This window comes from Myroides injenensis M09-0166 (genome assembly GCF_000246945.1).
In the GTDB taxonomy this organism is placed as follows: domain Bacteria; phylum Bacteroidota; class Bacteroidia; order Flavobacteriales; family Flavobacteriaceae; genus Flavobacterium; species Flavobacterium injenense.
Genome location: NZ_BAEX01000002.1, coordinates 1 through 57,671, shown reverse-complemented (window position 1 = coordinate 57,671; position 57,671 = coordinate 1). Strand labels below are relative to the sequence as shown.

The 57,671-nt window shown below is 32.2% G+C and carries 48 protein-coding genes (1 of these 48 running past the window's edge); 19 read left to right on the top strand and 29 right to left on the bottom strand.

What is annotated here, in order from left to right:
• The 6 genes from RH98_RS00750 to RH98_RS00720 all read right to left on the bottom strand — a co-directional run.
• A protein-coding gene (locus RH98_RS00750; protein ID WP_010249423.1) for an efflux RND transporter periplasmic adaptor subunit crosses the window boundary here: on the bottom strand, nt 1–268 show its beginning. 848 nt of this gene lie to the left of the window's left edge; only the first 268 of its 1,116 coding nucleotides appear in the window; the start codon lies at nt 266–268; the stop codon falls past the left edge of the window.
• A 207-nt stretch (nt 269–475) separates the two neighbouring features.
• The gene (gene mgtE, locus RH98_RS00745; protein ID WP_026038654.1) at nt 476–1,870 is read right to left on the bottom strand and encodes a magnesium transporter; all 1,395 of its coding nucleotides are present in this window, start codon (nt 1,868–1,870) and stop codon (nt 476–478) included.
• Between the two features lie 19 nt (nt 1,871–1,889).
• Nucleotides 1,890–2,585 (bottom strand): MgtC/SapB family protein, encoded by a 696-nt coding sequence (locus tag RH98_RS00740; protein WP_010249419.1) that lies wholly within the window; start codon nt 2,583–2,585, stop codon nt 1,890–1,892.
• Nucleotides 2,586–3,759: 1,174 nt separating this feature from the next.
• Nucleotides 3,760–5,124: a sensor histidine kinase gene (locus tag RH98_RS00730; protein ID WP_010249415.1), complete on the bottom strand. Its 1,365-nt coding sequence runs from the start codon at nt 5,122–5,124 to the stop codon at nt 3,760–3,762.
• Nucleotides 5,114–5,803 carry a response regulator transcription factor gene (locus tag RH98_RS00725; protein ID WP_010249414.1) on the bottom strand — a complete coding sequence of 230 codons (690 nt, stop codon included), beginning with the start codon at nt 5,801–5,803 and terminating at the stop codon, nt 5,114–5,116. The genes RH98_RS00730 and RH98_RS00725 overlap by 11 nt, the downstream gene beginning before the upstream one ends.
• A 144-nt stretch (nt 5,804–5,947) precedes the next feature.
• On the bottom strand, nt 5,948–6,283 hold the full coding sequence (locus RH98_RS00720) for a single-stranded DNA-binding protein (RefSeq protein ID WP_010249413.1): 336 nt from the start codon (nt 6,281–6,283) through the stop codon (nt 5,948–5,950).
• Nucleotides 6,284–6,438: 155 nt separating this feature from the next.
• Between RH98_RS00720 and RH98_RS00715 the strand changes: the two genes are divergently transcribed.
• The 7 genes from RH98_RS00715 to RH98_RS00685 all read left to right on the top strand — a co-directional run bounded on the left by RH98_RS00715 (nt 6,439) and on the right by RH98_RS00685 (nt 14,421).
• On the top strand, nt 6,439–7,971 hold the full coding sequence (locus RH98_RS00715; RefSeq protein WP_010249412.1) for a bifunctional GNAT family N-acetyltransferase/carbon-nitrogen hydrolase family protein: 1,533 nt from the start codon (nt 6,439–6,441) through the stop codon (nt 7,969–7,971).
• Nucleotides 7,972–8,183: 212 nt separating this feature from the next.
• Complete coding sequence (locus RH98_RS00710) at nt 8,184–9,269, top strand: PCMD domain-containing protein (protein WP_010249411.1); 1,086 nt, start codon at nt 8,184–8,186, stop codon at nt 9,267–9,269.
• On the top strand, nt 9,259–10,059 hold the full coding sequence (locus RH98_RS00705; RefSeq protein WP_010249410.1) for a porin family protein: 801 nt from the start codon (nt 9,259–9,261) through the stop codon (nt 10,057–10,059). Before RH98_RS00710 ends, RH98_RS00705 begins: the two co-directional genes overlap by 11 nt.
• Before the next feature lie 338 nt (nt 10,060–10,397).
• Nucleotides 10,398–11,609, top strand: coding sequence for a PCMD domain-containing protein (locus RH98_RS00700; RefSeq protein WP_026038650.1), 1,212 nt, complete (start codon nt 10,398–10,400; stop codon nt 11,607–11,609).
• Nucleotides 11,610–11,640: 31 nt separating this feature from the next.
• Nucleotides 11,641–12,435, top strand: a complete 795-nt coding sequence (locus RH98_RS00695) for a porin family protein (RefSeq protein WP_026038649.1) — start codon at nt 11,641–11,643, stop codon at nt 12,433–12,435.
• Between the two features lie 67 nt (nt 12,436–12,502).
• Nucleotides 12,503–13,636: a PCMD domain-containing protein gene (locus tag RH98_RS00690; protein ID WP_010249390.1), complete on the top strand. Its 1,134-nt coding sequence runs from the start codon at nt 12,503–12,505 to the stop codon at nt 13,634–13,636.
• Nucleotides 13,633–14,421, top strand: a complete 789-nt coding sequence (locus RH98_RS00685) for a porin family protein (RefSeq protein WP_010249388.1) — start codon at nt 13,633–13,635, stop codon at nt 14,419–14,421. Before RH98_RS00690 ends, RH98_RS00685 begins: the two co-directional genes overlap by 4 nt.
• Nucleotides 14,422–14,468: 47 nt before the next feature.
• Here the strand turns inward: RH98_RS00685 and RH98_RS00680 are convergent, their stop codons facing one another.
• On the bottom strand, nt 14,469–15,737 hold the full coding sequence (locus tag RH98_RS00680) for an alkaline phosphatase family protein (protein WP_010249386.1): 1,269 nt from the start codon (nt 15,735–15,737) through the stop codon (nt 14,469–14,471).
• Nucleotides 15,738–15,839: 102 nt separating this feature from the next.
• On the opposite strand from RH98_RS00680, the gene RH98_RS00675 reads away from it, so the two are divergent.
• The gene (locus RH98_RS00675) at nt 15,840–16,631 is read left to right on the top strand and encodes an NAD(P)H-binding protein (protein WP_010249384.1); all 792 of its coding nucleotides are present in this window, start codon (nt 15,840–15,842) and stop codon (nt 16,629–16,631) included.
• A 156-nt stretch (nt 16,632–16,787) separates the two neighbouring features.
• The gene (locus tag RH98_RS00670) at nt 16,788–17,648 is read left to right on the top strand and encodes a universal stress protein (protein ID WP_010249382.1); all 861 of its coding nucleotides are present in this window, start codon (nt 16,788–16,790) and stop codon (nt 17,646–17,648) included.
• Nucleotides 17,649–17,718: 70 nt separating this feature from the next.
• On the opposite strand, the gene RH98_RS00665 is transcribed toward RH98_RS00670, so the two are convergent.
• The 6 genes from RH98_RS00665 to RH98_RS00640 form a co-directional block, all read right to left on the bottom strand.
• On the bottom strand, nt 17,719–18,819 hold the full coding sequence (locus RH98_RS00665; RefSeq protein ID WP_010249380.1) for an AI-2E family transporter: 1,101 nt from the start codon (nt 18,817–18,819) through the stop codon (nt 17,719–17,721).
• A gap of 91 nt (nt 18,820–18,910) precedes the next feature.
• Nucleotides 18,911–19,567, bottom strand: coding sequence for a CoA transferase subunit B (locus RH98_RS00660; RefSeq protein ID WP_010249377.1), 657 nt, complete (start codon nt 19,565–19,567; stop codon nt 18,911–18,913).
• Between the two features lie 18 nt (nt 19,568–19,585).
• The gene (locus tag RH98_RS00655) at nt 19,586–20,287 is read right to left on the bottom strand and encodes a CoA transferase subunit A (protein ID WP_010249376.1); all 702 of its coding nucleotides are present in this window, start codon (nt 20,285–20,287) and stop codon (nt 19,586–19,588) included.
• 72 nt (nt 20,288–20,359) lie between these two features.
• Entirely contained in the window at nt 20,360–22,678 is a 2,319-nt protein-coding gene (locus RH98_RS00650) for a penicillin-binding protein 1A (RefSeq protein WP_010249374.1), read from the bottom strand.
• Nucleotides 22,679–22,689: 11 nt separating this feature from the next.
• Nucleotides 22,690–23,187: a gliding motility lipoprotein GldH gene (locus RH98_RS00645; protein ID WP_026038648.1), complete on the bottom strand. Its 498-nt coding sequence runs from the start codon at nt 23,185–23,187 to the stop codon at nt 22,690–22,692.
• A complete protein-coding gene (locus RH98_RS00640) occupies nt 23,171–24,736 on the bottom strand; it encodes a PSP1 domain-containing protein (protein WP_010249371.1) in 1,566 nt (521 codons plus the stop codon). Before RH98_RS00640 ends, RH98_RS00645 begins: the two co-directional genes overlap by 17 nt.
• A gap of 835 nt (nt 24,737–25,571) precedes the next feature.
• On the opposite strand from RH98_RS00640, the gene RH98_RS00635 reads away from it, so the two are divergent.
• A complete protein-coding gene (locus tag RH98_RS00635; RefSeq protein WP_010249369.1) occupies nt 25,572–26,333 on the top strand; it encodes a 5'-methylthioadenosine/adenosylhomocysteine nucleosidase in 762 nt (253 codons plus the stop codon).
• A 52-nt stretch (nt 26,334–26,385) separates the two neighbouring features.
• Here RH98_RS00635 and RH98_RS00630 read toward each other — a convergent pair whose 3' ends face one another.
• Nucleotides 26,386–27,456, bottom strand: coding sequence for an endonuclease/exonuclease/phosphatase family protein (locus RH98_RS00630; protein WP_010249367.1), 1,071 nt, complete (start codon nt 27,454–27,456; stop codon nt 26,386–26,388).
• A 130-nt stretch (nt 27,457–27,586) separates the two neighbouring features.
• Between RH98_RS00630 and RH98_RS00625 the strand changes: the two genes are divergently transcribed.
• The 7 genes from RH98_RS00625 to RH98_RS00600 all read left to right on the top strand — a co-directional run bounded on the left by RH98_RS00625 (nt 27,587) and on the right by RH98_RS00600 (nt 39,522).
• Complete coding sequence (locus tag RH98_RS00625) at nt 27,587–30,409, top strand: TonB-dependent receptor (RefSeq protein ID WP_010249365.1); 2,823 nt, start codon at nt 27,587–27,589, stop codon at nt 30,407–30,409.
• A 19-nt stretch (nt 30,410–30,428) separates the two neighbouring features.
• On the top strand, nt 30,429–32,489 hold the full coding sequence (locus RH98_RS00620) for a DUF5689 domain-containing protein (RefSeq protein WP_010249363.1): 2,061 nt from the start codon (nt 30,429–30,431) through the stop codon (nt 32,487–32,489).
• A gap of 300 nt (nt 32,490–32,789) precedes the next feature.
• On the top strand, nt 32,790–33,656 hold the full coding sequence (locus tag RH98_RS15575) for a carboxypeptidase-like regulatory domain-containing protein (RefSeq protein ID WP_050996064.1): 867 nt from the start codon (nt 32,790–32,792) through the stop codon (nt 33,654–33,656).
• Between the two features lie 315 nt (nt 33,657–33,971).
• Nucleotides 33,972–35,624: a TonB-dependent receptor gene (locus RH98_RS15570; protein ID WP_050996062.1), complete on the top strand. Its 1,653-nt coding sequence runs from the start codon at nt 33,972–33,974 to the stop codon at nt 35,622–35,624.
• Nucleotides 35,625–35,636: 12 nt separating this feature from the next.
• The gene (locus tag RH98_RS00610) at nt 35,637–37,127 is read left to right on the top strand and encodes a DUF5689 domain-containing protein (protein ID WP_010249361.1); all 1,491 of its coding nucleotides are present in this window, start codon (nt 35,637–35,639) and stop codon (nt 37,125–37,127) included.
• Nucleotides 37,117–37,725 (top strand): hypothetical protein, encoded by a 609-nt coding sequence (locus RH98_RS00605; RefSeq protein WP_010249359.1) that lies wholly within the window; start codon nt 37,117–37,119, stop codon nt 37,723–37,725. The genes RH98_RS00610 and RH98_RS00605 overlap by 11 nt, the downstream gene beginning before the upstream one ends.
• A gap of 63 nt (nt 37,726–37,788) precedes the next feature.
• Complete coding sequence (locus tag RH98_RS00600) at nt 37,789–39,522, top strand: ubiquinone-dependent pyruvate dehydrogenase (protein ID WP_010249357.1); 1,734 nt, start codon at nt 37,789–37,791, stop codon at nt 39,520–39,522.
• 63 nt (nt 39,523–39,585) lie between these two features.
• On the opposite strand, the gene atpG is transcribed toward RH98_RS00600, so the two are convergent.
• From atpG to RH98_RS00540, 12 genes are all read right to left on the bottom strand, one after another.
• On the bottom strand, nt 39,586–40,446 hold the full coding sequence (gene atpG, locus RH98_RS00595; RefSeq protein ID WP_010249356.1) for an ATP synthase F1 subunit gamma: 861 nt from the start codon (nt 40,444–40,446) through the stop codon (nt 39,586–39,588).
• Between the two features lie 67 nt (nt 40,447–40,513).
• On the bottom strand, nt 40,514–42,088 hold the full coding sequence (gene atpA / locus RH98_RS00590) for a F0F1 ATP synthase subunit alpha (protein ID WP_010249344.1): 1,575 nt from the start codon (nt 42,086–42,088) through the stop codon (nt 40,514–40,516).
• Between the two features lie 41 nt (nt 42,089–42,129).
• A complete protein-coding gene (atpH, locus tag RH98_RS00585) occupies nt 42,130–42,666 on the bottom strand; it encodes an ATP synthase F1 subunit delta (RefSeq protein ID WP_010249342.1) in 537 nt (178 codons plus the stop codon).
• A 10-nt stretch (nt 42,667–42,676) separates the two neighbouring features.
• Nucleotides 42,677–43,177 (bottom strand): F0F1 ATP synthase subunit B, encoded by a 501-nt coding sequence (locus RH98_RS00580; RefSeq protein ID WP_010249340.1) that lies wholly within the window; start codon nt 43,175–43,177, stop codon nt 42,677–42,679.
• A gap of 95 nt (nt 43,178–43,272) precedes the next feature.
• On the bottom strand, nt 43,273–43,467 hold the full coding sequence (gene atpE / locus RH98_RS00575; RefSeq protein WP_006257837.1) for an ATP synthase F0 subunit C: 195 nt from the start codon (nt 43,465–43,467) through the stop codon (nt 43,273–43,275).
• A gap of 50 nt (nt 43,468–43,517) precedes the next feature.
• On the bottom strand, nt 43,518–44,693 hold the full coding sequence (atpB, locus tag RH98_RS00570; protein WP_010249336.1) for a F0F1 ATP synthase subunit A: 1,176 nt from the start codon (nt 44,691–44,693) through the stop codon (nt 43,518–43,520).
• Nucleotides 44,694–44,786: 93 nt separating this feature from the next.
• Complete coding sequence (locus tag RH98_RS00565; protein WP_010249334.1) at nt 44,787–45,197, bottom strand: DUF6168 family protein; 411 nt, start codon at nt 45,195–45,197, stop codon at nt 44,787–44,789.
• Between the two features lie 5 nt (nt 45,198–45,202).
• Nucleotides 45,203–45,421 carry an AtpZ/AtpI family protein gene (locus tag RH98_RS00560; protein ID WP_010249332.1) on the bottom strand — a complete coding sequence of 73 codons (219 nt, stop codon included), beginning with the start codon at nt 45,419–45,421 and terminating at the stop codon, nt 45,203–45,205.
• Complete coding sequence (locus RH98_RS00555; RefSeq protein WP_010249330.1) at nt 45,408–45,839, bottom strand: bactofilin family protein; 432 nt, start codon at nt 45,837–45,839, stop codon at nt 45,408–45,410. The genes RH98_RS00560 and RH98_RS00555 overlap by 14 nt, the downstream gene beginning before the upstream one ends.
• 36 nt (nt 45,840–45,875) lie before the next feature.
• Nucleotides 45,876–48,524, bottom strand: coding sequence for a type IX secretion system periplasmic lipoprotein PorW/SprE (porW, locus tag RH98_RS00550; protein WP_026038645.1), 2,649 nt, complete (start codon nt 48,522–48,524; stop codon nt 45,876–45,878).
• 264 nt (nt 48,525–48,788) lie between these two features.
• Complete coding sequence (locus RH98_RS00545; protein WP_010249326.1) at nt 48,789–49,484, bottom strand: ABC transporter ATP-binding protein; 696 nt, start codon at nt 49,482–49,484, stop codon at nt 48,789–48,791.
• A 13-nt stretch (nt 49,485–49,497) separates the two neighbouring features.
• On the bottom strand, nt 49,498–50,973 hold the full coding sequence (locus tag RH98_RS00540; RefSeq protein ID WP_010249324.1) for a DUF5687 family protein: 1,476 nt from the start codon (nt 50,971–50,973) through the stop codon (nt 49,498–49,500).
• A gap of 640 nt (nt 50,974–51,613) precedes the next feature.
• On the opposite strand from RH98_RS00540, the gene RH98_RS00535 reads away from it, so the two are divergent.
• Both RH98_RS00535 and RH98_RS00530 read left to right on the top strand, forming a co-directional pair.
• Entirely contained in the window at nt 51,614–52,021 is a 408-nt protein-coding gene (locus RH98_RS00535; protein WP_010249323.1) for a hypothetical protein, read from the top strand.
• A 145-nt stretch (nt 52,022–52,166) separates the two neighbouring features.
• Nucleotides 52,167–53,873 (top strand): glycoside hydrolase family 32 protein, encoded by a 1,707-nt coding sequence (locus RH98_RS00530; RefSeq protein ID WP_010249322.1) that lies wholly within the window; start codon nt 52,167–52,169, stop codon nt 53,871–53,873.
• A gap of 61 nt (nt 53,874–53,934) precedes the next feature.
• Here RH98_RS00530 and RH98_RS00525 read toward each other — a convergent pair whose 3' ends face one another.
• The 3 genes from RH98_RS00525 to RH98_RS00515 form a co-directional block, all read right to left on the bottom strand.
• A complete protein-coding gene (locus tag RH98_RS00525) occupies nt 53,935–54,921 on the bottom strand; it encodes a TerC family protein (protein WP_010249321.1) in 987 nt (328 codons plus the stop codon).
• A gap of 195 nt (nt 54,922–55,116) precedes the next feature.
• Nucleotides 55,117–56,112 (bottom strand): NAD(P)H-dependent glycerol-3-phosphate dehydrogenase, encoded by a 996-nt coding sequence (locus tag RH98_RS00520; protein WP_010249320.1) that lies wholly within the window; start codon nt 56,110–56,112, stop codon nt 55,117–55,119.
• 243 nt (nt 56,113–56,355) lie between these two features.
• Nucleotides 56,356–57,516: an iron-containing alcohol dehydrogenase gene (locus tag RH98_RS00515; RefSeq protein WP_010249319.1), complete on the bottom strand. Its 1,161-nt coding sequence runs from the start codon at nt 57,514–57,516 to the stop codon at nt 56,356–56,358.
• Nucleotides 57,517–57,671: the final 155 nt, after the last annotated feature.

Here is a 57,671-nt window from a genome sequence, read left to right as displayed (position 1 = left end):
TTCGTCCAGAAAATGGAGATGCTATCTCAGCATAATGGTTGGGAATTGCTTTTACTACTCCCGCAGTTACCAAGTCAAATGTAAAATCTTCTTCTTCTACAGATGTTACTTTTATTCTACTTTTAATATTAGAATTTTCGGTAAGAGTTATCACTTGATTTTCTACTTGATATTGAGCTGCTTCACCACTTTGTTCCTTTTTATCAGAACAAAAACTCAATAAGACGCTCAAGCTTAAAATACCGATAATATGTATTTTTCTAGCCATTATGTATGATTTTTAAATTATAAAATTTCTTATTTTTTCAAAAAAGATGTCGAAAACTTCAATTCTTATAAAGTTATGAAACATCTAATGAATATTAACAAAATATGCATCCAATTTTACCCGTATGGACTTAAATCACAACGAAATCTATATCTTTTCATCTAATTTTATTTATCCTATTCTTAATACATCAATAACTATGCTATTCTAAATCTTAAAAAAATAAGAAGCTATGCTAAAGTAAATTAGCAATCCAGATATATCTACAATAGTTGCAATAGCAGGGCTAGCGACAACAGCAGGATCTCCTCCAAAACGCTTAACAATAAGAGGTAATGTAGCTCCTATAATTGTAGATGAGATAACTTGTAATGAAAGTGAGACCGCAACGACAAAACCTATTTTCTCAATAGAGAAAGGAAGTATTTCAATATTGCTCCAACTCAAAAACATTACTAAGACAAATGCTAATACCCCAAGGCAAAAAGCTAACATCAATGATATCCTTGTCTCTTTCCACAGCACCTTAAACCACGACTTTACCGTAACCTGTCCCAATGCTAATGCTCTAATAATAACGGTAGCAGATTGACTACCTGCATTTCCCCCAGTCCCTGCTACCATAGGCATATAGAGCACTAGAATAATCACTTGCAATAAAGCAGCTTCATATTTATGAATAATTAATCCAGCAAATATTCCTATTAATGCTAAACTTACAAGCCAAACAACTCTCCTTTTGAAATGGCTAAATACAGAAGCTCTATTATAATCAGTATCCTCATTACTGCTCATTATCCCCATGAAACGCTCCATATCCTCAGTATGTTCAGCTTGAATCACATCCATCGCCTCATCATGTGTTACTATACCTATTAATTGTTTTTTATTGTTTAGAATAGGAAGTGCAACAAGTTCATACTTATCAATTTTAGCTGCTATTAATTCGCTTGCTTCCTCTACAAAACCGAATACAAATTCAGAATGCAATAGTGCACTTACTAGATCATCGGGTTCTGCGATAATCAAATCTTTTAAGGTGATAAAGCCTAAAAGTGTTTTAGATTCATCTACCACATATACATAATAGATAGTCTTCTTAGAAGGGGCATCAAATCTTACTTTTTGTATAGCTTCAAAGCAAGTCATCTCTTTAGAAACTGTAGCAAAATCAGTAATCATAATACCTCCTGCTGTATCAGACGGATAAGTACTCAATGCCAATACATCTTCTCTAATCTTTTTGGACAAAAAAGGCAATAAATCTATTTGCTCCTGTTGTGTTAATATCTGGAATAAATCTGCTCTGGCATCCGATGGCATTTCCTCAAAAATTCTAGAAAACCTCTTTTTACTAATCTGTTGAAAAAAAGTAAGTTGCTTTATTAATGCAAACTCCGCAAAAATATCCCCTTGCTCTTCTAGTGAAAACTCATTTAAGATAATCAGCAAATCCTTATTATCCATTAGTGATAAGGTTTCGCTGATATCAATAATGGGCATTTTCTTTAACATAGGAATCATTGTCATCATCTGCTCTAGACCTTGAAAGTCTTTTGCAATTTTTTGTAACTGCATATTTCCTCTTATCATTCTTTTCATACCTTCTCAATGTTAACGATTAATAAGTTGTTAATTCCCACGACACTTCAGAAACACCAAATTCTAAAGAAACCTTTTGTGCAATTTGTTCTAATACCTCATCTTTTCTACCTATGCAATACACCTCAAACTTTAAATATGAAAAAGCTGGATTGCCATTATCAGAGCTTTTTAATGAACGCATTTGTAAATCTTTTTGTCCTTTTAAATGCTTTAACACCATAATGCGGATATCGTTTTCTACTGCTTCTTTACACCCCACTACTATTTCGTAATGTACTTCCGCAGAATCGTGCTCAGACTCAAAGGATAATTTATTCATTAAAGTTCCTATTGGACGAAGCACCAAATGTGCCATTACGATTAATATTGCCATTACGATAGCCTCTTTCCATAGTCCTACACCGCACATCGTACCTACAGAAGCAGAACACCAAATCGTAGCAGCAGTATTTAGACCTCTGATACTAAATCCATCTTTCATGATGACACCAGCGCCTAAAAAACCAATACCACTCACTACATACGATGCCACCCTGCCAGTAGCATCTCCTCCAATTTGATAAGCCATTAAAACAAATCCTGCTGCTCCGATGCTTACCAAGGTGTTAGTTCTTAAACCTGCACTTTTTTGTCTTACTTGTCTTTCTGCACCAATCATGGCACCAAGAAAAAAAGCAAGCACTAGTCTTAAAATAAATACTGTAATTGTCATAACTCATTCTTTTTTTACCTCCTACTACATTGCACATAAGTTATACCAACAATTTCAGTAGGATCATTAATTGTACTTTCTCTTAAAGGATTCAATGTCCATATCATCTATTTTTTGTTGGGGCAAAAGTAGAGTAAGCCCGCTTTACGGGCTATTAGAAAGCTTATAGAAAAAAATTAGAATGTTATTAGAATACTGGTATTTCTTATTCAAGAACTACCACAAAGTCAAAAGTTATATGTACAACGACTTAAAAGAAATGAGTATAATAAAAGATATATAAAGTAACAATAACTAACTAAAGACTAAGCATGTCTATAAATAGAAACTTACTTTCGAGAAAAATTAGTTCTCAAGTTTACAATAAAAGTGCAAAGAAAGAAGAAAAATAAAAATAGTAATGAATGATCAACCAATGCATTACTAATAAATAAATGATCGAATTAGCATCGCTATTTTAAAAAAAATCTCTAAAACGAGTTGTATAAAATCACTTAAATAATTGTGCTCCCTTTTTGATTACGAAAAAGAAAATATACAAGAATCAAATCTAAAAATACTGAGATTAAAAAATAAACGTAGAAAGTGATATCTTTTAAATAAAACTGATAATCAAGTATACTCACTTCTTCTTCTACAAAATAAAAATTATAGAAACTATAAAGAATGACTAAAGTTAATAGTACTACAACACTCTTTTTCATATTAAAAAACATTTTATATTTATCAAATATATTCTAAAAAAACAAAAGTATTATTATAGTAATCAAATAAGTAAGGAATATATTTTAATCTAATATAACATTTTATTCCTATTAATATGAATTAAAAAAATAGACTTAGCTTATTCATAAATAAATTACTTTAAAAGCAAAAAAGTAAAATTGAACTGCTCATTTGGCTAATGATGCCGCTATGATACCGCTATGATGCCGCTATGATGCCGCAATGATCCCGCTAAAATCCCATCATTTAGCGGCATCATTGCGCTATCATTGTACCTTCATCGTGGTATCAATTACAACAGATTTAAGTTGGTTCAATATTAATCAACAAACATTGCCTTAATTGCGAAATAACATTGCTCCACTTGTAAGAATATAAAAAGGGTAGATAACTGATTATCTACCCTTTTTATATAAACGCCTGATTGCGTTATTTTTCCCTTTAAAAATTAACTCCTGAACTCAATAGTAAAGGTTGTTCCTTTTCCTACTACTGATTCTACATGTAGTTTCCCTCTATGTAAAACAACAATCTTATTTGTCAAAGCTAGTCCTATACCATTACCTTCCTTATATGTTTGGTTAGAGCCTCTATAAAAAGGTTTAAAAATATTTTCAATATCTTCTGTAGAGATACCTATTCCATTGTCTGAAAACTTAATTTCAAGATGTTGTTGATTGACTGCCAGAACTATTTTACATTGTTGATCTTTTGAAAACTTACAGGCATTTTCTAATAGGTTAGTAAATGCTACTTCTATTAAATAAGGATTTGCAAGTAGATTGAGATATTCCTCACTACTTACCGAATCATCTATAATAAAGTTAAATTTATAATTAGGCTTTGACTTTTGTAATTTGTGACAAGCATCTAGAAGCACCTCATCTATTCTAACTTGCTTGAAGACAATTTCAGATGGATCATAACTCGCTTTTGCAAAATCTAATAAACTATTAGATAAACGAACTATTTTTTTTGAATCGCCTAAAGCATTAGTAATAGTCTGTATATAATACTCCTTATTTTGCTCTTTGGCTAATGCTAACTCGAGTTCTGCAATAATAGCTGCTAATGGAGTTCTAAGCTCATGAGAAATATTAGAAACAAACTGCTTTTGAGCATCAAAAGAACTTTCTAGTCTGTTCAACATTTCATTAAAAGTATCTGCTAAAGCTCCTAACTCATCCTTATTCTGTTCTGTACTAATACGCAAATCAAGATTAGTAGCAGTAATATTATTGACCTCCTTATTCATTCGTTTTATAGGTAATAATATTTTATCGGCGAAAAATCCCCCCACATAATAGATAATAACAAGAGAAATAATTGACAAAAATATTATGGTATAAAACATATTCTTCAGTTTGGTATAACCATATTCATCAAAAGCAGTTGCAGTAATAACATATGGCTTATTGTTAAAGGTGTATTTCATACCTATTACTTGCCAGTCATCTTGCTTGTAATGAACCGCACCGTTATCAATAATGCGGGTAATCATCTCCTTGGTTTCTTTGACACGATCTATTTCTTCTGCATCGTGGTAAAGCAATTTAAAGTCATAATCATATACAGCAACCTCTACTTCATTAATTATTTCGCTATTGTTCTTGTATATTTTGTGCAGCGTTTCTGGTTTTACTTTAGCTTCTAAGAACAGTTTTGCTTTTGTAATTGCTTCTTTTTCTAATTCTTCATAAAACTCTTCTTCCCTATTTGTGGATGAAGACCAATAAAGAACACCTGCAAATACAAGTAAAATTGTTGCAACTAAAAGGGTAAACCAAAATCGTAATCTCGCTTTAATCTTCATTTTTCTTCAACATAAATCCCATACCAGATTTGGTATGTATAAGTTTATTTGATGGATCAGTGTCTATCTTTTTGCGCAAATAGTTGATATAGACATCTATAAAATTAGTCCCCGTATCGAAATGCGTATTCCATACTTTTTCAGATATCTCTGTTCGAGAGAGTACTCTCTCTGGATTTTCCATCATGTATTGAATAAGATTGAACTCTTTTGGTGTAAGGTGAATTTCAACGCCAGAACGCATAAATTTTTTCTCATTGAGGTCAAGTTCTAAATCAGCATACTTTAATAAATGACTATTGGGATTGCTACTATTTTCAAATCGCTTTAATAAAGCACGAATCCTAACATAGAGTTCGCGCAACTCAAAAGGTTTTACTAAGTAATCATCCGCTCCAGCATCAAAGCCTTCTACCTTATCATCTGTTGTCCCCAAGGCAGTCAACATAATAATAGGAACTTGAGGTATTTCCTTTTTCAACTCTTTACATAAATCAATACCATTAATCTTGGGCAGAATTACATCCGTAATAATTAGATTATAACTCTTCTGCAAGGCAAGTTTTTTTCCTAAATACCCATCGTATGCAATATCTACTTTATACTGTTGTTCTTCTAAACTTCTTTGTAACAATTCTGCCACTCGGATATCATCTTCAATAACTAAGATAGAAATCATTTTTTACTCTATTTTATAGATATTGGGCAAGTTAAGATTTTTTTATAAATGACAATTGAGTAAGCAAGCTCAGAAACTAGAAAAAACAATTCTATTTCTTCTTTCTAAACTACTTACTCAATATAAAAATTACTTAGCAAAAAACTATTTAGACCCTAATAACAATATTTCAGAAACTATAATCTCAGTAACATAGCGCTTATTCCCTTCTTTGTCTTCAAATGATCGATTGTTTAGCTTGCCTTCTACAGCGATCTCTTTTCCTTTAGTAACAAACTTTTCCGCAATCTCAGCTGTTTTGCCCCACAATACAAGATTATGCCACTGCGTACTTTCTACTCTTTCGTTCTTATCATTGTAATAAACGTCGTTTATTGCTATCGACAAAGTAGCTTTTACACTTCCTCCATCAAATCTTTTAACCTCTGGATCCTGCCCAACGCGACCAATTAACTGAACTCGATTTTTTAATGAACTCATAAAATTATTTTTTAGATTAACACTCTGTTAAGTTAAACAAAATAAACAACCTTTATCTCTCTAAAACTCCCTTTGTTTCTGCATTATTTGTATAATATTCACACATACATTCTTTATAATACTTTGATTTCTTTGTATCTTGCAGAAAAAAATTTATGGATATTGAAATCAATAAAGTAGAACTAAGAAATCTTCAAATCGATGATTACTTAGAACTAAAAAAATCGATGCTTGAGTCTTACCAAGAATTAGAAGATCCATATTGGGACAAAGATGAAATAGAAAATCTTTTAAGAGTATTTCCAGAAGGACAATTAGTAATTCTAGTAGATGATGTTGTTGTAGGATCAGCCTTGTCTTTAATTATAGATGAAAAACAAGCAATGTCTGCTCACACCTATGAACAGATAACGGGTTACTCTACCTTTAATACACATAACATTAATGGAAACGTTCTATATGGAATAGACGTATTTATTCATCCAAAATACAGAGGTTTAAGATTAGGACGTCGTCTATATGATGCCCGTAAAGAGCTATGTGAGCAATTAAATTTAAAATCAATTGTCTTTGCAGGTCGTATTCCCAACTATTCAAAATACGCCGAAGAATTAACTCCAAAACAATATCTCGAAAAAGTTAAAACAAAAGAAATTCACGATCCTGTAATGTCTTTCCAGATGGCAAATGACTTCCACATGGTTCGTTTAATGCGCAACTATCTAGAGGGAGATATTAGCTCAAAAGAATATGCTGTATTACTTGAGTGGAACAACATCTATTACGAAAAAGATATCCAGCTAATCAACGCAAAGAAAAGTGTCATCAGATTAGGGTTAATACAATGGCAAATGAGACCTCTAAATGATTTAGAGGAATTCTTTGACCAAGCAGAGTTCTTTATTAATGCTGTATCAGATTATGAAAGTGATTTCGCTATGTTCCCTGAGTTGTTTACTGCTCCATTAATGGCAGACTACAATCACTTGTCAGAAGCAGATTCAATCAGAGAGTTAGCAAGATTTACTGACCCTATTCGCAAAAAATTTCAAGAGTTTGCTATCTCTTATAATATAAACATTATCACAGGTAGTATGCCTTACTTAATTGATGGGACACTATATAATGTTGGTTTCTTATGTAAAAGAGATGGTACTTATGAAATGTATTCTAAAATACATATAACACCTAATGAAGTATTCTATTGGGGAATGAAAGGTGGCTCTAAAATACAGACTTTTGACACAGACTGTGGAAAAATTGGTATTATTATCTGTTATGATGTGGAGTTCCCAGAGCTATCAAGATTGCTATCTGATGAAGGTATGGATATACTATTTGTCCCTTTCTTAACTGATACGCAAAATGGTTATACACGTGTACGTAACTGTGCTGCTGCAAGAGCAATAGAAAATGAATGTTATGTAGCTATTGCAGGATGTGTGGGTAACTTGCCTAAGGTGAATAATATGGATATTCAGTTTGCTCAAGCTGCTGTATTTACGCCATCAGATTTTGCCTTTCCTACAAATGGTGTAAAAGCAGAAGCTACACCAAATACAGAGATGACCTTAATTGTCGATGTTGATGTTGACTTATTAAAAGAGTTACATGAACATGGTAGTGTAAAAATATTGAAAGATAGAAGGCTAGATTTATATGAAACTAGAAAAAAGAATAGTTTATAAAAAAGAAGTCTATCATTAAAATAAGGGCTATTTACAATGAGTAAATAGCCCTTATTTTTTTATAAATACCAATTAGCACCTATTAAAAATCTCGCTTTCTCAGTTAATCAAAAATGGCTATCATCCGTAGTAATAATTACATTCACGAGTAATTTTACACATAATGGCAAGATAGTTGCAAATGAGATATTGTTAATCAATCGAAAGTAATAATGAAAAAAACGAGTATTTTCTTACTGCTTACTGCATGCTTATTATTGACTGTAAGTTGCTATAAAGAAGAAGAATTAGATACTAATGCAGATATCACAGGTGCTTATATCCCTAAAGAAAGTCAACGAACAGAACCTTCAATAACTAACACCTCCGTAACTTTTAAAGTAAAATCAAATGTAGATGTTACTAAGCAATCTCCAGTTTTTACACTTTCGCCAAATGCTACAATAACACCAGATAACGGCATTACAAGAGATTTTAGTAAATCTCAAACTTATGTTGTCACTGCCCAAGATCAAAGATGGCAAAAAACATACACTGTAAGTTTTACAAGTGATGAGTTAAGCACTTTTTACAACTTCAACAATTATGAACTTGTGGACAAAAATAGATATCATCAATTTTACGAAATTGGATCTAATGGCGAACATTTATATATATGGAAAAGTGGTAATCAAGGGTATGCAACATTAGCTGGTTCTACCCCACCACAAGGATACCCTACTAGTGCAATACCAGGACGTAATAATGGATATGCTGTAAACATGCAAACTATAAGTACAGGGAAAGTAGGTGCATGGGATAACAAACCCATAGCTGCAGGTAATTTATTTATTGGAGATTTTAAACTTAACAACTTGTTTCCTTCTAAGTCAACAAAGTTTGGCGAACCATATAGTGGAGATTTACCAAAAGCACTAAGAGGTGTATTCAAATACAAAAAAGGTGAGAAAGTAACAGATAAATTCAACAATGAAATTAAAGGAGCAGTTGACACATTCGATATCTATGCAATTATATTTGAAAAGAGAGATAAAAATAATTATTTAGAAGGTGATCATGCCTTCAAAGATACACGTATGATAGCACTTGCTAGAATTAACCCAGAACAACGTATAGAGACAGATAATTGGACTGAATTTGAAGCTCCATTCCTATTACAAGATGGGAAAACCTTTAACCCAAAAGAAGAGTATATGTTAACTATAGTGATGAGTTCGAGTATAGAAGGAGAGAAATTTATAGGTGCTGTAGGTAGCACACTAATTGTTGATGAAATAGAATTAGTATATGAGAAGTAAGATTCAAAACCAGATAAAAAAAACGTTATGGGTATTGATCCTATTTATAGTTTTTCAGCCTATTAGTCTTGCGCAAGATAATGAAGGTATAACTACTAATTTCTTTACTAAGAATATTGATTTTCAGATAAGAGCACAATTTAGTATAGGAGGTAGTAGCCCATTAGGTATGCCTGTAGAAATTAGAAGAATTAATAGCTATAACCCTACTCTACAACTAGGACTAGAAGCAAATGCTACTAAGTGGTTTAATGATAATCAAAAACTTGGCTTAAGGGCAGGTTTAAGATTTGAAGGCAGAGGTATGAAAACAGATGCTAAGGTAAAAAACTACCTTACGCAGATTGATGGCGAAGAAGGTAAGCAAGTAAGAGGATACTTTACAGGAAATGTAAAAACAAATGCTAAAAATACTTATGTAACATTTCCCATCTCACTAGTTTATAATACTACAGAAAACTGGAACATCTTTGGAGGCGTCTATTTATCTGCGTTAATTGATAAAGATTTTACAGGATATGTCTATGATGGAGTACTTAGAGATGGAGATCCTATCGGTAATCCAATAGAATTTGAAGGAGAAGCTAGAGGTAATTATGATTTTTCAGAGAATCTAAACCGCTTTCAATGGGGTGCACAATTCGGGACTGAATGGAAAATGAATAGTCATTTTAGATTATTTGGTGAACTTGACTGGGGATTAAATGGTGTATTCAAAAAAGATTTTGACGCAATATCATTTAAGATGTATAGTATATATTTAAACTTAGGCTTCGCTTATCAATTTTAATTTCAGACTTTTAGACATAAAAATCACAAATACATACAAAAAAATAGAGGTATATCAGACGATGTACCTCTGTTTTTTTATATTCTACCTTCACATAATTGATAATTACTTGTAAAATCAACCATTTCAATAAGACTTATATTAAATAGTTTTAAAAAAATCACTAACTACAACATAAAAACATCAAAAAAGCGAACTCTATTAGAAAACTCATTAAGTACTAAAAATTCAGTAACTTTGCAGATTCGAAATATTTTTATTTTGTACTTAAAAATAAAAACTAACTAAAACAATTTCAATAGTTTAAAAATTTAAACAATAACTAAATGATGTACCCTATGAGAATAAATTACTTATTTATTTCGCTATTAACTTTAGTTGGGATAACTTTTTCATCCTGTATTAAAGATGAAGCTGAATCTATGGAATCAGACATCGTTACAGCTACGATAGCTGATGCTGATGATTTACTAAAGACAGATCCTGTTTTCACTACAAATACAATTACTTTTAGATTAAAGAAATCACTTACAGATTTTGAATTTGCACCAATATTCACTTTGTCAGAAGGAGCTACTGTTTCTCCTGATAGTGGAACAGTGCTTAACTTTTCAGAACCGCAAACCTATACTGTTACCTCGCAAGATGGTAGATGGAAAAAGAATTATAAAGTAACTTTCATCATTGATGAATATCTCACAAAATATTCTTTCGAAAACATTACTACAGTTGTAACTGATCAACCAGAAGGAATTTATCACGAATTCATAGAATTATCCCCAGATGGAAAATCAAAAGTAGACTGGACAAGTGGTAATCAAGGTTATAATATCTTGGCTGAAACACTTTTAGAAGACGATGAAGAATTAACGCCTAGTTTCTATCCTACGTCACAAACGGAAGATGGATATATTGGTAAAGGTGTAAAATTAGTTACAAGATCTACTGGATCTCTAGGAGGTATGTTTGGTTCGCCAATTGCAGCAGGAAATCTTTATTTAGGTGTTTTCAATTTAACTTTCCCAGCAATTAGATCAACTAAATTCGGAATACCATTCCAGGAAAAAACATTACCTCAAGAGGTAACTGGATACTTTAAATATAAAAAAGGAGATAAGTTCGAGATTAATAATGGTGATGGTTCTAAGTTAAAAGAAGATACTTGGGATGCTTATGCAATTGTATTTCAAAGATATAAAGATTCTGAATTTGAAAAACTTAATTCAATTGAAGATAAAAAAGAAAAAGACAAGTATAAAGCTAAGCTAAACTCTTATTTACCAGGAGATCACAACTTTAATGATGAAAGAATCATTTCTATCGCTAGAATTAGTAAAGAAGATCGTATAGAAACGGACAAATGGACCAAATTTAGCATTCCATTCAATAAAGTAAATGATAAGGAATACGATCCTGAGCATAAAGAATATATGATAACTATCGTATTTAGTGCTTCATTGGAAGGTGACTTATTTAATGGTGCAGTAGGAAGTACCCTTTACATAGATGAAGTTGAGATTGTCACTAATGATGATAATGAGGTTAAATAAATTCTGGACTATAACTCAAATTTTTGACTAAATGAAAATATTAAAATATATCACTATAGCTCTTGTTTTCTTCACAACAATCATGAGCGCACAAGAGAAAGCTAGTTTCACTAATGATGCTACAAATAAAGAAGTTTCTTTCTTTAAAAAGAATATGAATTATCAATTACGTGCACAATTTAGTATTGGTGGTACGAGCCCTCTTGGAATTCCAAAAGAGATTAGAAAGGTGGAAAGTTATAATCCAACATTACAACTAGGATTAGAAGCAAATGCTACAAAATGGTTTTCTGACGAACAACAATGGGGAATTCGTTTAGGTGTACGTTTCGAAGGAAAAGGTATGACTACTAAAGCTCAAGTTAAAGGATACTTAACTGAAATTATACAAGATGGGCAAAAGGTTAGAGGATACTATACAGGAAAAGTAAAAACAACAGTAAAAAATACTTATATAACTTTTCCAATTTCTGCTGTATATAAAATTAACCACAAGTGGAATGTATATGGAGGAGTGTATTTCTCTGGTTTAATAGATAAAAATTTTGATGGATACGTGAGTGATGGTTACTTACGCCAAAATGTTCCTAATGGACAAAAAATCACTTTTGAAGGAGATAGCCAAGCTGCCTATGATTTTTCTGAAGAAGTAAGAAGATTTCAATGGGGAACACAATTTGGTGGAGAATGGACATTTAATCAACATTTCAAGCTATTTGCAGATATGACGTATGGCTTTAATGGTGTACTTAAAAGTGATTTTGATGCAATATCCTTCTCAATGCATAATATTTATCTAAATCTTGGATTTGGATATCAATTCTAAATAAAACTAAACAAGGCATCTTATTTAATAATAAGATGCCTTGTTTACTATCTGTAACGAAAATAATATGAAATACAACTACTTTATTATTTCGCTGTTGTTATTTATTGGACTGGCTTTTTCATCTTGTATAAAAAGCGAAGAATTAAATACTGAAGCGGACATAGAAACAGCTATTATTCCTGCAGAATATACAAAGCTTCCAACACAGATCACAAATGAGGAAGTAACTTTTTTTGTTAATGCTTACGCAGATATTACAAATATTGCTCCCGAATTTACAGTAACAGAAGGTGCAACTATAGAGCCTGCTAGTGGTACAAAGCGAGATTTTACTAAACCACAATTTTATACCGTTACATCACAAAATAAAGCCTATACTAAGACTTATATTGTTAGTATGATTAGTACTGAGTTTTCAAAAAAGTATTCTTTTGAAGATGTTGAAGTAAGTAGCAATGGTGCTTATTATGAATGGTATGAAAAAGCAGATAATGAAAATAGGATAAAATTATGGGCAACAGCAAATGCAGGTTTTAACTTAAGTTATTTATTTGCTTCAGGAAAACCTAATAAAGATAATTTTCTTACAACAATAGAACCAGAAGGTAAAATAGGAAAAGGAATAAAGCTTCAGACACTTAAAACTGGAAAAACTGGGGCGAAAACAGCACCAATATCTGCTGGAAACTTATTTTTAGGAATTTTTGAAACAAATATTTCTAAACCAATTGAATCTCCACGATTTGGAATAAATTGGAATGACGAACCACTAAAAATAACTGGATACTACAAGTATCAAGCCGGTCCAAATTTTGAAGTAAATGACAAAGAAGGAAAAACAAATTTGACCAAAGATACTTTTGATACCTATGCAATTTTCTTTAAAAAAGATCATGAGAATGACTATTTAAAAGCAACTCATGACTTTAAGTTTCTTGATGATTTAGACTCAGATCCAAGAATCATTTCATATGCTCGAATTAAACCAGAAGAAAAAATAGAAACTGAGGAGTGGACACGATTTGAATTACCTTTTATCAAACTTCCAGGCAGAGTAATTGAAACAGACCAACAATATATGTTAGCAATAGTATTTTCTTCAAGTTTAGAAGGTGCTCAATACAATGGAGCAATTGGAAGTATATTGTGCATAGATGAAGTAGAAGTTATTACTGAAAAAAAATTAGATAAGAAATGAAATTGAAACATATTATAACCTTTCTATCAGTATTGTTCTTTTACAATATTGCAGGAGCTCAAACGATAAATGAACAAAATAATAATTCATTTCATAGTTTTTTTAAACAAAGAATAAATTATCAGGTGAAAGCTCAATTTAGTATTGGTGGGGCAAGTCCTTTAGGGTTACCAAGCGAAATACGTAGTGTGGATAGTTACAATCCTACTTTACAAATGGGGCTAGAAGCAAACGCCACTAAGTGGATTTCGGAGGATGAAAAATTTGGAATTCGCTTAGGAATTCGCTTTGAAGGTAGAGGGATGAAAACTAAAGCCACTGTAAAAAATTATCTAATAGAAGTAAATACAGATAAAGGACCAAGTAGAGGATATTTTACTGGAAAAGTACAAACAACAGTAAAAAACACTTATATAACATTTCCAATTTCTGCAGTCTATCAAATTTCAAACAGATGGAACTTATATGGAGGGATGTATTTCTCTGGCTTAATTGATAAAGGTTTCGACGGTTACGTTTCAAATGGTTATTTGAGAGAAAACACACCTACAGGGTTAAAAGTAGTATTTGAAGATGAAGCTTCTGCTGATTATGATTATTCTGATGACTTAAATAAATTTCAATGGGGATTTCAAGCAGGAGGTGAGTGGACTTTAAACCAACATTTCAAACTTTTTGCTGATTTAAATTATGGTGTGAACCAAGTATTCAAAAGTGATTTTGATGCTATATCATTCTCAATGCATAATATTTATCTAAACCTTGGATTTGGATATCAATTCTAAATAAAACTAAAACAAGGCTTGCAGTTGCAAGCCTTGTTTGTTTAAAATTATTTCTTCAATACTTCATCAGCTACTTTACTAGTGCCATCTATTTCATCTTGAATTTCCAAACCTAAAATATTAGTAATAATAGGATAAACATTTACATTCTCAAATGACTCTACTTTTACACCATTTTTGAATTGTGGTCCAGAAGCAAGGAATATCGCATGCATTTCCTTTACTGTCTTTGGGTCAAATCCATGACTACCCGCTAGTTTTCTATTTGTAAAGTAATAAGGAGGTTCTGCGGTAATAACAATATCCCCTACTCTACCAAATCTATCATGCTCTCCTCCAAAATTATATTCCTCAGGTAATTCAGCATTTTTATAGACCTTCATATATTTAGTCTTAGCGGCTTTTTTGATTTTATTATACCATTCGTCAATTTTACTTTTATCATTAACAAAAACGCTCATATACGTACCATTGCTAACTAATTTTAATTCATCACCTTTCAATTTTAGAGGAAATGACAATAACTTCTTTTGATTTAAAGCTAACATTCCATGATCAGAAACTACTACAAAGTTTACTGGTAAATTAGTCTTACTAACTTCTGCTACTAACTTTTTAATTGATTCATCTGCAAACTTTACAGCTTCCTCTGTTTCTTTTGCATCTGGACCATATTTGTGACCAGCGTGATCAACTTCTGGCAGATAAAAAGTAATGAAATGTGGACGCTCTTCACTTGGTAAATTTAACCAATTAACTACTTCTCCAATACGATCATCCATAGATGATTTCTCAGAATAAGCATAGTAATAAGAAGGTAATGTTTCTTTAATATCTGCTTCAGATCCTGGCCAATAATAACATGCTGAAAGCATTCCTTGTTGTTCAGCTAACACCCATAGAGGAGTACCACCGTACCATTCTTTATTTTTTACTGCTTTTGCATTACCTAAAGAATAACGTGCATCCATTTTAGGATCGTATATTCTGTTTCCCACAAGTCCATGGTGAGCAGGATACATTCCTGTTACTATAGAATAGTGATTTGGAAAAGTTACAGATGGGTAAGAAGGTAACATTGATTCTGCTCTGACTCCTTGCTCTCCTAATTCCTTTAAAAATTCTGCATTATACTTTTCAATATAGTCATAACGAAATCCATCTATAGAAATCAGAATAACATAAGGCTTTTCTTCCTGCTTTGAATCATTTTTGCGATTTTCAATTACCAATTGTTTCTCTTTGTCTTGTGCTACACTTGGAGTGATTAAAGACAATGAGAATAAACTTACAAGGGATAAGATTAGTTTATTCATAATAATTTGTGTTTTTTACATTTTCAAATATCCTGAGATATATTTACGCATACAAAGTAAATACGTAATTTTATAACTATTTTAAACTACATATTAAATTTTATGAAAAGAATAGGAATTTTAGGATGTGGATGGCTTGGTTTGCCGCTTGCCAAAACACTTCTAACACAAGATAAAAAAATAAAAGGTACAACTACTTCACCAGCAAAAATAGAATTATTACAAAACAATGGAATAGAAGCATATACACTAGATTTGTACGAAGATAAAATAGACAAACTAGATACTTTCTTGCAAAATCTTGATTGCTTAATTATAACTATTCCACCATTTAGAGGTGAAGACGAGCCTACTTACGCAAAGAACTTTAAAAAACTATTACCCTTCATTGAAAAGCATAACATCAAAAATGTAATAATGATGAGTTCAGTATCAATTTATGCTCCTTCTAATGAGGTTATCACAGAAGAATTTAAAGAATATTCTCAAGAACCAACCGCCAAACAAATAATAGATGCTGAAAATGTTTTGCTTAATACTCCTTTGATAAATACATGTATTTTACGATTAGGAGGACTATATGGAGAAGACAGACGACCTGTAAATTATATCTGTAAAAAAGAGTACTTAGATAATCCTGATATGCCTATAAATATGATTCATTTGGATGATATTATACAGTTTACAGAGAAAATAATCAATAAAGGTTTTGAAGGAAATCATATCTATAATATTGTCTCTCCTTCATTCAACAGCCGCTTTGATTATTATAATCAACAAGCAAAAGAATGTAATCTTGTTCTGCCTACTAATGGTGAAAACGATTTAAGCACTTTTAGAAAGATTTCTGGAGCTAAAATAGCTGAAGTTACGAATTCAAACTATTTACATTAAATCAATAAAAAATTGCATCTATTTAAAAGTACGCTAATTTTTTAGAATATTTTTTTTAGTTCCATTTCTCTATTGATTAAATACTCTTTTTAACTTAAAAACTGTAAATATTTTTAATATTTCGTATATTGTAGCAAGTATGAAAGCCTATAACCTATGAAAAAAATACTATTCCCAACAGACTATTCTGAAACCGCTAATAATGCTTTTAAATATGCATTACAATTGGCAGATAGTAAAAATGCAGAACTATATGTCTTACACGTATATGATCCTCCAATAATATCAGGACCTATTAGCCCTTCACTAGTTGATAATGTAATTAAGAGAAATGATTTTGAAAAACTTGAACAATTACATGCTAATAGCCCAATTTTAAAAACATTGCGTTCTGAATTGAATTTAGATCATGTAGAGGTTTTTTTCAAAGTAAAAGAAGGATTACTAATACCAGAAATACAAAATGCGATAGACCAGCATGATATTGATTTTGTAGTAATGGGAACTGATGGTACAAATGCAAGTTTTCATAAAAAAATATTAGGAACGAATACGATTAATACTATTACTAAAGTAAAAGTACCCGTATTAAGTGTACCTAAAGAAGCAACGTACAAGCCTGTAGAAAAAATCATTTTCACTTCCCTTTTTTCTGAAGAGGAAGAAGAAACACTAGATCAACTAGTAGATGCAGCAGAAAATCTAGGGGCAACTATTAAATGTGTCCATGTTAAGCAAAAAAATTGCGAGTCATGCGTCAAAGTTTATGACCGTTGGAAAGAGAGATACAAAGGAAGACCAGTATCTTTTCATGTATTTACCTCTGATAATATAGAAAAGTCTATAATGGACTTTATTCATAGTGAAGAACCAGTAGATATGGTCGCTACCATTCAACGTCCTAAATCTTTCTTTGAAAGCATTTTACAAAAGAGTACTACTCAACATTTGGCAAAGCATTTAAAAGTTCCGTTTTTCGTATATAAAGCAGAAAAAAACAGTAAAGAATTTGAGTAAAATATATAAAATAAGGAAGGCTACCTCTCGGTAGCCTTCCTTATTTTATATTAGTAGCCTTTAAAAGCTGCTATTCATCTTCTTTATTTTCCTCAGTTATATTTTTATTCTTTTTAGATGATGTTTCCTCACCCAATAAAAATCCCCAAGGTTTAAGACCATCTATTCTATCAAAAATGATTTTCAATACTGCCAGTGTTGGAATAGCTAAGAACATTCCAGATATTCCCCAAACCATTTCTCCAATTACTAAACCGATAACGACTGTCAAAGAGTTTAACTTCACCTTTGAACCTACAATTTTCGGCATAATAAAATTACCATCTATTGCGTGAATGATAACGTAAGCAATAAGTACAAACAATACTGTTGATGGAGTTGCTGTCGCCAACGTAATTAATGATGCAATAATTAATGAAATAAAGATTCCAATATAAGGTACTACGTTTAATAATGCTGTAATTAATGCTAACACAAACTTATATTTCAATCCCAAAATTGAGAAAGCAATCAATGATAGTACTGCAACACATGCCATTTGTAACAATAGCCCTAACAAATATTGTTTAACCATCATGCGAACTTGCATAATAATCTCTAATACTTTACTTTTTTGCTTTTCACCAAAGCTCATAATTAGAAACTGCACTAAATGGCGTCGATATATCAGTAAGAAAATAGCATAAAGTAAACTAAAGAAAACAAACATTACCATTGTAGAAATAGAAGAAAATATTCCTCCTATGATACTTGTGCTAGTTTGTAAAGAACTAGAAAATCCCTTTTCTATTAAATTTAGCTGATGAGATTGTGCTACACCGAATTTCTGATAAATCCATTCTTGGACTAGTGAAACACTATCTTCTAATTGTTTTTTAAATGCTGGCAAATCATCTTGTAATCCACTAAACTCAGATCCTACAATAATAAAAATGGAGAAAACAACAATAGCAAAGAGTACTATCACAAGTATTGCTGAAAAGGCTCTTGGAATTTTACATCGCTGTTCAAAGAAATTACAGATCGGTACTAATAAAAAACTTACAAGTAATCCCAAAAACATAGGTACAAATATATTCTCTAAGATAATTGTACTATAGGATAGAATAACTATTATAAGTAAAATGCAAGTTAACTTAACATAATATGGCAACGAAGTCAATACCTTCATAATCTTTCATTTATATAATGATAAAGTTAAAACAAAAAAGGTATTTATTATAAAAAATAAATACCCTTTTAGTTCTAAAATACTATTTTTCTTAATCTAAGATCATTTCAGGAATATCTCCATCAATTATCAATTCTACTTGTGTAGCTTTAATAATATCTTCTACTGATACGCCTGGAGCTCTCTCCAAAAGTTTAATTCCATCTGGAGTAACTTCCATAACAGCTAATTCAGTAACAATCTTTTTAACGCAATTAACTCCTGTTAACGGTAGAGAACATTCTTTTAATATTTTCGACTCCCCTGCTTTATTCACGTGCATCATTGCGACGATAATATTCTCCGCTGAAGCTACTAAATCCATAGCACCTCCCATTCCCTTCACCATCTTTCCAGGTATCTTCCAATTAGCAATATCGCCATTTTCTGATACTTCCATAGCGCCTAGAATAGTAAGATCTACATGTTTCCCTCTAATCATACCAAAACTAGTAGCAGAATCAAAAAAAGAAGCCCCAGGTAAGGTTGTGATTGTTTGTTTTCCAGCATTAATTAAATCAGCATCCTCTTCCCCTTCGAAAGGAAAAGGTCCCATACCTAATACACCATTCTCACTTTGAAAATCAACACTCATTCCCTCTGGAACATAGTTTGCAACCAAAGTTGGGATTCCTATTCCTAAGTTTACATAAAAACCGTCTTGCAATTCTTTAGCAATACGTTTAGCAATTCCTATTTTATCTAACATAATTTCAATTTAAAGTGGTTAATTTCTTGAACGAACTGTTCTTTGCTCAATACGTTTTTCATATTTATCTCCCTGAAAAATACGTTTAACAAAGATACCAGGCACATGTATCTCGTTAGGATCCAAAGTACCCACTGGTACCAGTTCTTCCACTTCAGCGATTGTAATGCGAGCTGCACCAGCCATACAAGCATTGAAATTTCTTGCTGTTCCCTTGAATATTAGATTTCCTGCTTCGTCCCCCTTCCATGCTTTAACGATTGCAAAATCAGCATCAAATGCCTCTTCTAAAATATGAGGTTTACCATTAAAATCACGTACTTCTTTTCCTTCTGCTACCTCAGTTCCATAACCGGCTGGAGTATAAAAAGCAGGTATACCTACCTGAGCTGCACGACATTTCTCAGCTAATGTTCCTTGAGGAGTTAATTCTACTTGTAGCTCTCCAGATAACATCTGTCTTTCAAACTCAGCATTTTCACCTACATATGAAGAAATCATTTTGTCTATTTGGCGTTTTTGCAATAAAAGCCCTAGTCCAAAATCATCAACACCTGCATTATTTGAAATACAGGTTAAACCTTTTATATTCAAACGAACTAATTCTGCTATTGAATTTTCAGGAATACCACACAATCCAAAACCGCCTAACATAATTGTCATGCCATCTTGAACTCCTTGCAAAGCTTCTTGAACATTTGCTACTTTTTTATTAATCATAAGTAATTTGGTTTAATTAATCGTTCCTAAAAATATAAAAAAAACGCCTTTAAAAAAAGGCGTTTATATAGTTTAAAAATCAAATTCATCTGTTGTCAGTCCTTCAGCTTCATCTTCAGAATTTTGAGGTTCAGCTATTTTAGTACAATCTACTCGAATACTGAGATTTTCAGGTCGAGGAAACTCTCCTTTAGACACATGCAGCGTTTTATCTGCATATATCTTATTCATGTACAATCCCCATATAGGAAGTGCTAATGTAGCTCCCTGTCCATAGGTCATTGTTCTAAAATGAGCCGCTCGATCGTCATTACCTACCCAAACTCCCGTAGCTAGATCAGGCACCATACCGATAAACCATCCATCACTATTATTCTGACTGGTTCCAGTCTTTCCTGCGATAGGATTAGTAAACTTATAAGGGTGACCTGTTACACGATTATATCCAGCTCCTTGCCAAGTAGTACGCAATCTAACACCAGAACCAGATTCTGTAACTCCCTCAAGTAATTTAATAATTGCATACGCAATATCTTTACTCATTACATCTCTTGTTTCTGGAACAGCATTGTAAAGCACGACTCCGTTCTTATCTTGAATACGAGTTACGAAAATAGGTTTGACATAAACTCCTTGATTAGCAAATGTACTATAAGCAGCCACCATATCACTTACCGTAATATCAATAGCCCCTAATGCAATTGCAGGGCTCTCAGGTATATCTGATGAAACTCCTAAGTCTCTAGTCATGTCAACCACTGCTTTAGGACCTACTTTATCCATTAATTTGGCCGTAACAGTATTTACTGATCCCGCCAATGCTTGTTTAAGTGTCATAATCCCTTTATAGGTGCGAGAAGTATTCTGTGGAGACCAATCTTTACCTATACCATATTTCCCTTTAGGCATAGTAAATGGTGCATCAATAATAGAATCACAAGGAGAAAAATGCAATTGTTGAATTGCTGTAGCATAAACAAATGGTTTAAATACAGAACCAACCTGACGAGCTCCTTGCCCTACGTGGTCATATTGAAAATGTTTATAATTAATTCCTCCTACCCAAGCTTTAATTTGCCCTGTTTGAGGCTCCATTGACATCATTCCAGATTGTAGGAAATGCTTGTAATAGATAATAGAATCTCTTGGGGTCATTGTAGTGTCAATCTCTCCCTTCCAAGAGAAGATTCTCATCTTTGTTTTTACCTTAAATGAGTTCAATATATCGCTTTCAGATTTACCTTGCGACTTCATCTGTCTCCATCGATCAGAATTCTTCATTGCACGCATGATAATACTTTCAGTTTCTTTATCACTCAATTTATAAAACGGTGCATTCTTATTTCCCTTTTGATCGATAAAGAATTGCTCTTGTAAATTAGCAATATGCGCATCTACAGCTTCCTCTGCATATTTCTGCATACGTGAATCGATAGTAACATAGATTTTTAAACCATCGCGGTAAATATCATAGGTTGTACCGTCCTTCTTAGGATTCTCTTTTACCCATCTACGCATAAATTCACGCAGGTATTCTCTGAAATAAGTTGCAATACCCTCTCTGTGACTTTCTGGTGTATAATTCAGTTTAAGAGGAATCTCTTGTAATCTCTTACTCTCTTCTTTAGTGATAAAGCCATTTCTAGCCATTTGATGTAATACTACATTACGTCTTTTTTGAACTAGTTCTGGACGTCTAACAGGATTGAAGTAAGCAGGGTTTTGAAGCATCCCTACAAACATTGCAGCTTCCTCTATTGTTAAATCTTTTGGCTCTTTACCTAAATAAACGCGGCTAGCTGAACGAATACCTACTGCATTGTTTACAAAGTCAGCTTTATTAAGGTACATTGTAATTATCTCATCCTTAGTGTACTGACGTTCTAATTTAGTAGCAATAACCCATTCTTTTGCTTTCTGTGCAATACGTTTTGGAAGATTACGAGAACCTTCCCCGTGGAATAAAAGCTTGGCTAATTGCTGAGTAATTGTACTAGCACCACCATTACTCCCCACAGATGTAACTGCTCTTAATGTTCCTCTTGCATCAATACCAGAGTGACTTCTAAAACGTTCATCTTCCGTAGAGATTAAACCATTTACTAAATGTTCTGGTAAATCTTCAAATTTTACAGGAATACGATTCTCTAAATAAAATTTCCCTATTGTTTTACCATCAGAAGAAATTACTTCTGTAGCCACATTACTAGCTGGATTCTCTAATTCATCAAAGGTTGGCATAGGTCCAAAAACCCCCCAAGATGCACATAAAAAGAACAAAATCACTCCCATAAAACCAGCAAGAAAAATCACCCAAAAAGCGATAATAAATTTCTTAAAGCCAGTAGCTTTCTTATTCTCTTTTTTATTTTTTTGTTGTTTTGAACTCATAAATAGTCCTTTTATTCAATTGTTTCTATTCTTAAACCAATTTCTGATATTCCAGGTAGTTCATTAACACCTTTCACTTCACCCAACTCCCTTACCGCATGTTCTAGAGTAAACTTATAACTACCTTTTGATGGAAAAACATAATTCTCCTTTAACCAAAGCTTATTCTCTTTAATGTCTGAAAAACCAGTTCCCAATAAACTACCATCATTATTTGCCATTTGATATTGTAAAGTATCAATCACCACAGAAGAATCTGGTTGATATATCTTAAATATAACATACATATTGCTATAAGGGTAATCCTTATTTACACGTACATTCAAAAACAAATTAGAAGGATTAAGAGTGTCATTTGTCTTATAAACAAAGGTCTTTATATCTTCTTTAGACCAATAGCCGTTAGTTCTTGAATACTCGTCAAATAAAACATGACTATCTTGTTTACAGGAAGTAAACAAGATAGAAAAAACACCTAATAATAGTAAGTACTTATGCTTGATCTGCATTTGGCTTATCATTTTGATTATTAGAATTTTTTGGTTTCTTATTTCTATTATTTTTATTCTTATTCACTCGTCCCTCTTTAGCACCTTCTGGTCGAGGGGTATTAGTACTTGAGTTACTATTTTGGTTTTTATTTGCTGCCTCTTTATTAGCAACATTATTTTTAGGTTTGGCTACTCTCTTTTTTGCTTCCCCCTTAGGATTATTTGCTTTTTGTGCCTCTTGATTTGTATTAACCTCTTTACCTTCATTAACAGTATCTCTACGATTATTTTTAGGTCTAGGGCGTTTATTCTGAGTTCTTGCATTTTCATCCTTTACCTTATCATCGCTCTTATCACGATTCTCATTAGCAGGAGTCGTTTTTACACGATCATCTTTTACCTGAGGTCTATTAGCTACTTTGCCATTCTCTCTAGTATTAGTCTCTTTTGCCTTTTTCCTAGGAGCTTTCTTTTTTCGCTTTGGTTGATCAAAACGAGTTACGCTATCTTCTTCAGAAAGATTAACTACATTTTCATCTTCTACCTCAAGCATATAGCTTTCAAGTTCTTGACCCTTTTGATCTTTACTATTAAGCTCAACGATCTCTTTAACTTGCTCAGTAGTTAATACATACCAATTCGCAGAGTTATTTGCGTAAGCAAACCACATCTGTCCTTTAAAAATATCTATTTTTTGACAGAATGCAATTCCTTTTACAGTAAATAACTTTGTATCTGATTCAGGCATATCTTTCAGAGCCTCAAGGTAAGTATCAAGCTCGAAATTCAAACAACACTTAAGCTTACCACATTGACCTGCAAGTTTTTGCGGGTTCAATGATAACTGTTGATATCTTGCTGCAGCTGTATTTACACTTCTAAAATCTGTCAACCAAGTCGAACAACACAATTCTCTTCCGCAAGAACCAATTCCACCTAATCGGGCTGCTTCTTGTCTAAAACCTACCTGTTTCATTTCTATACGAATAGAAAACTCTCTGGCAAAATCTTTAATTAACTGTCTAAAATCCACACGGTCACTAGCAGTGTAATAAAAAATTGCTTTTGATCCATCTCCTTGAAACTCAACATCAGAAATCTTCATCTCTAGGTTTAAAGCTATCGCTAATTCACGTGCTCTCATCCTTACAGGCTCTTCGCGATTACGCGCTTCCTGCCAGATATCAATATCTTTCTGTGTTGCTTTTCTGTAAATCTTCAAAATCTCACCATCCATATCAACATTTTTCTTCTTCATTTGAACTTTTACAAGTTCTCCTGTAAGAGAAACTATTCCTATATCGTGACCTGGTGAAGTCTCTGTAGCGACGATATCCCCCATAGATACAGACATATCTTTTGGATAACGATAAAAATCTTTTCTACCGTTTTTAAATCGTACTTCTACTATATCGAAAATTTCGTTGCCACTTGGATAAACCATATTAGACAACCAATCAAAAACTGCTAATTTATTACAACTATCTGTTCCGCACGTACCATGACTCTGACATCCTCTCGGGACCCCATTACTATCTTTTCCTGTCGAACAATTTGTACAAGCCATTTATTAAATTTTATATTTAGAATCCCAACTAAAGGGATGTATCTTAATTTACAATAATCGCTGTAAAGATACTATTTTTAGAAGTCTATTTAGAGATTTTTTTTACGATAAAATATTATCAATCTATTAAATAGTCATACACATCTACGTAATAGGATACTTTACAAAACACTGTAAAATTATTTAAATCATACTGAATACCACTAAAACAACGTTATCAGAGTTAAACGAATAAAAACGAGATAAAGTATAAAGACTATCAATACAGTAATTTAGATTGATTATAAAAAAACAAACGAATTAATCTTCTTCCAACTCTCCTCAAAATATCAATTCTACTTTAACTCCACGCAATAAAAAAACTACATCCTTTTTTCTTAAGACATAAATCAAGTAAGTAATTAAAAATCAATAATATATATTAAAAAAACCTAAATATAAGAAATAGATGCTATATCGTTAACTCCAGTATTGATAAGGCTTTGACGTAATTTCTTCAACACTTCTTCAACACTTCTCCATAACTACTCCATATAGAGGGCTTTTTGTTGAAGCAATCTTGAAGAGCTGTTGAAGGAATCTTGCAGAACTGTTGAAAAGAGCTACCTCGACAAGCAAGTTAGAGAACCAATAAGACTTCTATTTTTTATTACTAACCCATCAAAATCTATAACTTTTTTACAATCAACTCCTTTCTATGCTAAATCAGTTTAATTTTCATTAAATCACGAAGACATTAAATAAAACAACTTTTTAATATTTTATAATACAGAGAGTTGCTTTCTGAATTTCTATATACATTTAGTACTTTTGTTAAACACAATCATATTAGAATATGCAAAACTCAGAAATTATAGGAATACTTGGTGCCATACCTCAGGAGGTTAATGGAATCATCAATTTACTAAAAGGCACTATTGAAAAAAAAATAGGTAATAGAACATATTATGAAGGTTATTTAGGAAATCAAAAAGTAGTAGTAGTTTATTCAAGAATAGGTAAAGTCGCTGCAGCAGTTACTGTTAGTACTTTACTACTAGAATACAAAGTATCTAAAATCATATTTATAGGAGTCGCTGGAGGTATACATTCCGATATCAAAATTGGAGATGTGGTAGTTGCCAGCAACTTAGTACAATATGATATGGATGCTTCACCTTTGCGACCTAAATATGAGATACCACTCTTAGGCAAAACTTATTTTAATACTGACCAAGATTGGTCACACGAAATTGTTAGTAAAATCAACTCTTTACTACAACCTGAAACTCTTTCTCAGCATATTTCGAAAGACGAATTATCTAAATTTGAGATTACTGCGCCTAAAGTACATTTTGGTACAATAGCAAGTGGGGATCAGTTTTTCTCAACCCAAAACCAAAAAGACACCCTGCACAATAGTTTACCAGAAGTATTGTGTGTAGAAATGGAAGGTGCTGCTATAGCACAAGTTTGCTATGAATTCAACACCCCTTTTATAGTTATTAGAACAATATCTGACAATGCAAACCAAGAAGCCTCCTTTAGTTTTCAGTCATTTGTAGAAGAAATATCCCTTACCTACGGTAAAGAAATTATAAAAATGATAATAGAATAATATCAATAAAAAAACGCGCTAATAGCGCGTTTTTTCATATAGTTCAAAAATATTATTTTGCTTCTCTAATCAAGTAAATATATACTGGAAAGTGATCACTAAAACCTGGTATTCCATTTGTATTTCTCAATGGATAACCTTTGTACTGTCCAGTAGACTGAATCATAAAAGGTTTTTTATAGATTCTAGCTTTCCAAAATTTCCAAGAATCATGACCTTCTCTTAGATAAGGTTCTGTGATTACCATCTGGTCAAAAATATCCCAAGCATCCCTATAAGCTAATGTACCTAAACCATCTTTTGCCATTTTTTCCATTGGATTAAATAACCCTCCTGGTTTTACATTTGATTTTTTAGCTTCTGTTTTCAATACTTTTTTCATACTGTTATTATATGGACCATCATTCATATCCCCCATAGTAATAACTTTCGCATTAGGATTAATTGCTTGCAAAGAATCAATTATTTTTTTATTCAATGCAGCAGCAGCTTCACGAAGTGGGCTACTTCTTTTTTCTCCTCCTACTCTAGATGGCCAGTGATTTACAATAAAATGCATTTCTTCTCCATCTAATAATCCACTAACAAGTAATTGATCACGAGTATAAACTCTTACACCTTTCTCACCAGTATTTTTATCTACTTTATTCATATCATAGATATACAGTGTATGAGGTTGTGTGCTTATTGGTGTAAAGTGTTTTCTTGAGTATAACAATCCAACATCAATACCACGTTTGTCAGGTGAATCATAATGAACAATTCCATAATCACCAGGTGCTAATTGAGGATCTTTTACTAAATCTTCTAATACACCACGATTCTCCACTTCTGCTACACCAATAACTGCAGGCATTTGAGGATTATCATCTGTGCCAATTTGCGACATAACACGTGCTAAATTGTGTATTTTTTGATTGTACTTTTGAGAAGTCCATGATTGCGCACCCGTAGGAGTCCACTCTTCATCATAGATCTTAGGATCTCTAATAGTATCAAATAAATTCTCAACATTGTAAAACGCAATTGTCTGAATTTCAAATTTTTTATCCTGTGCTTGAACTCCAAAAGAGATAAACAACAAAAATAAAAACAGGCTTTGAATATTAACTTTCTTAACCATATTAATTTTTAGTAAAGTTTGACTTAATTCCTACAACAAAAGTAGTTAATATTCTTTTAATACTATACCTTTGTAATAGAAATAAGTGAAAAGCTTTTTTTTAACATAGCACTTTAATCATTTTTAATTTATGAAGAAACTTTTATTTAGTTTGTTCTTTGTGCTTCAAGTAGTTATAAACTACGCACAAGGATTTCAGGAAATTAAAGGGAAAGTTGTCGACTCAAAAACGCAAGCGCCAATTAATGCGGTACTTGCAAGAGTAGATGCGACTAACATTTCTACTTTAACAAACGATGAAGGAAACTTTACCTTAGAGAATGTTAAAGCTGGCGAATATACAGTTGTTATTTCTTACGTAGGATTTAACACTCAAAGATTCCCAGTTACTGTCGGGGCTACAGCTATCGACTTAGGAACAATATCTCTAGATGAAGATTTAGCTTCAACAGCACAAATGGGTTTAATCACCTTGACAGAAAACGATCTAGGAGATGATGACTCAGGATCTAGTACTTCTTCAGGTTTATTGCAAGCCACAAAAGATCCATTCCAACAAGCAGCAGCTTTTAACTGGGGATCAGCGTTCTTTAGAACTCGTGGTTTAGACAATGAATATGGAAGAACACTTATCAACGGTGTCGTAATGAACAAAATTTACGATGGCCGTCCACAATGGGGAAACTGGGGTGGTTTAAATGATGCCACTAGAAATCAAGAATTTTCTTACGGTTCTTCACCTTCAGACTACAACTTCGGTGGTATACAAGGTACTCAAGCAATGTCAACTAGAGCTTCTCACATTAGAAAAGGAGCTAAAGCTGGATTCTCAGGTTCTAATACTAACTACACTTGGAGACCATATGCTATCTATTCTTCAGGACTAGACAAAAATGGATGGGCATACGTAGTTTCAGCATCTTATCGTGGAGCAAAAGAAGGATTCTGGGAAGGATCTAACTATGATGCTTTATCTTTATTTGCAGCAGTAGAAAAGAAATTTAACGATAATCACAGTTTGAATTTCTCAGCTATATATGCTAAAAATAAAAGAGGTAAAAACTCTCCTGTAACTGATGAACAAGTAGACCTAAAAGGTTATAAATACAACTCTTATTGGGGTTGGCAAGGTGGAGATAAGAGAAATTCACGTTACAAAGACGTTGAAGAACCTATCTTTATGTTAACTCACTATTGGACAATAGATGATAAAAATACTTTAACTACTACAGCTTCTTATCAATTTGGTCATATCGCAAATAGTCGTTTTGGATATCAAGATAATATGAATCCTGACCCGACATATTACAGAAATATGCCAAGTTATGCTTTAAATAATAGTGATAGAGATACATGGGAATGGAATCCACTATATAAACAAGCAGAAGAAAAAGCAGAAGAATTTAGACTTAATGGTCAAGTTGACTGGGATTGGATTTATAATATCAATAGAGAAAATAACGGTGTTAGTAAAATCGTTCTTTATGAAGATAGACAAGAAGATAAAACTTTCTCATTTAACTCTAGCTTTAAATCTCATTTAACTGACAATGTAACATTAGATGCTGGTGTTCAATATAGACGCTTAAAATCATCTAACTTCAAAAAACTTACTGACTTACTAGGAGGTGATAGATATTTCGATATAGACAACTACCAAAAAGGTCTAGCAAGATACAATGATCTTAACAAAGTTAGATATGATGAAAAAGGTAACGTCATAAAAGATGATCACTATGTTACTAATCATGACAAATTTGGTTACAACTATAATATTTTCGCAGACGTAGTTGATGTATTTACTCAATTTACTTTTGACTATGATAAATTTGATTTTTATGTAGGTCAAAAAATTGGTTATACCAGATATGAGAGAGAAGGTCTTTATAGAAATGGAGTTTACGCAAATGACTCTTATGGAAAAAGTGGAGCTATCGATTTTAATAACTTTGGTTTCAAAGGTGGAGCAACTTACCACATAACAGGTCGTCATGCACTTAGTATGAATGTTGCTTACTATAATCAAGCACCTACTATCCGTAGTACATATGCAAACATAAGAGTAAACAACCTTGTAACTAAAGATCTTACAAACGAAGATGTATTTAGTATCGATGGTAGTTATATCTTAAGAACACCTACATTTAAAGCTAAAGTATCAGGATACTTATCTGAAATTAAAAATAGCACAAAAATTAACTTCTACTATGCTGATGGGGCTGGTATCACAGGAGCTGATGGTGAATTATTGAATACTACAACAGGAGGAGCTTTCGTATCGGAAGTATTAACTGGAGTAAACAAACGTAATTTAGGATTAGAAATTGGTGCAGAATACCAAATTACCCAAACAGTAAAAGCAACTGCTGCTGCTGCATTAGGTCAATCATTCTATACTAATAACCCTAATATCCGTTTAAATTCAGATAATGCTGGTAGATCATTTGATTACGGTAAAACTTACCTAAAAAACATTAGATCTAGTAATGGTCCACAAACAGCTTTATCTTTAGGATTAGAATATAGAGACCCTAGTTATTGGTGGATTACTGCAAATGTTAACTATTTAGATAACGCTTATACAGATGTATCTGCATTGCGTAGAACAGACAACTTTGTAATGGACCCAACTAATCCAGGTGAATATCTACCAAATATTACAGAAGGTAAACTTCGTTCAGCTTTAAAACAAGAAAAGTTAAATGACTTTACAATTGTAAATATTTCGGGAGGTAAATCATGGAGACTACCTAATAGAAACCTAATAGGTATTACTGCTAGTTTAAGTAACGTATTCAATAAACATTACAAAACTGGTGGATTTGAACAAGCAAGAAACGGAAACTACAAACAAGAAGTACTTAACAATCAAAGTGGTGTAAACACATTCGCTAATAAGTATTTCTATGGTTTTGGACGTAATTTCTTTGTAAACGTTTATTACAACTTCTAATCAAATCTATATTTAAGATATGAAAACAATATTTAAATCATTATTATATTTTTCGTTTGCAGGTCTACTACTTACAGGATGTGCAAAAAACGATGACTTCTCAGTTCCTAATGTTGATTATAACTGTGAAGAACCTAACCTTCATGTAAACAAAACTATTGGTGAACTTCAAGGTATAGTAACAGAAACATTAACTGATTATACCGAAGATGATGTAGTATCAGGTTATGTTATTTCTTCTGACAGAGGAGGTAATTTTTACCGTGAAATCTATATAGTTGACGAAGCAAATACTTTCTCTGCTTTAGTAAGAGCAGATATTAAAGGATCTTATGCAAGATATCCACTAGGTAGTAAAATTTATATAAAACTACAAGGAACAAAAATCCAGAGAAACAATGGTATGTTTGTTATTGGAGATAAAGACACTAGACCAGGTAAAGAAAGATATATCAGTTACATGGGAGATCCTGCATATAAAAAACATGTTATTAAAGGTTGTGCAAGACTTACTGATGATGAATTAGCTAAAAAATATACTACTACAGTATCTTTAAAAGAAGCTATTGAAACTGATAAATACTTAGGTAAATTAATTACTATTACTGATGTTCAGTTCAAAGAACAATTTAGAGGAAAAACTTTCTATAATCCTGCTAATGTTACAAATTCTGCAACAGAGAATGAAATTGAAAGTAAAGATCCAGTAAGTGCAAAAGTTATCTTTAGAGCAGTAGAGCAATCTAGTTCTTTTGCTAACGAAAAAGTTCCTAATGGAAGTGGTACAATGACTGGGGTAATGACTAAATTCCAATCTACTTACCAATTTATACCAAGATTTTTGGATGATTTAAAATTAGATCAACCAGTATTTGATGATTCTACAACTCCTGTTGAACCAGGAACTGTTGAACCAGGTAAATTCTTAGCATTCCCAGGAGCTGACTTTGAAGATTGGAATTCTTTCTTAGGAGTTATTATCAAAAATTCGCTAGGAGATCCAATGGCGACTGAAGGTAAAGGACTAGGATGGAACAACTCTACAGGTCTACAAATTAAAGGTATTGCTGCTCTTGATAGTAAAGGAAAAGCTGTTAATGGTGCATTATTTACTGTACAAGGCGTTAAAGCTCCTAAAGATGCAACAAAAATATCTTTCCTAATGAAAGGAAAAGCAGGAAAAAGCCTTTCTATTAATATCTATAAAGCTAACGGAACAAATTATTACGCATATAATTTAGAAAATGTTAGCACAAGTGTAGTACTACAACCTAATATGAAAGAAACGGTATTTAATGGAGTTCCTTCAGGAAGTACTACTAATAGTTATACAGGAAAAATTGACACGAAAGATCAATGGGTAAAAGTAACTTTAGATCTTACTACGATACAAAATGACTTTAATACTTCTGGTAGTGGTAACTTAATTGCATTTAGATATGGTCATACTGAACAATATGATTTAGTAATTGATGAGATCCGTTTTGACGACGGTACTCCTGTTGAAGGAGGTACGCCTACTGACCCAACAGATCCTACTGATCCAACAGATCCAGGTTCAGATTTACCAGAAGCAAAACAATTAAATGAAGATTTTGAAACTAGTGAAGCAATCGGAGATGCTAAAGAAGGAAGCTGGGCTACTAAAGAATTAATTCTTTCAACAGGTAAATGGTCATTTTTTGAAGCAGGTATCTTTGGAGACGATAACGACTTAAAAAATGGTACTAAAGCAATTAGATTAAGAGGTAACAAAACTTCAGAAGGATATATCCAAAGTGACTTCGTTGTAACTGGATTACAAAAAGTGGCACTTACATTTGGTGGTACAAACTTTAGTGAAGGTGGAGATACTGAAAAAGAGGTTAGTGTTGAAGTTTATTATTCAGTTGATGGAGGTAAAGAGTGGAAATCTGCTGGCAAAGAAATAGGTGAGAGAGGTAAATTAAAAAATGTTGAATTTACTATAAATGCTAAGCCAACAGACAAAGTTTCTGTAAAAATTCAAAACTCTTCTTTTACTAGAAGTTCTGGAAATAGAATACGCATAAATGTAGATGATGTAAAATTTATTAAATAATAAATATAATATCATCAAAACTAAAAGCTCGGCAATTGCCGAGCTTTTTTTATACCTAAAAACTACTATAGTATAAAAATCAAACTACTCAAAAAAATATTAATTCCAGGATAATAGGCAGTTCTAATTACCTATCATTAATTAAACATTAAACATCATAGAAGTATTCAAATAACTTATTTAAAAATAATAACTATAAGATAATTACAATAGTTGATTAAAGAACAGTAGACAAAATAACTTGCTGTATAATAATGACCTAACTATCATCTATTGTTTAACATAGTAATTATTTAATAAATGAGAAACATCTACTTACTTCTTCTCTTTCCAATTCTATTTTATTATCAAAATTGTAAGGCACAATCGTATTACTCAATACTAGGTAAAGTAGAAGATTACCTCTCTCATAAACCACTTGCTAATATTCAGATCAAGATTCCTCTTCTACAGAATAGAACACAAACAGATAATAAAGGAAAATTTCTAATATCTAATATACCCTTAGGTCATTATACTTTAACTATCAACAATAAAAACTATCTAATAAAGAATATTCCTATAACGTTAGACGAAAATATAAATCTAGGAACAATTTACCTTGAAGAAGACCAAAGCCAAGTGGCAAACCATATAATAATAGATATTAGTGATAATGAAGATACAGATGATAATAATGACTATACAACAGCGGTCTTATATGCCCTAAAAGACACTTACCAACAAGCAGCTGCATTTAATTGGGGTTCATCATTCTTTAAACAGAGAGGGGTAAATAATGAATATGGTAAAATTACTATTAATGGATTAATTATGAATAAGCTTTATGATGGCCGCCCACAATGGAGTAATTGGGGTGGACTAAATGATGCTTTGCGCGCCCAAACATATCACAATGGATCTACTCCTTCTGAACAGAACTTTGGAGGTATCGCAGGTCAACAGAATATGTCTACAAGAGCATCACATATTAAAAAAGGAACCAAAGTAGGTATGTCTTTCTCTAAAACAAATTATAATTATAGACCTTACGCACTCTACGCATCGGGGCTTGATCACAAAGGTTGGGCATATACCATTTCGACCTCATATAGAGGTGCAAAACAAGGATACTGGACAGGAACTAACTATGAAGCTACCTCCCTACTTGCCAGTATTGAAAAATGAATCAATCAGACACACAGTGTAAACTTCTCCTTCCTCTATGCTCAGAATAAAAGAGCCAAAAACTCCCCTATCACTGATGAACAGAGAGAACTAAAGCATGATAAATACAATTCATATTGGGGATTTCAAAATAATGATAAAAGAAACGCTAGATACAAGAATATAGAAGAACCAATATTAAACTTAACACATTATTGGAAGCTGAATGACAACAATACAATTACAACATCTCTTTCTCATCAATTTGGCATCATTGGAAATAGCAGATTAGGTTATACAGATAATATCAATCCTGATCCTACGAACTACAAAAAAATGCCTAGTTATTATTTAAATAAAATAGATTCTCAATACTGGAAATTAACTGCTAATGAATTTAACGATTTACCAGATGATTCAGATTTTAAGCAGGAAACTATAGCTCTCTTACAACAAGCTAAATCAAATAAAACAGCGTTTATTGAGAATGGGCAAATAGATTGGACTACTATTTATACCATAAACAGAGCTAACAATGGCATCAGTAAAATAATTTTGTTTGAAGACCAAAATAAAGATAATCAGATATCAATTCATTCTAATCTCCAAAGTCATCTCTCCGAAAGAGTAAAATTATATACAAGCATAAACTATAGAAATCTACATTCTGACAACTTTAAAAAAGTAATCGACCTTCTAGGTGGTACAAAATATTTAGATATAGATGCTTATCAAACTTTTGATAAACAAGACAGCAATCTAAACAGTCCTAATAGGTTTGTAAAAAGGAATGATACATTTGGATATCACTATAATATTACTGACAATGCAATAGAAACTTTTGTTCACTTTGAATTTTCTTACAATAAGTTTGAATTCTACTTATCACAAAAAGCAGGCTATACAGTTTATCAAAGAAATGGTAGATATAAAAATGCTATTTATCCCACAAATTCATTTGGTAAGAGCAAACAAACAGAATTTAGTGAGGTTGGCTATAAAATTGGAGGTACTTATTACATATCAGGACGCCATTCACTCAATTCTAATTTCGCTATTTACAATCAAGCACCAACGATAAAAAACACTTTTGCCAATATTAGAATAAACAACTCATTAACTCAAAATCTTCAAAACGAAAATATAATAAGTATTGATGTAAGTTATCAACTGAGAACACCAATAATACAAGCTAGATTAACCTCTTACTTAAACAATATTAAGAACACAACCCAACAAAACTTTTACTATGCAGATGGGATTGGTATTACTAATGACAAAGGAGACTATTTAACGTCTAATGGAGGAGCTTTTGTATCAGAAGTCCTTACAGGACTAAACAAGCGTAATATCGGCTTAGAATTCGGTTTGGAGTACAAAATAACTACATCTATCAAAACCACTTTCGCAGCATCAATTAGAAAATCTACATATACCAGCAACCCAAATGTAATAGTTAATTCAGATAATGTAGCAAACTCATTTGACTATGGAATTGCTTATTTAAAGAATTACAAGTTGCCTAATGGACCTCAGTCCGCACTTTCACTAGGACTAGAATATCGTTCTCCAAAATATTGGTGGATCAGTTCTAACATAAACTACATGAATAATTCGTACGTCAATATCTCTGCTATTAGAAGAACCAATAATTATATAATTAACCCAATTACCAGTCAACCGTTTGACAACTTAACTAACGAACTTCTAAGAACTACACTCAAACAAGAAAAGTTACCAGACTTTACTATTCTAAATCTTATAACAGGCAAATCATGGAAGTTACGCAATCGCAATATTATAGGTTGTTTTGCAAGCATCAATAATTTACTAAATCACCAATATAAAACAGGTGGATTCGAACAAGCAAGAAATGCTAACTATGAACGTGAACTCGCCAATACAAGAAGTGGTACAAATACATTTGGCAATAAATATTGGTATGCCTACAAGCGAAATTATTTCATAAACTTTTATTATAACTTTTAAACCACCTTAAAAATGCAAACAAAACTTATCAATACAATCTTTGCATTGCTATCCCTTCTAATACTAGTAAGCTGTGCTAAAAATGAAGATTTCGAAACTCCAGTAGTAGAATGTACTGAACCTCATATAGAAGAAACTTTATCTATAGAAAGTTTATATAATAATCTTAAAGAAGGCAAAGAAGTAATCTATTATAATCAGAATGAAACAATAACAGGAATAGTAATCTCTAGTGACCAAGCAGGGAATTTTTATCAACAATTAATTATTGTTGATGAAAAAACACAAAAGCCTTTAACCATAAAAGTAGATATTAAAGGAGGATTTGCACTATTTCCAGTTGGCACAAAAGTTTACTTAAAGCTTAATAATATCTATTTACAGTACAATTACGATATGATTACTCTAGGAGGAGGAATTTATGTAGCTTCTTCTGGCAATCGTTATCCAGACGTAATCACAGGCAAACTATTACAAACAAACCTAATAAGATCATGTGCCTTACTAAATGAAAACGAATTATTAGAGTACACTAATAAAGTTACAATAGAGCAATTATTAGAGGACAAAACATATTTAGGCAAATTAATACAGATAGACAACGTACAATTTGATAGAAACATTATTGGAGAGCGACTTTATGACGTTGATGCCTTAACGAATGATAAACAAGGCTATACGCTAAGGAGAATGTTAGACAAAAAAGAAAACGCACTAGAAGTTAGAACTGGACCCTATTCAAATGGTTTTAAAGATCAAATCATACCAAAAGAAAGTGGAACAATTACAGGTATCGCGAGTGAATATAAAGGAACAATACAATTTTATCCTCGCACAATGAAAGATATAAATCTTACTAAACCACCTTTTAATGAGGAAAATGATAATGATCAAAACTCCCAAGAAAACTTAATCCTAAACGGTACTCTCATCTTTAACGGTGCTGACTTTGAAAATTGGCAACTTTTCGAAAATCAAACTACAAATAAAAAAACACATCCGATTGTTAAACCAATTCTTGATAATTACCATGGTATTGCAGGCAAGCAGTCACTCCATATTCAAGGAAATACAGCAATAAATGAAACTCTATTTACGCTATCAAATATTCCCTCACATAAAAAGGCAACTCAATTGTCTTTCTTGCTAAAAGGAAAATCACAAAAAACAATATCAATTAATATATATAGAAAAGACGGAAAAGGTTATGATGTTTTTAATATTATAAATTACACTAATCCAGATGAAAACAACCCTGAAAATAATGCCACTATCTTATCTAAAAGTATAATTGTTAAGAAAGCCCCACTAAATAAAATTGGAAATGGCACAACCGCTTACACCCTCATAAATAAAGATAATGCAATTGATACCAATGGAAACTGGGTAAAGATTACCCTAGATATAAAGGATGTGAATTATAATGATATAGGAAATGGAAACTTCCTTTCCATACGAGTTGGCAATGAAAATAATTACGACATACAACTAGATGAAAATTAGATTTGAAGATGGAAATTCATCCGAAGAAGAAATAGAACTTCCGGATAATAGCGATTACTACTATTTAGCAAACTTTGATGACTGGAAAAACTTTCTAATAGATACTGGGAAGGAAAAAGTAAAATATGCAGAATTAGCAATTGGTCAAGGTAGAAATAATAAAAATGCATTGAGAATAAAATCTAATCCCAAAAACAATGATTTTATTTTTAGAATAGAAAATAAGAAAGTGCCGAAAGGCAAAAAGAAACTAACCCTATGGATAAAAGGGAATTCAGAGAAGTCTTTATCAATAAATCTATACAAGGATCAATACAAAAAGAATACTAAAGGCACAGATATTCAACAATATGACATTTTCAATCTTGGAACTATAACAGAAGAGCAAACAATTAATAAAACAAGTAGAACAAATTATACGGGAGTTATCAACACCAAAAATGAATGGGTAAAAATAACATTAGACTTGACTTCTATGGATACAGAATACAATACATCAACAAAAAATCATGTTTTTGGTATAAAACTTGGAGGGAAAGATAAAGAAGGAAAAAATTATAATTATGATTTACTTCTAGATAGTATTTACTTTGAATAAATACCTTAACCCTGCGGTGAATCAATATTTTATGATTAAATTTATGTATCAAAAGATGAAATTATGAAAAAGAATGTTTCAGAACAACTAGTAGAAATGCTAATTAGCATTGGTGTAAAAAGAATATATGCTTTAACAGGTGATAGTTTAAATCACTTTAATGAAGCCGTAAGAAAAAGTGGTAAAATAAAATGGATTCATGTAAGACATGAGGAAGTAGGTGCTTATGCAGCGGCTGCAGAAGCCGAATTAGATGGTATAGCGTGCTGTGCCGGAAGTTGTGGTCCTGGCCATGTCCATCTAATAAATGGTCTATACGAAGCAAACAGAGGACATATACCTTTAATTGCAATTGCCTCTACCATAAATACTAATCAGTTTGGAATGGATTATTTCCAAGAGACCAATACGTATAAACTATTTGATGATTGCAGTGTATATAATCAAATGGTAACAACACCTACTCAGCTACCACGTGTATTTCAGACAGCAGTTCAACATGCTTATGCAAAAAAAGGTGTAGCAGTAATCGGACTTCCTGGAGACGTATCAGAAATGGATGCAGTACAATCGGAGTCGTCAACTCAGATGTTTTTTCCTAAACCTATTATAAGACCAAACGACAACGAAATAAAAGCTCTTGCAACAGAAATAAATGAAGCGTCCAAAATAACGATATACTGCGGCATAGGAGCATCGAAAGCTCACGATGAGATATTGAGGTTGTCAGAAGTAATAAAAGCGCCTGTAGCCTACTCATTTCGCGGTAAAATGGGTATTCAATATGATAATCCAAATGAAATAGGCTTAACTGGTCTTCTAGGACTGCCAACTGCATATAATAGCATGCATGAATCAGACTTAGTTTTACTATTAGGAACAGACTTCCCCTATCAAGCATTTATGCCTACCAACAATAAAATAATTCAAATTGATGAAGCAACAGAACGCTTAGGAAGACGTGCTAAATTACATATGGGACTATGCGGTGATATTACTGAAACAATTAAAGCATTACTTCCCTATATAGAACTAAAACAAGACAATACATTCCTTGACAAACAACTTACACATTTTAAAAAAGTAAAAAATCACCTTAACACCTATGTGGCAACACCAGGAACCGAAAATAACATACAGCCAGAATACGTTACGTATGTTTTAGACTCATTGGCTAAAGATGATGCTATTTTTACAGTGGATACAGGTATGTGCTGCGTATGGGGCGCAAGATATATTACTTCTACTGGAAAACGTCATATGCTTGGCTCTTTTAATCACGGTTCTATGGCTAACGCAATGCCAATGTCTATAGGTGCTCAATTATCTCATCCACAAAGACAAGTGATAGCAATGTGCGGAGATGGTGGTTTATCAATGTTATTAGGAGATTTGGCAACAATCAGCCAATACAAACTTCCAGTAAAACTTTTTGTATATAACAATCGCTCATTAGGTATGGTAAAGCTAGAGATGGAGGTCTCTGGACTTATGGATACTGAAACAGATATGCACAATCCAGACTTTGCGATGGTAGCAACAGCTATGGGAATAAAAGGGTACACAGTAAGGAAGCCAGAAGAACTTCCAGAGACAATTAATCAAGCTTTAATGCATGATGGTCCAGCGTTAGTAAATATCTTCACTAATCCTAATGCTTTGGCTCTACCTCCAAAAATAGAACTAAACCAAATGCTTGGAATGACTAAGTCAATGGCGAAATTAATGCTAAATGGTAAGTTTGATGAATTATACGATACAATAAAGTCAAATTATAAACACATTTCAGAATTATAATTTATAACAAAAAAAAGAGCTAGTCGACTTGACTAGCTCTTTTACTATATAATAATAAGTTTATTATTTACCTAATGCTTCAGCACCACCTACGATTTCAAGAATCTCATTCGTAATAGCAGCCTGACGAGCTTTATTATAACTTAATTTTAAAGCATCTCTAAGCTCAGTTGCATTATCTGTAGCTTTATGCATTGCAGTCATACGTGCTCCATGTTCAGAAGCAACAGAATCCGCAATTGCCTTAAACAATTGAGTTTTTAAAGAAAGAGGTATTAATGTTTCAATAATTTCCTCTTTGCTTGGCTCATAAATATAATCAGATGACACATTGCTATCAGAATCTTGAGGCAATAATGGCAAAAATTGCTCAGTAACGACAATCTGTGTTGCAGCGTTTTTGAATTGATTATATACTATCTGAATAGAATCGTATTTCTCTTCTGCGAAAGCAGCCATTAATTGCTCAGCGATAGAAGCAACATTTTCAAAACTTAAGTGATCAAAAATATCACTTTTGTTTTCTAAAACATTAAAACTCTTACGCAAAATGTCATAACCTTTCTTACCAAATGTCAAAAGATCGATATTAGCATTACTAAACTCCCCTGACTTAAGTGCATTTATTTGCTTAATGATATTAGCATTAAAACCACCACATAAACCTCTGTTAGAAGTAACAACTATTAAAAGTACATTCTTAACTTCTCTCTCTTGAGAATAAACTCCAGAATTATCACCTTCTAATGTAGAACTAACATTCTGAATTAATTCAGTCAACTTTTCAGAGTAAGGACGCATTGCCTCAATAGTATCTGTTGCCTTTTTTAATTTTGCTGCTGATACCATCTTCATCGCAGAAGTAATCTGCATTGTTGAAGAAATTGATGAAATCCTATTACGTATTTCCTTAAGGTTTGCCATTTTTATAACATATATTAAATTGAATAAGCCGTTAGAAAAAATCTAACAACTTATTCAAATATAATTCTTAATATTTTGAAGAAACTTCTTTAGCTACTTTTTCTAAAACAGAAGTCAACTCATCAGAAAACTTACCTGCTTTAAGTTGATCTAACACATCTCTATGACGAGAGTTTAAAGCATCTAAATAATCTTTTTCAAATTCTTTTACTTTCGATACAGGAACGTTTCTCAATAAGTTTTTAGTTCCAGCATAGATAATAGCAACTTGGTCTTCTACAGTATAAGGATCATTAACTGCTTGTTTCAAAATTTCAACGTTACGTTGACCTTTAGAAATTACATTCATAGTAGCAGCATCTAAATCAGAACCGAATTTAGCAAATGCTTCTAATTCACGGAACTGAGCTTGATCTAATTTTAAAGTACCAGATACTTTTTTCATTGATTTAATTTGAGCAGAACCACCCACACGAGATACAGAAATACCTACGTTAATTGCAGGACGTACACCTGAGTTGAATAAATCTGACTCTAAGAAAATCTGACCATCAGTAATCGAAATTACGTTTGTTGGAATATATGCAGAAACGTCACCAGCTTGAGTTTCGATAATAGGTAAAGCAGTTAAAGAACCACCACCTTTTACGAATGGTCTCAATGATTCTGGCAAGTCATTCATGTTTTTAGCGATATCATCATCACCGATTACACGAGCAGCACGCTCTAATAATCTTGAGTGAAGATAGAAAACGTCTCCAGGGTAAGCCTCACGTCCTGGTGGTCTACGTAAAATTAATGACATCTCACGGTAAGCCACAGCTTGTTTAGATAAATCATCATAAATGATTAATGCTGGACGACCTGTATCACGGAAATACTCACCGATTGCAGCACCTGCCATAGCAGAATAAACTTGCATTGGAGCAGGATCTGATGCGTTAGCAGCAACGATAATAGTATAATCTAATGCACCTTTATCTTCAAGAGTTTTAGCGATTCCTGCAACAGTAGAAGCTTTTTGTCCAATTGCTACATAAATACAATATACTGGTTGACCAGCATCATAAAACTCTTTTTGATTTAATATAGTATCAATACAAACAGTTGTTTTACCAGTTTGACGGTCACCGATTACTAACTCACGTTGTCCACGTCCGATAGGAATCATCGCATCGATTGATTTAATACCTGTTTGTAATGGCTCAGTTACTGGTTGACGGAAAATAACTCCAGGAGCTTTACGCTCAAGAGGCATTTCATATAAATCACCTTCAATTGGTCCTTTACCATCGATTGGTTGTCCTAATGTATTAACTACACGACCAACCATTTTTTCTCCAACTTTAAGAGAAGCAATACGTCCAGTTCTTTTTACTGTAGAACCTTCTTTTACTCCTACTGAAGAACCTAACAATACAATACCTACATTATCTTCTTCTAAGTTTTGTACCATTGCTTCTAATCCGTTGTCTAAAACAACTAACTCTCCGTACTCAGCATTTGTTAACCCATATACACGAGCAACACCATCTCCAATTTCTAGTACAGTTCCAACTTCTTCTAAAGAAGCCTCAGAGCTAAATCCAGATAACTGTTTCTTTAAAATCGCTGATATCTCAGCTGGTTTAATGTCCGCCATTTTTATCTATATTTTTACACGAAATATCGTGCGGTGATTTTTTAATTCGTTAATTCTCTTTTTAAAACTTGTAATTGATTTGCAATAGAAGCGTTATATTGTCTATCTGCAATTTGTAATATAAATCCTCCTAATATACTAGGGTCTACAATATTCTTAACATTAATCTCTTTACCAGGAGCCAAAGTCTTAACTTTAGCAATAACCTTAGCTTCAAGATTAGCATCCATTGGGAATGCTGTTGTTACAGTAACATTTTCAATCCCTTTAAATGTAGCATATTGTTTTTGGAATTCAGAAGCGATACTACTTAAAATTTCAAATCTACTATTTGTTTTAAGCAATTTAAACAATTCTTTAGTTCCTTCATTAGTACTAGCAAACACCTCTAATAAGGCATTTAATTTAATGCTATCTTTAATAACTGGACTTGAAAGAAAAGACTTTAACTCATTGCTATGAGATACTGATTGAGAAATAAGGATCATATCATTATTTATAGCATCAGCATTTCCTTTTTCAGTGGAAATCTCAAGCATCGCCTTTGCATAACGTGCAGCTGCTCTTGTGCTTATCATAATGATCTAATTAATTTAATTTCACATCATCCAACATCTTCTCAACTAATTTAGTTTGAGAATCTTTGTCAGCTAATTGTTCTTTTAATAATTTCTCAGCGATTTCAATAGAAATAGAAGACACTTGACTTTTTAACTCTACTACAGCAGCAGCTTTTTCACTTTGGATAGCAGCTTTTGCCTGAGCAATCATTTTTTCTCCTTGAGCCTCACCTTCAGCTTTTGCATCAGCGATCATTTGCTCTTTAATTTCACGAGCTTCTTTAATTAAAGCATCGCGTTCTGTACGAGCTTCTGCTAATAATTTTTCATTATCAGCTTTTAAATTAGCCATTTCTCTTTTTGCGTTTTCTGCAGCTGCTAAAGCATCAGCGATACCCTCTTCACGAGCTTCTAATGCATTCACAATTGGTTTCCACGCGAATTTTCCTAATACAAAAACCACCACTAATAAAATGATGAATTGCCAGAAAAATAATCCAAAACTGAAATCGTTAATTAACTTATCCATTATCTAAAATTATACTTTTTAATACCTATGTTGTTTAATTAAGAAGTTTATCTGCAACCAACCGTTACAGATAAACTCTTTTTTCTTGTCTTGGATTATTTACCTAAGATTAAAGCACCGAATGCTAAACCTTCCAATAACGCTCCAATAATGATCATCGCAGTTTGGATTTTTCCAGCAGCTTCTGGTTGACGTGCAATAGCGTCCATTGCAGAAGATCCGATTTTTCCTAAACCATAACCAGCTCCGATTACGATTAAACCTGCACCAATAATGTTTGGTAATGTCATAGTGATTGAATTTATATTAATTAAACAAATTTACTATTTATAATGTGAGACTAATGAGCCTCTTCATGTTCGTGTTCAGCTACTGCCATTCCAATAAACAATGACGATAACATTGTAAAAATAAACGCTTGTAAAAACGCTACTAATATTTCTAAGAAAACTAAGAACGTAGATAAGAAGAAACCTATTCCAGTCGCTCCCATTGTTCCTAAAGATTCTTTCATTACGAATATAATTGCAATCAATCCAAAAACAACTGAGTGACCTGCTGTAATATTAGCAAATAAACGAACCATTAAAGAGAAAGGTTTGATCAATGCACCTAAAACTTCAATTGGAGCTAACATAATTTTCATTGGCACTGGTACACCAGGCATCCAGAACATATGTTTCCAATAATCTTTGTTAGCTGAAAATTGCGTAATAATGAATGTAAAGATTGCTAAACATGCAGTTACTGAGATACTACCTGTAACGTTAAATCCTAGAGGAGTTAATCCTAATAAGTTCAATAAGAAAATTAAGAAGAATACAGATAATAAATAAGGCATGAATTTTTTGTACTTAGCTTTTCCAATATTAGGAATTGCCATTTCATCACGTACATATAAAACTAAAGGCTCTAAAGCTCTAGCAAAACCTTTTGGTAAGTTATTTGGACCTGTTTTATAAGTTTTAGCTAAACTTATAAACATAATAAAAATCAAAATTGTAGTGAAAAATAAAGAAGCAACGTTCTTTGTAATAGAGAAATCAAGTGGTTTCTCATTTGTAGGGTTATGATTTTCATCATAGTTAATTGTCCCTGCTGCGTCTGTTTTGTAAATTTTACCATGGTATAATTTATAGAACTGACCGTCTTTTTCAACTATTTTGTTTCCGAAATCAAACTCAGAAGACATAAATATTTTAAGACCATTATCAATCAAAATTACTGGTAATGAAAAACCGTAATTTTTTCCTGTAGCTTCATCTGAAAAGAAAACGAATGAATAATCATCTGCTAAGTGATGCTTAATGTGTGCATCTACCTTGTCCTTTTGAGACAGCTCCTCTAAAACTTGGTCGTCATGTTCAGCAACTTCAAGTATTTCTGTAACAGACTGATCAATTTCTTGAAGTACTCCATCAGTACTTTGAGCATTACTTTGTGCGAATGAAAATACTGATGATGCTGTAAAAAATACAGCCACAAATAATTTCAGCGATGTCTTGAGAGTCAACATACCTTAACTTCTTGAATTTTTATGGTTCTTAAAATTTTGTGCAAAAGTACAATAAATCTTATATAATCATACCTTTATGCGAAACTTTTTTTACTAACTTTTTTCTACAGCAACGTTCTTATTTAAAATATGATAAGCGATATAGGCATCCCCTGCTAAGAAAATAAGGACAATTATTAAAAAATTATACTTAAATGTCTGATCTACCTCTTCATTATCTAATCCTTCTCTAGCAAACAAATAACTTGCTATTAATCTAAGTGTTATAACTCCTAAAAAAACAAAACCTAGATTATTTGGCATACTAGATTTCATTCCAAACATAGCAAAGAACACTCCTAATGTAAATATTAACTCAAATCCATAAAACCCTATTAAACTGTAACCTAAGTTATTAATAGAGTCTCCAAAATCTGTAAAACTTATAATCGCAAAATGCACTGCGAAACAAATTAACAAACTAACTATTACTTTTAAACCTACTCCTAATGCTTCTTTACTCATTTTGTTTACTTACGATTAAGCTGATTAACTTGTCTTATAACTTGGTACAAAGCTAATCCTACTCCAATTAACGTACAAATTTTATTTGCTAAACCGTCAGATAAATTATACTTAGCATCTAACCAATCTCCTAAAAGGTGAAATAAATAAATGGTAACCCCCATTTGCACAGGGATATTTATAAGCGCGAGCCATTTATTTGGCCCCTTATTAGGCTCCTTCAACAGCTACAACTTTTTTAGTATTCTTTGATTCTTTCTTCTCGTTTTGACTAAGTACTTCTTTTTCACCACCTAACATCTTACAAGTTACCTCTATCTTCCCTCCTGGTTCTACAGATAATCTTCCTACTATAAGTTCACCCTTTACAATAGCACTTTCTTTAATATGAAGAAGATCTCTAACGCGTAAAGTTCCTTCTACCTCTCCCTCAATATCAGCATTTTCACACTCTATATTCCCAAGTATCTTAGCATTTCTTCCTACAACAACTCTCCCTTTCACAAATAAATTCCCTTGGAGAATACCATCAAGACGAATATCACTGATTGATTCAATATCACCTCTAATAGTTGTCTCTTCAACTATTCTATTCGTTTTTCCTAATTGATCTTCTTGACCTTTACTTTCTTTTTTAAACATAATACCCTTTTTTTTTCGACCATATAATTAATTGAACTAATTATCCTTAGCTAAGTAATCATTCCAATTTTTCTTAATTTGTACTACTATATAATTTTCTGCACTAATAGCATAGGCATCCCTTACCCCCATTGTTGAAATTGCTTTTTCGGCATCCTCTTTTGTTTTAAAACCATGGAGTACAATAAATTCCTCGTTTTTCTTATAATAATCTTCTGAATAGCTAATGCCAATTCTACTATTATAAGTCGCAAAATCAATAAACTTTCTTTTATCTATTGAAGCATTTTCCTGACTTGCAGAATTTATAAAGATGACTATTTTCCAATTTTTAGCATCAGTATCTGTAAATTCCCTACCTTCTAATTCTGGTACAATTGTAGACAAAATATTCTCTGCTTCTTTTCCTTCAGGTGATGAGCTATAAGTCAGGGCAACAAAATTAAGAGCATCTTTATAAGCTTCTATACCTTGCAGTCTTGCAATAATCTGAGCTTTTAATAACTCAAATTTACTAACATAATCATCATCATATCGTTCTAATGCATCATCTACTTCTTTGAGAGCTTTCTCATATTCACCAGACGAATACACTCTAAATACATTTGTATATAATTGTTCTGGAGATAAATCATCAATTTTATCTAATCCTATATTCTGCAACAGCTTAGCATAACGTGAAGCAGGATACTCCGAAATAATCCTTGCTTTTAATACCAAAGCTTTTTGCATATCAATTTCCAAATATATCTTATAAAGCTTATACATACTCGGTAATACTAATCTTTTAGCAGGTTCGAAAGTAAGTAAATCCTCAAATTTAACCGCTGCTATATCATATTTCTTAAAGCGCTCGCTATACATCGACCCTAATTGGAAATAAGCATAATCGCGATCTCGCTTAAGTATCGCAATCTCGTTTTCATCAGTAGGAATCTTGCCTACATAATATTCTACATTATAACGGTTATCTTCAGGTACGGCTACATTTTTCGATGATGTAGTACTAGTATTTTCATTTGAACTATTTGCTGCTAAATTACCGGAAGCATTGCTTACAGAAGATAATCTCCAGTTATCCACTAATGCACGATTTCCCCATTTTTTCTTAAATTCAAGTTTACCATAAGAAGATGCTTGAGTAGAATAGAAATAGAAAGATGAACGACCTTGCCCTCCCATTGAGGTATTTCCTAATGAAGCTTCAATAGCACTTCCGAAACTTGGCATATTAAAATAATCCGCATTATTATCGCGCTTCTTGCCTTTAAGAGTTGCTTGTAGTTTTCTGAAATCCTCTTTTCTGAGATCATCTACGTATTTTTGAAAATAATCAAAACGCTGCCCTTCATTCATTGCCACGAGTCTTAAGATACTATCATTTGTGTGTGCAACTTTTTCATAAGCAACCACATCTCTTAATGCATCTCTTCTCTTAACGATGCGCAAACGTTCTTTTGCCTTTTCGGGCAATAAAGAAAGAGCACTATCATAGTAAGAACCAGCATTAGCATAGCCTGCATTATTAAAATAAATCTCGGCAATACTCAAGTAATTATAAGCTTTCAATTGCTGATCTCCTTTTCCTGCTTTTACAGCTTTTTTTAAATATTCTAACGCTTTCTCATCTTTCGATATCTCTTCATAGAATAAACCTACTTGTCTATTTAAAATATCCAAATAAGGACGATTTTCTCTATCAGCTAATAATTTTCGATAAAGTTTTAAGAAAGGAATAGAATCAGAAGCTTTTACCTCTTTCAGTCCAAACTGTTGAGAATAAGCATGTATAGAATAAGGCTTTGGTGCCTTGCGTTTCATATTAATAATTTGCTCAAAGGCATGATGAGCCTCAGCTTTCTTATTTATACGAGCATAAAGCTGTCCTAGAATAAACAGGTAGCGACTTTTTATCTTATTTGACTTTTCAAACTCAATTGCTGTCTTTAGAGGACTAATAGCAGCTTCATAATTCTCTATATTGATATAAGCTTGCGCAAGAATAGCGTTAGCCTCTGCCTCCACAGACTTCTTCATTTTGCCACGCTTATCTTTTACAAATTCATTGAGATTCTTAATCGCTATATCATCATAAGACAATCGCAAATTAGCTTTTTCTCTCCAAACCTTAGCTTCATTTATCTTATCACTGTCTGGATATTTATATAAAATATAATTGAAAGCTTCTAAGGCTGGAATAAATCTACCATCAAAATATCGCGCCTTACCTAACAGTAGATAAGCTTCATCCATTTGCCAGTTTCGCTCTCTTCCTTTTATGTACATAGAGTGCTTCTGAATGGCTTTTGTTGCTTTATCCTCAGCTCTCGCAAACCCAGTACTTCCTTGATCTTCTACATTACTTTCTCCCTCTATAATAGAAAAGTTATCCAACACACTTCCTTGCTTTGAGGATATTGGAGTACTCACTTGGAATTCTTTACTAGGATCAGTTTCTATCTCTATGCGCTCTACAGGTAAGATCTCCCAAAAGTTGTCAAAATATCCCTCCTGCAGGGATAATAATGCCTCATCATAAGCTAAATAGCCATTGTACAAAATATTATACTTTGTAGTCATAGCGTGATATCCTCTATTTATTATCCTGTCTTTCTTAACTGAACAAGCTAATACAAAGAGTAAACACAATGGTGCTAATGAATATTTAAGTAACCTATTTTTCAAACTAATTAACTTTACATCAAAACTTTAAAATGCCATTTTTAGTATAGTATTAAACATCTTTTTAGCAAAAAAATTTAATAACCTAAACTCTTAAAAAATGGGTAAAACAAAGTACGTGATTTTTTTTTACAATTTAGAACTAACAAAAAAAGACTATTGCAATTGCAATAGTCTTTTCAGCTAACATATCTATATTGAAAAATAAATATACAGAATCAATAACCCTGAAATATGAACATCTACTCCATATCGCTATTGCGATTATTAAACATAAAAATAGCTTTCAAGCTCTTTGAAAGAAGTATCTTTTGTACTTACATCCTTCACAAGTCTGCCTTTTTCTAAAACTATAATACGATCAGAGACCTCGAAAGTGTGTTGTAAATCATGACTAGAAATAATAATAGTCATTTCGCGGTTTTCCATTTTTCGCTTTACTAAGTCCTTTAATCTTATCTGAGTAGTTGGATCTAAATTAGCAAACGGCTCGTCTAAGATTACATACTCCGGTTTTCCTAAAAAGCTAGCGACAATTCCTATTTTCTTCTGGTTACCCTTCGAAAAGTCTCTAATATATTTCTTTTGACCTAATACCTCATCATTAAAAAAGAAAGCATAATGCTCTATTTCAGCTCTAACTTGTTCTTTCGTCAATCCTTTTAATTCACCGACAAACGTGAAGTACTCCTCAGCTGTCAAATACCCAATTAAAAAAGTTTCGTCAAGAAAAGCAGAAGTATACGCTTTCCAATGATCACTCTTGTCAACCGCTTCACCATTAGAATATATTGTACCTGTAGTACTTTTAATTAAGTCAAGTAATAGACTAAACAAAGTTGTTTTCCCTGCTCCATTATTACCAACTAACCCAATACTCTCCCCTTTCGGTATTTCTAGTGATTCAATATTTAATACCTCTTTTCCGTTATATACTTTAGTAATATTTTCTACTTTAATCATGATTTTCAATTTTTTAGTTTGTTTTTTTATAAGCTTTTAATGCATCGTATTTTTCTTTTAAATACAACTTTTCTATATATCTAAAAGCTAATTTGGTACAACACATTCCAATAATACCTGCTATGACTAATAATAGAATTCCTACAAAAAAGCCAGATACTAATTTCCCAATATAGAAAAGCAAGATAGGAGCTAAAAACATTGGTAAGCTAAGCACAATAACTTTAAGATTAAAAGAATTTTTATCTCCAAATACATTTTTATTTGCAGTCAAATCAATTGGAGATTTTAAATAAGCCCCAGCATACAATACAAGTAAACTATTCACTCCAATATTATATATACCAACTGCTAAAATCAAATAGAAAAGTTCAGTGCTAAAAATGATATAAAATGTTCCCAATAGTGTAGAGATAATAGTCGCAATAATAATTAATAACCATTTAGATCTCAGATAATCTGCATAGCTAACATTTTGTGTCATTAATAAGGGATAATATGCAGAATCCCAACTTGGTACATATTGACCAAACATCATTAAAAATCCACCTGTAATAAAAAAGGCCATAAAAATAAACATCCCATCAGAACGTCCTCCAAATGAATTCTCTCCAACAAACACTAATCCATAAAATAGAAATAAAATGCTCATTAATACAGTTGTCTTTGCCCTTTTATTTCTTGTAATAAGTTTAATGTCATTTTTTAAGAAGATTGAATAACGTCCAAAACGATCTAGCCAACCCATCTCTTGCGTCTTACCTACAGTAATTTTTTCAGTAACCAAACCATCTAAGTAAATGTTGTTGAGATAATACTTAAAAGTAAGATAAATCAATCCTACCACTACAGCTAAATATAATACAATAGAAACTGGATACTCATAACTGGCATAAAATAAAGGTTTTAAAAACTCAGTAATGTCAAACAAGTCATAATACTGCGCCAATCCTAATATCAGAAATACTCCAACAACTATCCCAAAAACAGTCTTATACGATTCCATCAGAATAATAATGAAATGAAGAGAAACGATAATACAGTATAAACTCAACGCCCATATTAATGTATTTATAACAGGAGTTCCCTGAGATAAACAGACAATAGTAAATGGAACTAAAAAGAATAATTGAATAAAATTAAATACCGATAGAAAACTCTTACCTATAAAATAAGATACAATACGCTTGCGAGGAATATTAAGAACAAGCAAAGGTTTTAAATTTCCAACAGGTAGTTTCTGAAGTAAAAAACGATAAATAAATTCACTAATAAAATAGTAAATCGCGTACTTGCTAATAAATTCAATAGGAGTAAAATCTGAGAATTTATCTTCTATTAAAAAATAGGCTCCAGTACCTCCCCCTAAAAACATTAAAGCAATATAAACAATAGCCATCCACTTTAGTACTTTAACAACCGTATCTATACTTTGTTGGTTACCACGTCTAACGCCCTTTTTCTCTAACGCCAATAACAATTTATTCATAACATTTCAATTTCTTACTTTAATGAGTCTAGGAAATTAAGAAATTGTTACAATAAACTATATATTTTATTAAAGAATTCAAAATTAAAAAATATAAATAACTAAAAACAAACCAGTTACAATTAAATTTATATATAGAAAAAAGCCGCCTCTTATTAAATACAAGAGAGCGGCTTTTTTTCCAAAAAATAACTAAATGATGATAGACCCTTAAAAAACAAATATGATGCCAAAAAAAGATAATCACTATCTAAATAAATTTTTAATGTAAATTTTCTAGATCCAAAAGCTTCTTATTTCTACTTTAATAAGAGCATTTCTTCAAGAAAATACACATAATTATAGCTAACGAAGCTATGTCGTCACCAGGATGATGCCGCAGTGATGCCGCTATGATACCGCAATGATGCCGCTAAATACCCACTTTTTAGCGGCATCATTACGGTATCAACATATAATCAATGCGCGATCAATAGCTACTCGTTTAAAAAAAGACAACTTTAATTATAAAATTTCATTATACTCAACACATTGAAAAACAAAGTATCTAGCAGAATTATCCCTACATTATGATGCATTAGAGATTATAAGCAAGAAGATAAAATCAAATAATTTTATATTTGTATCAAATTCAAGTAAGATGAAAAAAGATATTGAAATTCCAGAGGTAAGAAATGTTGAGATAGCAATTGTGAAAGAATATAATGAAGATTTTCTTTCTGATGCTTGGTATGCTTATTTATTCAATAATAGTGATCAGGATATCGAAGCAGTAATGATTGTCTCTCAAGCTGAAGGCGAAATTAATGGAGAGCAAAAAAAATCAAGCTTATTTAGACATGCTTTTCCAAAGGTCGCTCCAAAAGAAACTCAAAAAATAGAATTATTAGATGAAAATATATTTCAACTGACAAATATTTTTATGCTTACTTATTTCCAAGAAGGCAAATTATTTGACAAAAACTATACTTTCCCAGCTAATACTATAAAGACAGAAAATTTATCAAGCCTTGCTTTTACAGACAAAAAAGGGATAATAGCAAAATAACATCCTCTAGATTAATACTAGGAGATAGAAATAATCAAAAGCCGTGCTTATCGCACGGCTTTTTTTACATATAAATAACATAATATAATATATTTTTCACTATTTTTAACAGTTAAACCATCATTTAAACACTGTAATCAAGCTTATGAAAGATATTATTAATTTAAATATAAGAATCAAAGAAGATTTTATTCTACTTCCTATCAATGATGCAGACCCCATAAGTATAATAACCTTTAGAGATGAAACTGACCAATCAATCCTACAATTTACGGCTAGTATTACTCAGAATACAGCTACATATTGGTTACCGATTGATATCTCCAATTACAAAGGTCACCATATTACAATTCAAATAGCTTCTAATAACCTTACCCCCGATATTAAAAATGTAATAGATAATACGCAGTATCTTCCTTCTAACAATAGGGAAGAATATCGCCCTGAATACCACTATAGCGCGCCATTTGGATGGATTAATGATCCTAATGGCTTATTCTATAAGAATGGTGTTTATCATTTATATTTTCAGCATAACCCCTTTGGAACGAAATGGGGAAATATGAGCTGGGGACATGCATCATCTAAAGATTTAATAAAATGGGAAAATCATCCTGTAGCGCTTCTACCTGATGAAATGGGAGAGATATTTTCGGGAAGTATCATTATTGACAAAGAGAACAATGCTTTGTTGGGTTCTGATATGACATTAGCATTCTATACCTCTGCAAAGGAAAATCAAGTACAATGTTTAGCATACAGTAATGACAACGGTATTACATTTACTAAATTCAACGAAAATCCTATCTTAAAAGATGAAGATAAAAAGGATTTTAGAGACCCTAAGGTATTCTGGCATAATGGTACTAAAAAATGGATTATGGCGCTAGCTACCGGACAGAGCATTACGTTTTATTCTTCTTCTGACCTTAAGGGCTGGGAAAGACTAAGCGAGTTTGGCAAAGGTATAGGTAGCCATAAAGGCGTATGGGAATGCCCAGATCTATTTGAACTAAAATCTGGTAAAAAGAAAAAATGGGTATTATTAGTAAGTATTAATCCTGGAGGTCCTAATGGTGGTAATGCTACTCAATACTTTCTAGGTGATTTCGATGGACACACTTTTACTGCTGATCCTTTATCATATCCACTATGGCTTGATTACGGCAGAGATAATTATGCGGGGGTAACATGGCATAACTGTCCTAAAAATAATAAAACCTATATCGGCTGGATGAGTAATTGGGATTATGCAAATGATCTTCCTACCCAACACTTCAAAAATGTGATGACATTACCGCGTACAATTGATATCGCTACTTTTAATAAACAACTGATACTAAAAACGTACCCTATTAAAGAGGTTAAAAAACTTCGTATTGAAAAAAAGGATTTCTCAACGAGATTACTCAATAGAATGTTTATTATTAAATCTTTTCTTGAAGATAATCAAGGGGCATACGAAGTTATCCTAGAATTTGATATTGTCGAAAACACTACTTCTAGTGTGAGTATCACTCTTTTTAATGAAAATAATGAAAAGCTAAATTTTAATCTTGATTTAAGAAAGTACCTTCTTACTACCAACCGCTCTGCAAGTGGGATTACAAAATTCAATAAAAAATTCAGTCAAGGAGATATAATTGCTCCTTTAGAAAAGACGAATCGATATAAAATTAAACTTTACATCGATAAATGCTCCTCTGAACTATTTTTAAATAAAGGTAAGATTGCATCTACTAATCTTATATTTCCCTCAGAACCTTATAATAATATAAGGATAGATGTATCAGATGGGGTAATCGATATTACCAAATTTAGAATTTACAAATTGGCTGATTTGAATAATTAAGTATAAGAGCATTGTTTGAGTTCTTTCCAAGATTAACAAACAATGCTCTTATTAATATAAGTTATATTATTTCTTTTTTGGGCGGAAATAAAAATGAAGCAATTACAGATAGAAGCAATACACTTGCAATAACTATTAGCGACACCATAGAATCGATATGTACAAATGGTGAAATAATCATTTTAATACCAATAAATGATAGGATAATAGCTAATCCGTATTTCAGTTTAGAGAATTTATCCATAAAATTAGCTAGTAAGAAATATAATGAACGCAGTCCTAAGATTGCAAATATATTTGAGGTATATAAAATAAAAGGATCATCAGGTGCTATAGCAAATATCGCTGGTATACTATCTACTGCAAAGACTAAATCAGTAAATTCTATTACCATTAATGCAACAAATAAAGGGGTTACCATACGCACTCCATTCTTTACGGTAAAGAACTTTTCACCATCGTAGTCATTGCTCACTTTAAAAAATTTGTGTACCATTCGCACTGCAAAGTTTTTACTTAAATCTTCATCCTCGTGATGGTCATCTTTTGCAAACCATGATTTGATCCCCGATACTAATAAGAAAATTCCAAAAACAGTTAAGACAACATTAATCTCTACAGATTTACCAAATAGTTCAATAGCTGGCAAATAAGTCTTATTGATAATTTCTACACCTGCGAATATAAATATTGCCCTAAAGACTAATGCTCCAATAATTCCCCAAAAAAGTACTCTGTGATGTAGTTCTTTAGGAACTTTAAAGAATGTGAAAACCAATATAAAGACAAAAAGGTTATCTACTGAGAGTGCTTTTTCGATCCAATAAGCAGATTGAAAACGAGCAAAGTTCTCAAAGTCCATATAATAGTATATCACACCACTAAAGCACATTGCTAAGCCAATCCAGACAACTGTCCATATAAGCGCTTCTTTAGTAGTTACCTGATGACTGTGACGATTAAAAACGCCTAAGTCTAATAATAACATTACAAATACTACAATTCCAAAGACTGCTAAAAGCCCTGGGTGATTAATTAAATGATCCATTGTTTAAATTTTATAAAGGCAAAACTAAATATTAAAAATTCCACCAAGAGAAATATACGTAAACATCTTATATTAAAACAGTTACACTCAAATAAAAAAGCAATAAAAAGAACATATAAAAAAACAACCTACTGATTTTCAATAGGTTGTTTCTATATTTTTTATCAAAATAAAAAGATGCCGTTTACAAAAAAATTAATCTAATTTTTCAGTTAGCTTTCTAAATATCTTCTTAGGATCTTTACCATTGTATAGAATATCATATACTGCATTGATAATTGGTGTTTTAGCACCTAACTTCTGATTAAGTTCATAAGCACTTTTAGTAGCATAATATCCCTCTGCGATCATATTCATTTCCATTTGTGCAGATTTTACTGTGTAACCTTTCCCAATCATATTCCCAAACATGCGATTACGTGAGAATAAAGAATACCCAGTAACTAACAAATCTCCTAAATATGCAGAGTTATTAATATTACGTTTCATGCGGTGCACTTTCTTAATCACTTTCTTCATCTCCCTAATAGCATTACTCATTAGTAGAGCTTGGAAATTATCACCATAACCTAACCCATGCGCAATCCCACAAGCTACAGCATATATATTCTTTAATACTGCTGCATACTCCGTACCGATTATATCGTCTGTAATTTTTACTTTGATATAATGACTACTCAAGCACTCTTGAATGACTTTTGCATGTTCTTTATTACCACAAGCTATTGTCAAGTAAGATAGACGTTCTAATGCTACCTCTTCTGCATGACATGGCCCCGTAATAACAGCAATATTATTATAAGAAATATTATAGGTAGTATGAAAGTGTTCACCTACGATAAGACTTGTTTCAGGTATGATACCCTTAATTGCAGAAATAATCACTTTCCCCTCTAAACTCACATAAAGTTTCTCCATTTCTTTCATTAAAAATGCAGAAGGAATAGCAAATATTACATAGTCAGCGTAAGATATCGCTTTATTAATATCATTAGTTAAGAATAGTTGTTCAACATCAAATTCTACAGAACTAAGATAGTTAGGATTGTGATAATTAACTTTAATTTCTTCTAAAGCTGTTTCATTTCTCATATACCAAGCAATCTTCCCTAGATTTTCACTTAGCATTTTTACAATAGCTGTAGCCCAGCTACCTCCGCCTATAACAGCAAATTTTGGATAATCATTCATAATTTTAGATTATATCTCTGCCAAAAGTAAATAAAAAACCTATTGTAAACAATTACGTGTATCTTTAGGTTTGCCTCTTGTTAAAGCATACTATTTAATAAAAAACGGCTTTTAGTTGTTTTTTTCTTCTAAATATTATAATTCGCAGGAAAAAATGCTTTGTATGCCAAAATGAATAACTGAAAAATTAATCACTAAAAAAGTATTAATTTTTCAGTCTTCATATTGGCTTAACATAGAAGTTTAATAACTCATCGTAACTATCTCTTTAATATGTGCTGGAGTTATATTTTTTTTCTCTCCCATAGCTATCCAACCTCTCTCTTCAAAACGCTGTTTAATAAACTCTGCAGCCTTTAGATAGTCCTCTGTATATTCTGATAATTTCGTCTGTATTCCCAATGAATGAAAGAACTCTTCCATTTTCTCAATGGTCAAAAGTGCTTTCTCCTCATTAGTACCTTCATTAATATTAAATACACGTTGTCCTAATTGCACTAATTTCTCTTGTTTAGTAGCCAGCATTACTCTATAGAGATTAGGACCTACAATCGCTAATGTACGTGCATGGTCTATGCCGTATAAAGCAGTTAATTCATGACCAATAGCATGTGTTACCCAATCTTGCATCACCCCTTTGCTAATCAAGCCATTTAAAGCCATCGTGCAACACCACATATAAGTAGATGCTGCTTCATAATTAGTAGCATCCGCTAATACCTTAGGAGCTACTTCAATTAAAGTAGATAATATTCCCTCAGCAAAACGATCTTGTAAAGGTGTATCTTGTGGATAGGTTAAATACTGTTCTAAAACATGAACGAAAGAATCTGCTATACCGTTTGCTATCTGTTTTTGTGGTAAAGAACTAATTACTGTAGGATCACAAATTGAAAATTGTGGATATAAGGGTTCGCCCTGAAAAGATAGTTTCTCTTTAGTCTCTTCAATTGTTACTACAGCGCCATTATTCATCTCACTTCCCGTCGCTGGTAATGTTAATACTGCACCATAAGGCATTGACTTCCAATCAACATTCATCTTTTTTTGGACAATATCTATTGGGTTTCCAGAATAATAAGCTGCAGCAGATAAAAACTTAACTCCATCTATTACACTACCCCCTCCTACTCCTAGTATAAAGTCAATCTTTTCATTATGGATAACTTGTAGTGCTTTTGATAATGTCTCAAAGCGTGGGTTAGGTTCAACTCCTCCAAACTCTGTAACTGTTTTACCTTCCAAAGCTTTCATTACTTGGTCATATACGCCATTTTTAAAAATACTTCCTCCTCCATAGACCAATAATATATTGGCATCAGGCTTTATCTGATTTGCAATTTGGTTGATTTGACCTTTACCAAAAAATAAACGTGTTGGATTATATAATTCAAAGTTTAACATACTATCCTTTTTTTAATTCATACTAAAATTACTACCAAAATCACTAATAGCCTACATCTTTCTTTATTTTATGACAAGCTTAAGTACTTTTTATAAATTAATCAAAAAGAGGAAAAACTGTAATATGTATAAAAAAAGGAATGCTTAAATGCATT

What these genes read in the sequence shown, in the direction of transcription:
- RH98_RS00625 (WP_010249365.1), top strand. Translation starts at nt 27,587, where the DNA reads ATGAAGAAACTTTTATTTAGTTTGTTCTTTGTGCTTCAAGTAGTTATA.
- RH98_RS00690 (WP_010249390.1), top strand. Translation starts at nt 12,503, where the DNA reads ATGAAATACAACTACTTTATTATTTCGCTGTTGTTATTTATTGGACTG.
- RH98_RS00600 (WP_010249357.1), top strand. Translation starts at nt 37,789, where the DNA reads ATGAAAAAGAATGTTTCAGAACAACTAGTAGAAATGCTAATTAGCATT.
- RH98_RS00715 (WP_010249412.1), top strand. Translation starts at nt 6,439, where the DNA reads ATGGATATTGAAATCAATAAAGTAGAACTAAGAAATCTTCAAATCGAT.
- RH98_RS00535 (WP_010249323.1), top strand. Translation starts at nt 51,614, where the DNA reads ATGAAAAAAGATATTGAAATTCCAGAGGTAAGAAATGTTGAGATAGCA.
- RH98_RS00650 (WP_010249374.1), bottom strand. Translation starts at nt 22,678, where the DNA reads ATGAGTTCAAAACAACAAAAAAATAAAAAAGAGAATAAGAAAGCTACT.
- RH98_RS00680 (WP_010249386.1), bottom strand. Translation starts at nt 15,737, where the DNA reads ATGAATAAACTAATCTTATCCCTTGTAAGTTTATTCTCATTGTCTTTA.
- RH98_RS00725 (WP_010249414.1), bottom strand. Translation starts at nt 5,803, where the DNA reads ATGATTTCTATCTTAGTTATTGAAGATGATATCCGAGTGGCAGAATTG.
- RH98_RS00555 (WP_010249330.1), bottom strand. Translation starts at nt 45,839, where the DNA reads ATGTTTAAAAAAGAAAGTAAAGGTCAAGAAGATCAATTAGGAAAAACG.
- atpA (WP_010249344.1), bottom strand. Translation starts at nt 42,088, where the DNA reads ATGGCGGACATTAAACCAGCTGAGATATCAGCGATTTTAAAGAAACAG.
- RH98_RS00610 (WP_010249361.1), top strand. Translation starts at nt 35,637, where the DNA reads ATGCAAACAAAACTTATCAATACAATCTTTGCATTGCTATCCCTTCTA.
- RH98_RS00740 (WP_010249419.1), bottom strand. Translation starts at nt 2,585, where the DNA reads ATGACAATTACAGTATTTATTTTAAGACTAGTGCTTGCTTTTTTTCTT.
- RH98_RS00665 (WP_010249380.1), bottom strand. Translation starts at nt 18,819, where the DNA reads ATGAAGGTATTGACTTCGTTGCCATATTATGTTAAGTTAACTTGCATT.
- mgtE (WP_026038654.1), bottom strand. Translation starts at nt 1,870, where the DNA reads ATGAAAAGAATGATAAGAGGAAATATGCAGTTACAAAAAATTGCAAAA.
- RH98_RS00545 (WP_010249326.1), bottom strand. Translation starts at nt 49,484, where the DNA reads ATGATTAAAGTAGAAAATATTACTAAAGTATATAACGGAAAAGAGGTA.
- RH98_RS00675 (WP_010249384.1), top strand. Translation starts at nt 15,840, where the DNA reads ATGAAAAGAATAGGAATTTTAGGATGTGGATGGCTTGGTTTGCCGCTT.
- RH98_RS00720 (WP_010249413.1), bottom strand. Translation starts at nt 6,283, where the DNA reads ATGAGTTCATTAAAAAATCGAGTTCAGTTAATTGGTCGCGTTGGGCAG.
- RH98_RS00705 (WP_010249410.1), top strand. Translation starts at nt 9,259, where the DNA reads ATGAGAAGTAAGATTCAAAACCAGATAAAAAAAACGTTATGGGTATTG.
- atpE (WP_006257837.1), bottom strand. Translation starts at nt 43,467, where the DNA reads ATGACATTACCAAACATTATTGGTGCAGGTTTAATCGTAATCGGAGCT.
- RH98_RS00540 (WP_010249324.1), bottom strand. Translation starts at nt 50,973, where the DNA reads ATGAATAAATTGTTATTGGCGTTAGAGAAAAAGGGCGTTAGACGTGGT.
- RH98_RS00670 (WP_010249382.1), top strand. Translation starts at nt 16,788, where the DNA reads ATGAAAAAAATACTATTCCCAACAGACTATTCTGAAACCGCTAATAAT.
- RH98_RS00530 (WP_010249322.1), top strand. Translation starts at nt 52,167, where the DNA reads ATGAAAGATATTATTAATTTAAATATAAGAATCAAAGAAGATTTTATT.
- RH98_RS00660 (WP_010249377.1), bottom strand. Translation starts at nt 19,567, where the DNA reads ATGTTAGATAAAATAGGAATTGCTAAACGTATTGCTAAAGAATTGCAA.
- atpG (WP_010249356.1), bottom strand. Translation starts at nt 40,446, where the DNA reads ATGGCAAACCTTAAGGAAATACGTAATAGGATTTCATCAATTTCTTCA.
- RH98_RS15570 (WP_050996062.1), top strand. Translation starts at nt 33,972, where the DNA reads ATGCCTAGTTATTATTTAAATAAAATAGATTCTCAATACTGGAAATTA.
- RH98_RS15575 (WP_050996064.1), top strand. Translation starts at nt 32,790, where the DNA reads ATGAGAAACATCTACTTACTTCTTCTCTTTCCAATTCTATTTTATTAT.
- RH98_RS00640 (WP_010249371.1), bottom strand. Translation starts at nt 24,736, where the DNA reads ATGGCTTGTACAAATTGTTCGACAGGAAAAGATAGTAATGGGGTCCCG.
- RH98_RS00520 (WP_010249320.1), bottom strand. Translation starts at nt 56,112, where the DNA reads ATGAATGATTATCCAAAATTTGCTGTTATAGGCGGAGGTAGCTGGGCT.
- RH98_RS00630 (WP_010249367.1), bottom strand. Translation starts at nt 27,456, where the DNA reads ATGGTTAAGAAAGTTAATATTCAAAGCCTGTTTTTATTTTTGTTGTTT.
- RH98_RS00515 (WP_010249319.1), bottom strand. Translation starts at nt 57,516, where the DNA reads ATGTTAAACTTTGAATTATATAATCCAACACGTTTATTTTTTGGTAAA.
- RH98_RS00645 (WP_026038648.1), bottom strand. Translation starts at nt 23,187, where the DNA reads ATGCAGATCAAGCATAAGTACTTACTATTATTAGGTGTTTTTTCTATC.
- RH98_RS00620 (WP_010249363.1), top strand. Translation starts at nt 30,429, where the DNA reads ATGAAAACAATATTTAAATCATTATTATATTTTTCGTTTGCAGGTCTA.
- atpH (WP_010249342.1), bottom strand. Translation starts at nt 42,666, where the DNA reads ATGATAAGCACAAGAGCAGCTGCACGTTATGCAAAGGCGATGCTTGAG.
- RH98_RS00635 (WP_010249369.1), top strand. Translation starts at nt 25,572, where the DNA reads ATGCAAAACTCAGAAATTATAGGAATACTTGGTGCCATACCTCAGGAG.
- RH98_RS00700 (WP_026038650.1), top strand. Translation starts at nt 10,398, where the DNA reads ATGAGAATAAATTACTTATTTATTTCGCTATTAACTTTAGTTGGGATA.
- RH98_RS00685 (WP_010249388.1), top strand. Translation starts at nt 13,633, where the DNA reads ATGAAATTGAAACATATTATAACCTTTCTATCAGTATTGTTCTTTTAC.
- RH98_RS00580 (WP_010249340.1), bottom strand. Translation starts at nt 43,177, where the DNA reads ATGGATAAGTTAATTAACGATTTCAGTTTTGGATTATTTTTCTGGCAA.
- RH98_RS00525 (WP_010249321.1), bottom strand. Translation starts at nt 54,921, where the DNA reads ATGGATCATTTAATTAATCACCCAGGGCTTTTAGCAGTCTTTGGAATT.
- RH98_RS00695 (WP_026038649.1), top strand. Translation starts at nt 11,641, where the DNA reads ATGAAAATATTAAAATATATCACTATAGCTCTTGTTTTCTTCACAACA.
- RH98_RS00710 (WP_010249411.1), top strand. Translation starts at nt 8,184, where the DNA reads ATGAAAAAAACGAGTATTTTCTTACTGCTTACTGCATGCTTATTATTG.
- RH98_RS00655 (WP_010249376.1), bottom strand. Translation starts at nt 20,287, where the DNA reads ATGATTAATAAAAAAGTAGCAAATGTTCAAGAAGCTTTGCAAGGAGTT.
- RH98_RS00730 (WP_010249415.1), bottom strand. Translation starts at nt 5,124, where the DNA reads ATGAAGATTAAAGCGAGATTACGATTTTGGTTTACCCTTTTAGTTGCA.
- RH98_RS00565 (WP_010249334.1), bottom strand. Translation starts at nt 45,197, where the DNA reads ATGAGTAAAGAAGCATTAGGAGTAGGTTTAAAAGTAATAGTTAGTTTG.
- RH98_RS00605 (WP_010249359.1), top strand. Translation starts at nt 37,117, where the DNA reads ATGAAAATTAGATTTGAAGATGGAAATTCATCCGAAGAAGAAATAGAA.
- atpB (WP_010249336.1), bottom strand. Translation starts at nt 44,693, where the DNA reads ATGTTGACTCTCAAGACATCGCTGAAATTATTTGTGGCTGTATTTTTT.